Source organism: Mycobacterium colombiense, from assembly GCF_001953985.1.
Taxonomy (GTDB): Bacteria; Actinomycetota; Actinomycetes; order Mycobacteriales; family Mycobacteriaceae; genus Mycobacterium; species Mycobacterium colombiense_B.
Window position 1 is genome coordinate 1 of record NZ_MBEI01000041.1, and the last position, 40376, is coordinate 40376.

Annotated in this window: 28 protein-coding genes; 14 read left to right on the forward strand and 14 right to left on the reverse strand. The window is 66.1% G+C overall.

The features are described 5' to 3' along the window. The 7 genes from A5732_RS08760 to A5732_RS08790 all read left to right on the forward strand — a co-directional run. Positions 1-4179: non-ribosomal peptide synthetase (locus A5732_RS08760; RefSeq protein ID WP_142256578.1), on the forward strand; the 4179-nt coding region annotated here is incomplete at its 5' end. Between the two features lie 25 nt (positions 4180-4204). Beyond that, complete coding sequence (pks2, locus tag A5732_RS08765; protein WP_076101975.1) at positions 4205-10576, forward strand: sulfolipid-1 biosynthesis phthioceranic/hydroxyphthioceranic acid synthase; 6372 nt, start codon at positions 4205-4207, stop codon at positions 10574-10576. Between the two features lie 88 nt (positions 10577-10664). Further along, positions 10665-11948 carry a cytochrome P450 gene (locus A5732_RS08770; RefSeq protein ID WP_171974987.1) on the forward strand — a complete coding sequence of 428 codons (1284 nt, stop codon included), beginning with the start codon at positions 10665-10667 and terminating at the stop codon, positions 11946-11948. Next, the gene (locus tag A5732_RS08775) at positions 11926-12279 is read left to right on the forward strand and encodes a hemophore-related protein (RefSeq protein ID WP_076101977.1); all 354 of its coding nucleotides are present in this window, start codon (positions 11926-11928) and stop codon (positions 12277-12279) included. The genes A5732_RS08770 and A5732_RS08775 overlap by 23 nt, the downstream gene beginning before the upstream one ends. A 48-nt stretch (positions 12280-12327) precedes the next feature. Beyond that, complete coding sequence (locus tag A5732_RS08780) at positions 12328-13095, forward strand: siderophore-interacting protein (protein ID WP_076051359.1); 768 nt, start codon at positions 12328-12330, stop codon at positions 13093-13095. A gap of 2 nt (positions 13096-13097) precedes the next feature. Then, positions 13098-14837, forward strand: a complete 1740-nt coding sequence (locus A5732_RS08785) for an AMP-binding protein (RefSeq protein ID WP_076051377.1) — start codon at positions 13098-13100, stop codon at positions 14835-14837. A gap of 1028 nt (positions 14838-15865) precedes the next feature. After that, positions 15866-16744: an SDR family oxidoreductase gene (locus tag A5732_RS08790; protein WP_076051360.1), complete on the forward strand. Its 879-nt coding sequence runs from the start codon at positions 15866-15868 to the stop codon at positions 16742-16744. Here the strand turns inward: A5732_RS08790 and A5732_RS08795 are convergent. Both A5732_RS08795 and A5732_RS08800 read right to left on the reverse strand, forming a co-directional pair. Next, positions 16741-18195, reverse strand: coding sequence for an amino acid permease (locus tag A5732_RS08795; RefSeq protein ID WP_065055525.1), 1455 nt, complete (start codon positions 18193-18195; stop codon positions 16741-16743). The two genes, A5732_RS08790 and A5732_RS08795, sit on opposite strands and share 4 nt — an antisense overlap. Before the next feature lie 101 nt (positions 18196-18296). Next, complete coding sequence (locus A5732_RS08800) at positions 18297-19187, reverse strand: PAC2 family protein (protein ID WP_170879941.1); 891 nt, start codon at positions 19185-19187, stop codon at positions 18297-18299. Between the two features lie 365 nt (positions 19188-19552). Between A5732_RS08800 and metH the strand changes: the two genes are divergently transcribed. After that, positions 19553-23323, forward strand: a complete 3771-nt coding sequence (gene metH / locus A5732_RS08805) for a methionine synthase (RefSeq protein WP_076101978.1) — start codon at positions 19553-19555, stop codon at positions 23321-23323. Between the two features lie 76 nt (positions 23324-23399). Here metH and A5732_RS08810 read toward each other — a convergent pair whose 3' ends face one another. Genes A5732_RS08810 through A5732_RS08855 form a run of 10 tightly spaced genes read right to left on the reverse strand, consistent with a single transcriptional unit; the run spans position 23400 to position 33879 of the window. Further along, entirely contained in the window at positions 23400-24167 is a 768-nt protein-coding gene (locus tag A5732_RS08810) for a mannan-binding family protein (protein ID WP_076051362.1), read from the reverse strand. 17 nt (positions 24168-24184) lie between these two features. Further along, positions 24185-24874: a tetratricopeptide repeat protein gene (locus A5732_RS08815; RefSeq protein WP_076051363.1), complete on the reverse strand. Its 690-nt coding sequence runs from the start codon at positions 24872-24874 to the stop codon at positions 24185-24187. 26 nt (positions 24875-24900) lie between these two features. Further along, the gene (locus A5732_RS08820; RefSeq protein ID WP_076101979.1) at positions 24901-26160 is read right to left on the reverse strand and encodes an MlaD family protein; all 1260 of its coding nucleotides are present in this window, start codon (positions 26158-26160) and stop codon (positions 24901-24903) included. Further along, entirely contained in the window at positions 26157-27395 is a 1239-nt protein-coding gene (locus A5732_RS08825; protein WP_142256579.1) for an MlaD family protein, read from the reverse strand. The genes A5732_RS08820 and A5732_RS08825 overlap by 4 nt, the downstream gene beginning before the upstream one ends. Next, positions 27392-28513 carry an MCE family protein gene (locus tag A5732_RS08830; RefSeq protein ID WP_436971814.1) on the reverse strand — a complete coding sequence of 374 codons (1122 nt, stop codon included), beginning with the start codon at positions 28511-28513 and terminating at the stop codon, positions 27392-27394. The genes A5732_RS08825 and A5732_RS08830 overlap by 4 nt, the downstream gene beginning before the upstream one ends. After that, on the reverse strand, positions 28504-29559 hold the full coding sequence (locus A5732_RS08835; protein ID WP_076051366.1) for an MCE family protein: 1056 nt from the start codon (positions 29557-29559) through the stop codon (positions 28504-28506). The genes A5732_RS08830 and A5732_RS08835 overlap by 10 nt, the downstream gene beginning before the upstream one ends. Next, positions 29552-30607: an MlaD family protein gene (locus A5732_RS08840; RefSeq protein WP_076051367.1), complete on the reverse strand. Its 1056-nt coding sequence runs from the start codon at positions 30605-30607 to the stop codon at positions 29552-29554. The genes A5732_RS08835 and A5732_RS08840 overlap by 8 nt, the downstream gene beginning before the upstream one ends. Beyond that, positions 30604-32160 (reverse strand): MlaD family protein, encoded by a 1557-nt coding sequence (locus A5732_RS08845; protein WP_076101982.1) that lies wholly within the window; start codon positions 32158-32160, stop codon positions 30604-30606. Before A5732_RS08845 ends, A5732_RS08840 begins: the two co-directional genes overlap by 4 nt. An 11-nt stretch (positions 32161-32171) precedes the next feature. Further along, positions 32172-33035: an ABC transporter permease gene (locus tag A5732_RS08850; protein ID WP_076051369.1), complete on the reverse strand. Its 864-nt coding sequence runs from the start codon at positions 33033-33035 to the stop codon at positions 32172-32174. A gap of 1 nt (position 33036) precedes the next feature. Next, a complete protein-coding gene (locus A5732_RS08855) occupies positions 33037-33879 on the reverse strand; it encodes an MlaE family ABC transporter permease (RefSeq protein WP_076051370.1) in 843 nt (280 codons plus the stop codon). Between the two features lie 304 nt (positions 33880-34183). On the opposite strand from A5732_RS08855, the gene A5732_RS08860 reads away from it, so the two are divergent. The 5 genes from A5732_RS08860 (at position 34184) to A5732_RS08880 (ending at position 37977) form a co-directional block, all read left to right on the forward strand. Then, positions 34184-34813: a TetR family transcriptional regulator gene (locus tag A5732_RS08860; protein ID WP_076051371.1), complete on the forward strand. Its 630-nt coding sequence runs from the start codon at positions 34184-34186 to the stop codon at positions 34811-34813. A gap of 26 nt (positions 34814-34839) precedes the next feature. After that, positions 34840-35121 (forward strand): phosphoribosyl-ATP diphosphatase, encoded by a 282-nt coding sequence (locus tag A5732_RS08865; RefSeq protein ID WP_064885366.1) that lies wholly within the window; start codon positions 34840-34842, stop codon positions 35119-35121. A gap of 2 nt (positions 35122-35123) precedes the next feature. Further along, positions 35124-35978 carry an ATP phosphoribosyltransferase gene (hisG, locus tag A5732_RS08870; RefSeq protein ID WP_076051378.1) on the forward strand — a complete coding sequence of 285 codons (855 nt, stop codon included), beginning with the start codon at positions 35124-35126 and terminating at the stop codon, positions 35976-35978. 119 nt (positions 35979-36097) lie between these two features. Beyond that, positions 36098-36610, forward strand: coding sequence for a DUF4126 domain-containing protein (locus A5732_RS08875; RefSeq protein ID WP_076051372.1), 513 nt, complete (start codon positions 36098-36100; stop codon positions 36608-36610). Next, complete coding sequence (locus A5732_RS08880; RefSeq protein WP_076051373.1) at positions 36607-37977, forward strand: FAD-containing oxidoreductase; 1371 nt, start codon at positions 36607-36609, stop codon at positions 37975-37977. The genes A5732_RS08875 and A5732_RS08880 overlap by 4 nt, the downstream gene beginning before the upstream one ends. Positions 37978-37995: 18 nt before the next feature. On the opposite strand, the gene A5732_RS08885 is transcribed toward A5732_RS08880, so the two are convergent. Beyond that, complete coding sequence (locus A5732_RS08885) at positions 37996-38892, reverse strand: RecB family exonuclease (RefSeq protein ID WP_076101983.1); 897 nt, start codon at positions 38890-38892, stop codon at positions 37996-37998. 74 nt (positions 38893-38966) lie between these two features. Here A5732_RS08885 and trmI point away from each other — a divergent pair, with 74 nt between their 5' ends. Continuing rightward, positions 38967-39812, forward strand: coding sequence for a tRNA (adenine(58)-N(1))-methyltransferase TrmI (gene trmI / locus A5732_RS08890; protein WP_076101984.1), 846 nt, complete (start codon positions 38967-38969; stop codon positions 39810-39812). Between the two features lie 106 nt (positions 39813-39918). On the opposite strand, the gene A5732_RS08895 is transcribed toward trmI, so the two are convergent. Further along, positions 39919-40218 (reverse strand): DUF503 domain-containing protein, encoded by a 300-nt coding sequence (locus A5732_RS08895; protein ID WP_076051376.1) that lies wholly within the window; start codon positions 40216-40218, stop codon positions 39919-39921. Positions 40219-40376 lie beyond the last annotated feature (158 nt).

Sequence of the window (40376 nt, forward strand, 5' to 3'; positions counted from 1 at the left end):
GAAGAGACCCTGGCCGGCATCTACGCCCAAATACTCGGCCTCGAGCGAGTCGGAGTCGACGACTCCTTCTTCGACCTGGGCGGAGACTCACTATCCGCAATGCGGGTGATCGCCGCGATCAACAGCACCCTGAACGCTCACCTTGCGGTGCGCACCTTATTCGATGCGCCCACGGTGGCCAGGCTGGCACCGCGTATCGGAGAAGACGGGGCTGGGCTGGAGCCGTTGGTGGCCGTGGAGCGGCCGGCGGTGGTGCCGTTGTCGTTCGCCCAGCAGCGGTTGTGGTTCCTGGACCAGTTGCAGGGGCCCTCGCCGATCTACAACATCCCGGCGGCGCTGCGGCTGAGCGGGCGCCTCGATGCCGAGGCGTTGGGGGCGGCGCTGGCCGATGTGGTGGCCCGCCAGGAGAGCCTGCGGACCCTGTTCGCGGCGCCTGACGGCATACCCCAGCAGATCGTTATGCCTGTCGAGGGTGTCGAACTCGGTTGGCAGGTTGTGGATGCCACCGGCTGGCCGGAAAGCCGGCTGGCCGAGGCCATCGGTGCGGTGGTGCATCACTCGTTTGATTTGGCGACCGAGATCCCGTTGCGGGCAACACTTTTCCGCGTCGGCGAGGACGAGCATGTGCTGGTGGCCGCCGTGCACCACATCGCCGCCGACGGCTGGTCGATCACCCGCCTGGTGGCTGATCTGGGGGTGGCCTATGCCAGCCGGTGTGCGGGGCAGGCCCCGGGTTGGGCGCCATTGGCGGTGCAGTACGTGGATTACACGCTGTGGCAGCGCGCGCACCTGGGCGATCTGGCCGATGCCGACAGCCGCATCGCCGCGCAGCTCGCCTACTGGGAGCAGGAGCTGGCCGGGCTGCCCGAGCGGCTGGCGCTGCCCACCGACCGGCCGTACCCGCCGGTGGCCGATTACCGCGGCGCCAGTGTGGCCGTGGAGTGGCCGGCCGAGCTGCAGCAGCGGGTCGCGCGGGTGGCTCGCGAGCACAACGCGACCAGCTTCATGGTGATCCAGGCCGCGCTGGCGGTATTGCTGGCCAAGCTCAGCGCCAGCAGCGATGTGGCGGTGGGGTTCCCGATCGCCGGGCGCCGTGACCCCGTGCTGGATGAGGTGGTGGGGGTTTTCATCAACACCCTGGTATTGCGGGTGGAGCTGGCCGACGATCCCACGGTCGCTGAGCTGCTGGCTCAGGTGCGAGCGCGCAGTCTGGCCGCCTTCGAGCACCAGGATGTGCCTTTCGAGGTGCTGGTGGAGCGGCTGAACCCGACCCGATCGTTGGCCCATCACCCGCTGGTACAGGTGTCGGTGGCCTGGCAGAACTTCTTCCGGGCGGAGAACGACGCCGCCGGGTCGGCCTTAGGTGATCTGCAGGTCACGCCGCTGCCGGCGGACACCCACACCGCCCGCATGGACCTGACATTCACCTTGGGCGAACGCTGGAACCAGGGCGGCGAGCCCGCCGGGATCGGCGGGGCCGTGGAGTTTCGCACCGATGTGTTCGACGCGGCCAGCATCGAGGCACTGATCGCGCGGTTGCAGCGGCTGCTGATGGCGGTCACCGCCGATCCCACCCAGCGACTGTCGTCGGTGGATCTGCTGGATGCGGCTGAGCATGCCCGGCTGGATGAGGTCGGCAACCGGGCGGTGTTGGCAGCGCCGGCCAGCGCGCCGGTGTCGATCCCAGCGCTGTTCGCCGAGCAGGTGGCCCGGACACCGGATGCGGTGGCGGTGACCTTCGAAGCCCGCTCGATGACCTACCGCGAGCTCGATGAGGCGTCGAACCGGTTGGGGCATCTGCTGGCCGGCCAGGGAGCCGGCCCGGGACAGTATGTGGCGCTGCTGTTTTCGCGGTCCGCCGAGGCGATCGTGGCGATGTTGGCGGTGCTCAAGACCGGGGCGGCGTATGTGCCGATCGACCCCGCGCTCCCAGCGGCCCGGATCGGGTTCATGGTTGCCGATTCCGCGCCGATCGCCGCGCTCACCACTTCCGCGTTGGCCAGGCGGCTGGACCGGCACGAGGTGCTGGTCATCGACGTCGACGACCCGCGCATCCACACGCATCCGTGCACGGCATTGCCGGCACCGGTGCCGGATCCCGACGATATCGCCTACCTGATCTACACCTCGGGCACCACCGGTGTGCCCAAGGGGGTGGCAGTCGCCCACCGCAACATCAGCCAGCTGGTGGTGACCCTGCACGCAGACCTTCCGCCGGGACCGGGGCAGGTGTGGTCGCAGTGGCACTCCCATAGCTTCGATGTCTCGGTGTGGGAGATCTTCGGCGCGCTGTTGCACGGCGGCCGGCTGGTGGTGGTGCCCGAGTCGGTGGCGCGCTCGCCGGAAGACTTCCACGCTTTGCTGGTTGCCGAAGAAGTCAGTGTGTTGAGTCAGACCCCGTCCGCGGCAGGGATGTTGTCGCCGGAGGGTTTGGAGTCGGTCGCCTTGGTGGTGGCCGGCGAGGCCTGCCCGCCCCAGCTGGTGGATCGCTGGGCGCCGGGCCGAGTGATGCTCAATGCCTACGGCCCGACCGAGGCCACCGTGTATGCGGCGATCAGTGCGCCGCTGGCGGCCGAGCCGGGTGTGGTGCCGATCGGGTCGCCGGTACCGGGAGCGGCGTTGTTTGTGCTGGATAGCTGGTTACGACCAGTGCCCGCCGGTGTGGTCGGTGAGTTGTATGTAGCCGGGGCCGGTGTGGCAGGCGGGTACTGGCGGCGGGCGGGTTTGACCGCGTCGCGGTTTGTGGCCTGCCCGTTCGGGGAGACCGGACAACGCATGTATCGCACGGGGGATCTGGTGTTTTGGGGTGCCGATGGGCAGCTGCGGTATCTCGGGCGCGCCGACGAGCAGGTCAAGGTCCGCGGGTATCGCATCGAACTCGGTGAGATCCGCGCGGCGCTGGCCGCCCTCGACGGGGTGGACCAGGCGGTAGTGATCGCTCGCGAGGACCGCCCCGGCGACAAACGCCTGATCGGCTATGTCACCGGCACCGCCGATCCGGCCGAGGTCCGCTCCGCACTCGCCGACCGGCTACCGGCGTACATGGTGCCGGCGGCAGTCGTGGCGCTAGACACGTTGCCGTTGACCCCCAACGGCAAACTCGATGCCCGCGCCCTGCCGGCACCCGGATACGCCAAGGCCGATGGCTACCGCGCCCCGGCCACCCTCACCGAGGAGATCCTGGCCGGCATCTACGCCCAGGTGCTCGGGCTCGAGCGGGTCGGAGTCGACGACTCCTTCTTCGACTTGGGTGGGGATTCCCTGTTGGCGATGCGCCTGATCGCCGCGATCAACAGCAGCCTCGACACAAACCTTGCGGTGCGCACGTTATTCCAGGCGCCGTCTGTGAGGAGCTTGAGTCAGCAGCTGGGCCAGGACGGCAGCGACGTGGAAGTGGTCCCTGTTGAGTTCCTCAAGCAGGGCACCGGTATTCCGCTGTTCTGCATCCATCCCGCGGGTGGGGTGAGTTGGCCCTATCAGGCTCTGGGTAATTACCTGGACTGCCCGATCATTGGAATTCAACAAACCCCGCAGAATGGCGAGGCCGAACCCCCGTCAATTCGCGATATGGCGAAGAACTATGCCGACAGGATTCAACGGATTTGTCCCACCGGGCCCTATAGCCTTCTCGGTTGGTCGTTCGGAGGTGCCGTGGCCCATGAAATCGCCATCGAGCTTCAGCGACGCGGATACGCAATCGCGCGCCTTGTCCTTCTCGATGCTCAACCCAGTATCGACGGCAGCGGCACGCCGACGAACGTAGGCGAGGAGGACGTGCTAGAAGACGTCTTGCGGTTATGCCGTATCGATGTTCCGGAACAGGATGAGCCGCTTACCTGTCAGCGGGTAGAAGAACTACTCCGCGAACGCGGAATTGCCGAATTCCCCCGGTACAAGCAGCTTCTGGACTTGGGTGTTCAAAACATCAACAGGAACGGAGAGTTGTATCGAGCACACGAACCCGGTGTCTTCGATGGCGATATAGACATATTCAACGCTGTGCGGGATGAGAACAGTTCGCCTCTACTGCAACGTTGGCGACCTTATGTCACTGGCGACATCAACAGCTACCCGATCGACTGTGTGCATGAAGAAATGATGAGCAGCGAATCGCTCAACCTCTATGGCCGACAACTCAAAGCCCTTTTGGAACCTGAATGCGCGCAACGGACACGCTAGTTAGTCGTTGCTCCGAGGAGGCGAAGTGACCACAGACCAGATCGACGACGTCATGCAGCGCCCGCCTTCGACCGATCCTCGGCTCCCGATCGGTACCACACCTGTCACTCCTGTTGCCGTGATCGGGATGGCCTGCCGGCTACCCGGAGGCATCGACTCCCCGGAGCAGTTGTGGGAGGCGTTATTGCGCGGCGACGACCTGGTCACCGAAATTCCGCCCGACCGCTGGGACGCCGACGAATACTACGACCCCGAGCCCGGTGTGCCGGGTCGATCGGTATCCCGATGGGGCGCCTTCATCGACGACGTCGCCGGCTTCGATCCAGAGTTCTTCGGAATCAACGAGCGGGAAGCGACCGCGATGGATCCGCAACACCGGTTGCTTTTGGAGACCTCATGGGAGGCCATGGAACACGCCGGTCTCACGCGGGAACGAATCGCCGACTCGCTGACCGGTGTGTTCATGGGATTGACGCATGGCGACTACCAACTGCTGGCCGCCGATGCGCACTCCGTGGAGGGCGCGTACGGATTTTCCGGCAGCAACTTCAGCCTGGCGTCCGGACGCATCGCCTATGCCCTGGGGATCCACGGTCCCGCATTGACCGTGGACACCGCATGCTCTTCCGGTCTGACCGCGATACACCTGGCCTGCCGCAGCCTGCACGAGGGCGAGAGCGACCTTGCCCTGGCCGGCGGCGTCACGCTGGCGTTGGACCCGCGGAAATTCTCCGCGGGGTCCGCCGAGGGCATGCTGTCGCCGACCGGACGCTGCCACGCCTTCGACGTCGCGGCCGACGGTTTCGTGGGCGGCGAGGGCAGCGTCATGCTGCTACTCAAGCGGCTGTCCGACGCGCTACGAGATGGTGATCGGATTCTGGCTGTGGTGCGCGGGACGGCGGCCAACCAGGACGGCCATACCGTCAACATCGCGACACCGTCGAAGACCGCGCAGACCGCGGTGTATCAGGCGGCGTTGGCCGCCGCACATGTGGACGCCCGCACGGTCGGCATGGTCGAGGCCCACGGGCCCGGCACCCCGGTGGGTGACCCGATCGAATACGCCAGCCTGGCCAACGTCTACGGCATCGACGGCCCGTGCGCGCTGGCATCGGTGAAGACCAACTTCGGCCATGCGCAGGCGGCCTCCGGCGCGCTGGGGATGATGAAGGCGATCCTCGCGCTGCAGCACGGCGTGGTTCCCCGGAATCTGCATTTTACCCGGCTACCCGATGACCTTGCCAAGATCGATACGAAACTCTTTGTGCCGCAAGAGACTACACCGTGGGTCACCAACGGGCACCACCCCCGGCGGGCGGCGGTCTCGTCGTACGGGCTGTCGGGAACCAACGTGCACGCCATCGTGGAACAAGCACCCGAACAAACTTCTGAAACCGTTGTGCCCGAACATATCTCAGCCGAATCGTCGACGACGGCGCCACTGTTGTTCCCGCTGTCGTCCACCTCGGCCGACGAACTGCGCCGCACCGCCGGCCGGCTGGCCGACTGGGTGCGAGCACATGACGATCTGGCGCTGCCTGATCTGGCCTATACCCTGGCGCGGCGGCGCGCGCACCGCCCGGTACGCACCGCCGTCATCGCCGGCGACCGGCCCGAGCTCGCAGAGGCTTTACGCGAGGTTGCCGACGGCGACACCCCGTATCCGGCCGCGGTCGGACAGGACGACCGTGGACCGGTGTGGGTGTTCTCCGGGCAGGGTTCGCAATGGGCTGCGATGGGCGCAGACCTGTTGGCGACCGAACCGGTGTTTGCCGCCACCGTCGCGCAGGCCGAGCCGGTGATCGCCCACGAGTCCGGATTTTCAGTGACCGAGGCGATATCGGCGCCGCGGATCGTGACCGGTCAAGACCGGATCCAGCCGACACTGTTCACCATGCAGGTCGCGCTGGCGGCCACCATGAGATCCCACGGCGTCCGCCCTGGCGCGGTCATCGGGCACTCCCTCGGCGAGGCCGCCGCAGCTGTCGTCGCGGGCGCACTGTCGCTGGAAGACGGGCTGCGTGTTATCTGCCGCCGCTCGCGGCTGATGTTCCGCGTCGCCGGTACCGGTGCCACGGCATCGGTGGAATTGCCTGCGCAGCAAGTGCTTTCGGAGTTGACGGCGCGCGGCATCAACGACGTCGTGGTGGCGGTGGTGGCCTCGCCGCAGTCCACCGTGATTGCCGGCGCCGCGCAAACGGTTCGCGACCTGGTCGCGGCCTGGGAGCAGCGTGATGTGATGGCCCGCGAGGTCCCCACCGATGTCGCCTTCCATTCGCCTCAAGTCGATCCGATCATGGACGAGCTGACCGAGGCACTCGCAGAGATCAGCCCGATGACACCGGAAGTCCCCTTCTACTCGGCGACCCTGTTCGACCCGCGCGAGCAGCCAGTGTGCGACGCCCGCTACTGGGCGAACAACATGCGCCGCATGGTGCGGTTCGCCACGGCCGTGCAGGCCGCCTTGGAGGACGGCTACCGGGTCTTTGCCGAGCTGGCGCCACACCCGCTACTCATCCGCGCTCTCGAGCAGACCGCCCGCAGCCGCGAGATGCCGATGGCCGCGCTGGCCGGTATGCGCCGTGAACAAGCGCTTCCCCACGGGTTGCGTGGGTTTGTGGCGGACCTACACAGTGCGGGCGCCTCGGTCGATTTCTCCATGCTCTACCCGAGTGGACGCCTGGTGGACGCGCCGTTGCCGACCTGGACGCACCGTCGGCTGTGGTTGAGCGGCGACGGTCAGGAATCCCCAACACATGGCGGTTGCACCGTTTCGGTGCATCCGCTGCTGGGCTCGCACGTGCACTTGCAGGAGGAACCCGAGCGCCACTTGTGGCAGGCGGACGTCGGCACCGCCGCCCAGCCCTGGCTCGCCGACCACCAGATCCGCAATGTGGTTGTGCTTCCCGGAGCCGCTTACTGCGAGATGGCGTTAGCAGCCGCGCGTACTGTGCTCGGCGAGACGGCTGAGGTTCGCGACATCCGCTTCGAACAGGCGCTCCTGCTGGATGAGCAGACCACGATCGGCGCCTCGGCGTCGTTGTCATCGCCGGGCGTCGTCGACTTCGCCGTGGAGTCGAATCAGGGCGGCGAACAGACGCGGCATGCTGCCGCGGTCCTGCGTGCCGCAGAGGATGAGCCGCCACCCGCGTACGACGTGTCCGCGCTACTCGCCGCGCATGCGAGTTGCGATGACGGCGACGAGGTGCGCAAGCGCATGGACCAACGTGGCGTTCAGTATGGTCCCGCGTTCGCCGGTCTGGGCGATGTCCACACCGGTGAGGCGACCGGCGCCGTCCTGGCCGAGGTGGCGCTACCGCGCCAAATCCGCTCGCAACAAGCCGCTTACGGTGTGCACCCCGCACTGCTGGACGCCTGCTTCCAGTCCGTTGAAGCTCATCCGGACGTCCAGGCCCTGGGCGAGGGTGCGCTGGGGCTGGTGCTGGGCATCCGCCGACTCCGCTCCTACAGCGCTGCCCGCAACGCCCACTACTGCTACACGCGGGTGATCAAAGCCGACACCTCCGGGGTCGAGGCCGACCTCGACGTGCTCGACGAGCACGGGGCAGTCCTGCTGACCGTGCAGGGGCTGCGAGTCGGCACCAGCGCATCCCAGAGCGGCAATAAAGATCGTGTGATGGCCGAGCGGCTGCTGACGATCGAATGGCGGCAACGAGAATTGCCTGAGCCGGACCACACCGACGCCGGAAGCTGGCTGCTGATCGGCACTACCACGACCGCGGATGTGATGGCCAGCACCTTGGTCGACGCCCTGAAAAACCTTGGGGTGCACTGCACCACGATGTCCTGGCCGCGGCAGGCCGACCACGTCTCCAACGTGGAACAGCTTCGAAATCATTTGCGCGGCGGTGGATTCACCGGGGTGGTGATCCTCACCGGACCGAAAAACGGTGACGCCGACGAGCACTGTGCGCTTCTGGGCCGGGACTATGTGCAACTTCTGGTGCGCATTGCCCGCGAGTTGCCGGACCTTCCCGGCGAATCGCCGCGCTTGTATGTCGTGACCCGCAACGCCCAAAGCGTGGTGTCCAACGACGTGCCCAACCTCGAGCAGGCCGGGCTGCGGGGCCTGGTCCGGGTAATCGGCATGGAACACCCGCATCTGGGCGCCAGCCAGATCGATGTGGACGATTCCATCGACGCCGAACAGCTGGCACACCAACTGCTCGCCGGGTCGGAGGAGGACGAGACCGCCTGGCGAAATGGCGCGTGGTACAACGCGCGGTTATGCCCTGCTCCACTGCTCCCCGAGGAGCGGCAAACGGCAGTCGCCGACCACGAATGCGACGGAATGCGTCTGCAGATCCGTACGCCCGGTGATCTGGAATCCCTCGAACTCGTTGCCTGCGACCGCGTTCCACCGGGTCCGGGAGAGATCGAGGTCGCGGTCAGCGCGTCCAGCATCAACTTCGCGGACGTGCTCGTCGCGTTCGGCCGTTACCCCGCTTTCGAGGGGCGGCTGCCGCAGCTGGGCACCGACTTCGCCGGCGTGGTGACCGCAGTCGGGCCAGACGTGACCGACCACAAGGTGGGTGACCATGTCGGGGGGCTGAGCGCCAACGGTTGTTGGGGTACCTTCCTCACCTGCGACGCGCGCCTGGCTGTCACGCTGCCGGCCGGCCTGGCCGTCGACCAGGCGGCGGCGGTGACGACCGCGCACGCCACCGCCTATTACGGCCTGCATGAGCTGGCCCGCATCGGGGCCGGTGACCGGGTGCTGATCCACTCCGCGACCGGTGGGGTCGGACAGGCGGCAATCGCGATCGCCCGGGCCGCGGGAGCCGAGATCTTCGCCACCGCCGGCAGCGAGCAGCGTCGACAATTGCTGCGCGACATGGGTATCGAGCACGTTTACGACTCGCGAAGCGTGGAGTTCGCCGACCTGATACGCCGGGACACCGACGGCTATGGCGTGGACATCGTGCTCAACTCGGTCATCGGCGCCGCCCAGCGCGCGGGGGTCGAATTGCTGGCGTTCGGTGGACGATTCGTCGAGATCGGCAAACGCGACATCTACGGCGACACCCGATTAGGGCTCTTCCCGTTCCGGCGCAACCTGACGTTCTACGCCCTCGACCTGGCGTTGATGTCATTCAGCCACCCGGACAGGCTGCGAGACGTGCTGAACACGGTCTACCGGCTCACCGCGGACGGCTCGTTGCCGATGCCGGAAAGCACGCACTACCCGCTTGCCGACGCCGCCACCGCGATTCGGGTGATGAGCGGCGCCCAGCACACCGGCAAGCTCGTGCTCGATGTCCCGCACGCGGGCCGCAGTCGCGTGATGGTGCCGCCGGCGCAGGTCGGGGTCTTCCGCGGCGACGGCGCTTACATCATCACCGGCGGGCTGGGAGGCCTGGGGCTGTTCTTGGCCGAGAAGATGGCTTCTCCTGGTTCGGGGGCCGGCTGCGGGCGCATCGTGTTGTCCTCGCGCTCGCAACCAACTCCCCAGGCGCTGGAGATGATCGAGCGCATCCGCGAGATCGGTGCCGACGTCGTGGTGGAGTGCGGCAACATAGCCGAGCCCGGTACGGCTCAGCGGTTGGTGGCCACAGCGACCGCCACCGGGCTTCCGGTGCGCGGTGTGCTGCATCTGGCGGCGGTGATCGAGGATGCCACACTGACCAATATCACCGACGAGCTCATCGAGCATGACTGGGCGCCAAAGGTTTACGGTGCATGGAATCTGCACGAGGCCCTTCAAGAAGCCGCCGCCGAGCAGCCGTTGGACTGGTTCTGCTCGTTCTCCTCGGCCGCCGCGCTGGTGGGGTCGCCCGGGCAGGGTGCCTACGCAGCGGCCAACAGCTGGCTGGACGCCTTCACCCGCTGGCGCCGGGCTCGGGGTCTGTCGGCCACCGCGATCGCATGGGGTGCCTGGGCGCAGATAGGACGCGGCACCGCCCTGGCCGAAGGCGCCGACGTTGCCATAGCTCCCGACGAAGCCGCGTATGCGTTCGAAGAGCTGCTGCGCCACGACCGCGCCTGCACCGGGTATGCGCCAATAACGGGCGCACCGTGGTTGACCGCTTTCGCCCAGCGCAGTCCCTTCGCCGAAGCGTTCCGCTCCAATGGGCAAAGCTCAACGGGCACAAGCAAACTACGTGCCGAGCTCGATGAGATGGCGCTGGAGGAGTGGCCTACCCGGCTGCGGCGCCTGATCTCCGACCAGGTCAGCCTGATCCTGCGTCGCAACATCGATCCCGATCGTCCGCTCTCCGAGTACGGCCTCGACTCGCTGGGTGGCCTCGAACTACTCACTCGCATCCAGACCGAAACGGGCATCCGCGTGACGCCCGCCGACATCGCCACCATTGGCACCATTCGTGGTTTGGCGGAACTGCTGTTCGGAAAGCTGGCTCCCGCCGACGCCGCTTGAGGCTGAAAGGGTTTCAATCATGACATCTGACTACATGACGACGGGAAAGTCCGCTTCCGGACGGAGCAGCGGCGCCGCGCCGGGCGAGGTGAGTGGACCCGAGAACCGCGACTTCTTCACAGAGAAGTCGCTCGTCGATGACCCCTACGACTACTACGACGCGATCCGGCGTTGCCCGGTATGGCGCGAGCCGGCGCACGGCGTGGTGATGGTGTCGGGGTACGACGAGGCCCTCGCGGTACAACGCGACACCGACCAGGCCTTGTCGGTATGCAATATAGTCAGCGGACCATGGTCGGGGATTCCGACCAAAACCGGCAGCGATGACATCTCGGATGTGATTGAGCGGTACCGCAAGAAGGTTACGTTCGGCGACTACTTCATCACGTTCGATCCTCCGATGCACACCGCCCACCGCTCGCTGTTGAGCCGGTTGTTCACGCCGAAGCAGCTCAAGAACAACGAGGACTTCCTGTGGCGCCTTGCCGACGAGCAGATCAACCGCTTCATCGCGAATGGCAAGTGCGAGATCGTCGTCGACTACAATTTCCCGTTCACGCTCGACGCGATCACCGACCTGCTCGACGTACCCGAGGCCGATCGTGAGCGGTTTCGCCGCGCTGCGATAGCTAGCAGGCTCGAAGGCGACCGCAGTGGTTTCGTTGGCGTGAAAGAGGAGTGGTTCGTCGAGTACGTCGAGGAACGGCGGCGCAATCCGCGCGACGACGTCCTCACCGAGCTTGCGCTGGCAAAGTTTCCCGACGGCACGACGCCCGAGGCGATTGACGTTGCCCGCGTTGCCACGTTCATGTTCGCCGCCGGTCACGGCACGACGATCGACCTGCTGAGTCTTTCGATGCTGACGCTGGCGGAGCGACCGGACTTGCAAGAGCAGCTGCGCGAGGACAATTCAAAGATCCCGGCCTTCATCGAGGAGATGCTGCGCATCGAAAGCCCGATCAAGTCGAATTTCCGCATGGCGCGTCGCAACACCAAGATCGGCGACCTCGATGTGCAAGCGGGCACGAGCATACTGGTGATGAACGGTGCGGCAAACCGCGATCCACGACGGTTCGACGAGCCCAACGAATTCCGCCTCGGCCGCCCAAACATATTGCATCACATGGCATTCGGCCGCGGTATTCACACTTGTCCGGGCGCCCCGATCGCACGCGCCGAAGTGCGGGTGAGCTTGGAACGAATCCTCAACCGGATGGCCAACATTCGGCTTTCCGACGCCAAGCACGGCCCGGCGGGCGCTCGTCGGCTCAAATGGGACAGCACCCTGCTGTTCAGGCGCCTCAAGGAATTACACCTCGAGTTCACACCCATCCAGGAGGAATCAAAAAATGACCAAACTATCGCTGACTAAAATTGCTGCCGGGGCCTGCGGCCTGGCTTTGGCTTTGACCGCCGGGTCGTTGACCGCCGGTGCCGGGCTCGCGTCCGCCGATCGGGATCTGAGCCCGTTCGTCAATACAACCTGCAACTTCGACCAGGTGGAATCGGCGCTGAACGCGGCAGATCCCCAAGCCGCCGCAACATTCAACTCTTCGCCTGAGAGCGTGTCCTTCTTGCGTCAGTTCCTCGCGTCGCCGCCCGGACAACGCCAGCGGATGGCCCAGATGTTGGCGAGCCAGCCAGGGAATGAACAGCAGTTCGGACTTGTCTTGCGGGTCTTCAACACCTGCAACAACTACTGAGCAGACCAGCACCCAGCTTCGACCACCGCTAAACCTCCGGAGTTCTTCGTGGCCACACTCACCGGTGCTTTACCGCTCCTCAGCACGCTGCGGGACGCGGTGTTTCTCTCGGCAACTGTCAGCGAGATCGAAAGGCTGACACCAAGAATGCGCCGCATCCGGTTCAGTGGCCCGCGACTGCAGGGGCTGGCCTGGACGCCAGGCCAGCAGGTGCGACTCAAGGTCGAGAGTCTGCGTGAATCCTGGTCGAGGCTGCACTCATACCCCGTGCTGCGGACGTATTCCATCTACGACGCCGATCCCGACCTCGGCACACTCGACATCGTGATGTTCGCCCACGACGGTGACCCGAAGGGCGCGACATCCGCCGGGCGCTGGGTGACGGCCGCCTCCATCGGAGATCACGTCCACATCACCCGGCCACAAGGCAATCTCGTCATCCGTCACGACGCGCCCTACCACGTGTTCGCCGGCGAAGAAACCGCGTCGGTCGCGTTCGCCGCGATGCTTCGATCCGTGCCCTCAACCGCCGAGGTCTACGGAGTGATCGAGGCCGCGACCGACGCCGACCACCTTCGGCTGGCCCGACCCTTGACCCGGGTCGAGCGCGGTGATGCCTCAGCCGCGAACTCTGCCGTCCTCGCCGACGCCCTGCGCGGCCTCCCACTGCCCGACCATCCCGGCATCGCCTACCTCGCCGGCGAGGCCCGCACCATACAAACCTTGCGCAAAATATTGATCACCGAACGTGGCTGGGACCGACGCCAGGTACGCACCAAACCCTTTTGGACCCCCGGCCGAACCGGAATGGAGTGATGATGGTTGAGACGTCCATTTCGGATCTGCTATGTGAACGCGCCAGCTTGCAGCCCAACGACACGGCGTTCACCTTTATTGATTACGAGCAGGATTGGGACGGGGTTGCCGAAAGCTTGACATGGTCGCAGCTGTATCGGCGAACAGTGAACGTCGCACGGGAACTCCAGCATTGCGGGTCCACGGGTGACCGCGCCGTCATAATGGCCCCGCAAGGGCTTGATTACATCGTGGCGTTTCTCGGCGCATTGCAGGCGGGACAGATCGCGGTTCCGCTTTCGGTTCCGCTAGGTGGCGTCAGCGACGAGCGCGTCAGTTCGGTGCTGCGCGACTCGTCGCCGACTGTCGTTCTCACCACGTCCCCCGCCGCGGGAACCGTTGCCGGGTACGTCGAGTCGGAATCTGGCGCACCCGTTGCATCGGTCGTGGAAGTTGACCTGCTGGACCTGGATGCCCGGACAGGATCCGGCGCCGGGAACGAGAATCACCCAGAACTGGCGTATTTGCAGTACACGTCCGGGTCGACCCGCCAGCCGGCCGGGGTCATGATCTCGCACCGAAACCTGCTGACCAATTTCCGGCAGGTCATGTCCGACTTTTGTGTGGAGTACGGAGGCGTCGCTCCACCAGACACAACCCTCGTGTCGTGGCTGCCGTTCTACCACGATATGGGCTTGGTACTGGGAGTGTGCGCACCGATTCTGGCCGGAATCCGCGCCGTGCTGACGAGCCCGGTGTCGTTCCTGCAGCGACCGGCCCGATGGATGCAATTGCTGGCCAAGGAAACTCACCCACTGTCGGCGGCGCCGAACTTCGCCTTCGAATTGGCGGCACGCAAGACATCAGACGAGGACATGGCCGGACTGGATCTGGGGGACGTGCTGGTCATCCTCAGCGGTAGCGAACGGGTGCATCCCGCGACGATGCGGCGCTTCACCGACCGGTTCGCACGCTTCAATTTGCCCGACAACGCGATACGGCCAGGCTATGGCCTCGCAGAGGCAACGGTGTACGCGTTGACCCGCACACCGGCGCAGCCGCCCAAAATCGTCCACTTCGAATCCGAGAAGCTGACCACCGGCACCGCGGAGCAATGCGAAAGCCCAATCGGCACACCGCTGGTCAGCTACGGGGCACCGCGGTCACCGATGATTCGTGTCGTCGACCCCGACACCAGGATCGAGTGCCCGCAGGGAAGCGTCGGTGAGATCTGGGTGCACGGTGACAACGTCGCCATGGGCTACTGGCAAAAGCCCCAAGAGACCGAACGCACGTTCGGCGATCGGCTTGTCGCTCCGTCGGCCGGCACACCCGAAGCGCCGTGGCTGCGAACCGGCGATTCGGGATTCTTCTTCGAAGGCGAGCTGTTCATCATCGGCCGCATCAAGGATCTGTTGATCGTCTACGGGCGTAACCACTCACCCGACGACATCGAAGCGACGGTCCAGGAGATCACTCGGGGTAGGTGCGCAGCGATAGCGGTTCCGCATGGGGGCACCGAAAAGCTTGTCGTGATCGTCGAAGTCAAGAACAAAGGAGCGTCCCACGAAGACGGGGCGGACAAGCTCGCCGTCGTTGAGCGCGAAGTCACCTCGGCTGTCTCCAACTCGCACGGCGTCGGCGTCGCGGATCTGGTTGTGGTGACGCCCGGTTCGATACCGATCACCACAAGTGGCAAGGTTCGGCGGGCTACGTGCGTGGAGCAGTACCGGCAAGGTCAGTTCGCCCGTTTGAACGCTTAGGCGTTGTGATCGTGTCGTCGCCGTCCGCGAGCTCTCGTCGACGAATTCGAGTGCGGCGCACAATAGCCCTGTGCCTCAACGACGTCCGGGTTGATGCCCATCGGTTCTCCAGCTCACCTTATCGAGGCGAGCAGAAGTTCCTACCGTGGTTTATCTGGGCTGCTGAAACGGATCCGATTCCGCTGTGTCATTGATCTTTTGACGGGCGGATTCGATCAGGTCCGTCAATCGGCGTCGTCCTTCTTTTTCGTTGCGCCCCAAGACTTTCCGACTGGACGCCAGCAGAACAGGTTGCTGCCCTGGCGGTGCCAGAGATAGGTGTCAAGATCACCCAAGCTGGCATGCGACACAAACTTCCACATTGGCAAATCTGGTGGATTCGATTTTCGGTGCATTATCCCTCCCTTTTAAAAAGTGCAATTGACTAGACCGAAGCCGGTTGATCCTGGTCGCGCCCCCGTGGCTCGCGACGGCTTCGGTGCACGCAATGACGCGTGTTTTTGTGTCCGGCTCGTAATGGCTGAATTGGCTATCTCGCTGCGCGCCGGTGCGTTAGTCCACATGATCGAATTGGACTTTGTTTTGGTAACTAACGGTCTCGCGTCGCAAACGTCTACCAACGTCGCTGACGGTGGGACCGATCCGCCGACCGCCATCTGGGGTCGCCGCGTGACATGCGCGATTACGTGTCATGTCCGGAGCTTATGATCGCGTTTACTGCTTCCGGGGACGGCGCGAGCAAAATAGAGTAGCCCGAGTGCCAAGTTAGGGTAGTGGTATCGAATAACTTCACTCGGTGCCATTCAAACCGGCACGTCACTCCAACCCGCGAGTCAGACGAGAAACCGCCGACCTACTTGACCACCGCGCGGAATTGAGCGAAGAGCGCGGCGAATGCTGGTGTTTTCGGAACTGTTAATTTCGCGTTACACCGCCGGCGTCCAGGGACAATCCGTCCGCCTGCCGATTCAACCGGCGAAGAGTGGCACGACCCGGCGCTCAGATGCCCGCAAGGTACGTTGGCGATCATGACATCGCTGCAGGACCAAGTCGTTTTCATCACCGGCGGTGCCCGGGGGATCGGGGCCGAGACCGCTCGCCGGCTGAGCACCCGGGGCGCCAAGCTCGTGCTGACCGATCTCAACGAGGCGGACCTCAAGGCGCTCGCCGCCGAGCTCGGCGAGGAAAGGGTGCTGACGGCCGTCGCCGATGTGCGCGACCTGTCGGCGATGGAGGCCGCCGCCGCAAGCGCCGTCGAGCGCTTCGGCGGCATCGACGTGGTGGTGGCCAACGCCGGCATCGCCAGTTACGGCTCGGTGCTGCAAGTGGATCCCGACGCCTTCAAACGGGTGCTCGACATCAACGTGCTCGGCGTCTTCCACACCGTGCGCGCCACGCTGCCCGCGCTGATCGAGCGCCGGGGCTACGCGCTCATCGTCTCGTCGTTGGCCGCCTACACCGCCTGCCCCGGCCTGGCGCCCTACAACGCCTCCAAGGCCGGCGTCGAGCTGCTGGCCAACGCGCTGCGACTAGAGGTGGCCCACCTGGGCGTCACCGTCGGCTCGGCGCACATGTCGTGGATCAACACGGCGCTGGTCCGCGACACGCAGAACGACCTGCCGGCGTTCGACCAGTTGCTGGCCAGCTTCCCGTGGCCGCTGAACAAGACGACCACTGTCGACAAGTGCGCGGCCGCTTTCGTCAAGGGCATCGCGCGCCGGCGCACCCGCGTCTACTGCCCGCGTTGGGTGGCGCTGTTCGGTTGGGTTAAGCCGGTGCTGTCCAGCCCGGTCGGCGAGATGCCGCTGCACAAATCCACGGCCGAGCTGCTGCCCCAGCTGGACGCCCAGGTCGCCGCGCTGGGCCGCTCCACCAGCGCCTACAACCGGGACCTCGGGACGTCCTAGCCGGTCTTGGCCTCGTGCTGCGACGCGACGGCAGCCACCCGATTACGCACCAGGAACCATCCCGCGCTCAGCGCCGGGACGACGAACACCACCGTCGCGATGGTCCAGGTGCCGGTCTCTTTGTCGAACGCCATCATGACCAGGACGCCGGCCAGGAACGCCAGGGTGAGGTACCCCGAATACGGCGCCCACGGCATCCGGAACCGCGGCCGTTCGATCAGCCCGGCCTTGGCCAGCCGGTAGAAGCGCAGCTGGCACAGCACGATGGTCGCCCAGCACGCGATGATGCCCGGCGCAACGATGTTGAGCACGATCTCGAAGGCTTCGCCCGGGTTGACGACATTCAGGGCGATGCCGAGCAGGCAGATGGCGGCCGCCATCGCGATGCCGACGAAGGGCACCCCGTTCTTGGACATCCGGGTCGCGAACCGGGGTCCGCTGCCGCTGGACGCCATCGAGTGCATGATCCGGCCGGTGGAATACAGCCCCGCATTCAGGCTCGACAGTGCTGCGGTGAGCACCACGATGTTCATCAGGTCCCCGGCACCGTGGAAGCCGATCTTGGAAAAGAAAGTGACGAAAGGACTTTCAGTGGCCTTGTAGGACGTGTAGGGCAGCAGCAACGCCAGCAGCGCGACCGACCCGACGTAAAAGATCGCGATGCGCGCGATCACCGAATTGATCGCGCGGGGCATCACCTTCTCCGGCTCGGCGGTCTCGCCGGCGGCAGTGCCCACCAATTCGATTGCGGCATAGGCGAATACCACTCCTGAGGTGGTCAACAGGACCGGCAGAACGCCGGAGGGAAACAGTCCGCCGTGGTCGGTCCACAGACTCAGCCCGGTGCTGTGACCGTCGATGCGATACCGCCCCGCCAGGAAGACGATCCCGGCCACCAGGAATGCGACCAGCGCCAGAACCTTTACCAGCGCCGCCCAGAATTCCAGCTCACCGAACCACTCCACCGAGATCAGGTTCATCGACAGCACGACGATGAGCGCAAGCAATGCCAACACCCACTGGGGAATCGATTCGAAGGCCGTCCACCGTCGCAGGTAGGTGGCGATCGCGGTGGTGTCGACGATGGCCGTCATCGACCAGCCCAGGAAGTACATCCAGCCGATCGCGTAGGCGGCCTTCTCGCCGAAGAACTCCCGCGAGTACGACACGAACGAGCCCGACGACGGGCGATGCAAGACCAACTCGCCCAGCGCTCGCAGAATCAGAAACACGAACACGCCGCACACGGCGTAGACCAGAAACATCCCGGGTCCCGCCTTGGCCAGCCGGCCCCCCGCGCCCAGAAAGAGCCCGGAGCCGATCGCGCCGCCGATGCCGATCATCTGTATCTGCCGGGGCTTGAGCCCCTTGCGATAGCCGGCGTCTTCGCCAGCTAGAGGATCTGAGCCGGCTATGTCAGTTGGGTTGCCATCACCAGGCAACGCGGCCATGAAACGTCCAATCGGTAGGTCGCGAAGCGATGCTTCCGTACTTGGTCGGCCGACGGCAAATTCGTCGACGCCTGTCACCGGCCCGCTTCAGCCGGTAGCGCCTAACGCCCGAAGCCGGGGCGACGGCGGCGCAGATAGCGCTCGAACTCGGCGGCCAGCGCGTCGCCGTCGATCTTGCCCAGGGCGTCGTTCATGTCGACCTCGGCGTCGCCGCGTTGCTCGAGCGACAGCACGTACTCGGCGAGGTCCTCGTCCTCGGCGGTCATCTCGGTGACCGCTTGCTCCCAGTCCTCGGCGTCCGTCGGCAGGTCGGCCAGCGGCACCTCGATGTCGAGGACGTCCTCGACGCGGCGCAGCAGGGCCACCGTCGCCTTCGGGTTCGGCGGCTGCGAGACGTAGTGCGGCACCGCCGCCCAGAACGTCACCGCCGGGATCCCGGCGGCCACGCAGGAGTCCTGAAACACCCCGGCGATGCCGGTCGGGCCCTCGTAGCGGCTTTCCTCGAGACCGAAGCGTTTCGCCGACTCGGGGGAGTAGGCCGCGCCCGACACCGGGACCGGCCGGGTGTGTGGGGTGTCGGCCAGCAGCGCGCCCAGGATCACCACGGTGTCCACGTTGAGCTTGTCGGCGATGGCCACCAGCTCGGCGCAGAAGGTGCGCCAGCGCATGTTGGGTTCCACCCCGTGCATCAGCACGACATCGCGGTCGCTGCCCGGGGGCCGGCAGTGCGAGATTCGCATCGCCGGCCACACCAGTTCCCGCGTCACCCCGTCTACCTGCCGGATTACCGGGCGATTCACCTGGTAGTCGTAGTACGCCTCGTCGTCGATCTCCAAGATCGGGTCGGCTTCCCAGATGGCCTCGAGGTGTTCGAGCGCGTCGCTGGCGGCGTCGCCGGCGTCGTTCCAGCCCTCGAACGCAGCCACGACGACGGTGTGGTGCAGTTCGGGCAATGCGGCTTTGCCAAAGGGGGGGCCGTCGGGCGGGGTCACAGAATTAGCGTACGGCCTCGCGGCCCGATGTTCGGGGCGCAGTGGGCAAGGATTGTCGGCCGATTGACGCTCAACCGGGGGCTTTGCATAGAACGACTATTCTTATGGCGTGACTGTCGCTAACGAACACCGCTGCGACACCGGCATCGACGAAATAGGTTCGGCTGCGATTTCGTTAACCTTGGTAACTATTACGTCGCCGGCAGGCTGCACGAGCTGTCGATAGCGGCGATGAGTTGGGCGTCCAGACGTCGATCGGGTGACGACGTAGACTTTTCTGGTCGAGAGGCGTTGCAACGGATACGGGTCTTTACCGGTATCCGCCACGCTCGGCAGAGTCAAGGACGCCTTCCGCTACGGAAGGGATTCATGTGACCGCCTCTGAGTCGAACTCCTCTGCGCCGAACACCTTCGCGCCGAACATCCGCCCCGACTGCACCGACGAACTGACGGCGGCTCTGCGCCAGCGGATCATGGTGATCGACGGCGCGATGGGCACGGCGATCCAGCGGGACCGGCCGGACGAGGCGGGCTACCGCGGCGACCGATTCACGGAGTGGCCGACCGCTCTGCAGGGCAACAACGACCTGCTCACCCTGACGCAACCGCAGATCATCGAGGGTATCCACCGCGAGTACCTCGAGGCGGGCGCCGACATCGTTGAGACCAACACGTTCAACGCGAACGCGATCTCGCTCTCCGATTACGACATGGCGGACCTGAGCTACGAACTGAACTACGCCGGCGCCGCGTTGGCCCGCAAGGCGGCCGACGAGTTCAGCACCCCGGATAAGCCCCGCTACGTCGCCGGCGCCATCGGGCCGACGACGCGGACCGCGTCGATCTCGCCCGACGTCAACGACCCCGGCGCCCGCAACGTCTCCTACGACCAGCTGGTCGCCGCCTACCTGGAAGCCGCCAACGGCCTGGTCGACGGTGGCGTCGACCTCCTCATCATCGAGACGATCTTCGACTCGCTGAACGCCAAGGCGGCGGTGTTCGCCGTCGAGACGCTATTCGAGGACCGCGGACGCCGCTGGCCGTTGATCATCTCGGGCACCATCACCGATGCCTCCGGACGAACGTTGTCCGGTCAGGTCACTGAGGCGTTCTGGAACGCGATCAGGCACGCGAAGCCGATCGCGGTGGGCCTCAACTGCGCCCTGGGCGCCCCGGAGATGAGGCCCTACATCGCCGAGATGTCGCGGATCGCGGACACCTTCGTGTCTTGCTACCCGAACGCCGGCCTGCCCAACGCCTTTGGCGAGTACGACGAAACCCCGGAGCGTCAGGCCGGCTACATCGCCGACTTCGCCGAGGCCGGCCTGGTCAACCTCGTCGGTGGTTGCTGTGGAACCGCGCCGCCGCACATCGCCGAGATCGCCAAGGTCGTCGACGGCAAGGCGCCGCGCGAGCTGCCGGAGATCGAGGTGGCCACCCGGCTCTCCGGCCTGGAGCCGCTCAACATCAACGACGAGTCCCTGTTCGTGAACATCGGTGAGCGCACCAACATCACCGGCTCCGCCAGGTTCCGCAACCTGATCAAGGCCGAGGACTACGACACCGCGCTGTCGGTCGCCCTGCAGCAGGTCGAGGTCGGTGCGCAGGTCATCGACATCAACATGGACGAAGGCATGATCGACGGCGTCGCCGCGATGGACCGGTTCACCAAGCTCATCGCGGCCGAGCCGGACATCAGCCGCGTCCCGGTGATGATCGACTCCTCCAAGTGGGAGGTCATCGAGGCGGGCCTGAAGAACGTGCAGGGCAAGCCGATCGTCAACTCAATCTCCATGAAGGAGGGCGAGGAGAAGTTCGTCCGCGAGGCTCGGCTGTGCCGCAAGTACGGCGCCGCCGTCGTCGTGATGGCATTCGACGAGCAGGGCCAGGCCGACAACCTGGAGCGCCGCAAACAGATCTGCGGACGCGCCTACCGGATCCTGACCGAAGAGGTCGGCTTCCCGCCCGAAGACATCATCTTCGACCCGAACTGCTTCGCGCTGGCGACCGGCATCGAGGAACACGCGACCTACGGGATCGACTTTATCGAGGCCTGCGCCTGGATCAAGGAAAGCCTTCCGGGAGTGCACATCTCGGGCGGTATCTCCAACGTGTCGTTCTCGTTCCGGGGCAATAACCCCGTCCGCGAGGCGATCCACGCGGTGTTCCTGTACCACGCCATCAAGGCCGGCCTCGACATGGGCATCGTCAACGCCGGTGCGCTGGTGCCCTACGACTCGATCGACCCCGAGTTGCGGGACCGGATCGAGGACGTCGTCCTGAACCGTCGCGAGGATGCGGCCGAACGGCTCCTGGAGATCGCGGAGCGGTTCAACAAGTCGGAGACGACCGACGAGAAAGCGGCGGCCGAGTGGCGCGGGCTCCCGGTCCGCGAGCGGATCACCCATGCTCTGGTGAAGGGCATCGACGCCCACGTCGACGAGGACACCGAGGAACTGCGGGCGGAGATCGACGCCGCGGGTGGACGCCCGATCGAGGTGATCGAGGGTCCGCTGATGGACGGCATGAATGTCGTCGGCGACCTCTTCGGCTCGGGCAAGATGTTCCTGCCGCAGGTCGTGAAGTCGGCCCGGGTGATGAAGAAGGCCGTCGCGTACCTGCTGCCGTTCATCGAGGCGGAGAAGGAACAGTCCGGCGCCGCTGCCGGTAAGGACACCAACGGCACGATCGTGATGGCGACCGTGAAGGGTGACGTCCACGACATCGGCAAGAACATCGTCGGGGTCGTCCTGCAGTGCAACAACTTTGAGGTGATCGACCTCGGCGTGATGGTGCCCGCCCAGAAGATCCTGGACGCGGCGAAGGAGCACGACGCCGACATCATCGGGCTGTCCGGCCTGATCACGCCGTCCCTGGACGAGATGGCCAACTTCGCCGTCGAGATGGAGCGCGAGGGCCTGGAGATCCCGCTGCTGATCGGTGGTGCGACCACCTCGCGCGCCCACACGGCCGTGAAGATATCGCCGCGGCGCAGCGGACCGGTGGTCTGGGTCAAGGACGCCTCCCGCTCGGTGCCGGTCGCCGCCGCACTGCTCGACGACAAGCAGCGGCCGGCGCTGCTGGAGGCCACCGAGAAGGACTACGCATCCCTGCGCGAACGGCACGCCCAGAAGAACGAGCGGCCGACGGTGACGCTGGAGAAGGCCCGCGCCAACCGGACTCCGATCGAGTGGGACGGCTACACGCCGCCGGTGCCCGCTATTGGTGTGGGAGTACGGGATTTTCAGGACTACGACCTCGCCGAGTTGCGCGAGTTCATCGACTGGCAGCCGTTCTTCAACGCCTGGGAGATGAAGGGCCGCTTCCCCGACATCCTCAACAACCCGGCCTCGGGCGAGGCCGCCCGCAAGCTGTACGACGACGCCCAGGAGATGCTCGACACCCTGATCAAGGAGAAGTGGCTGACCGCCAACGGGGTGATCGGATTCTTCCCGGCGAACGCCGTCGGCGACGACATCGAGGTGTACACCGACGACACCCGCAGCGAGGTGCTGACCACGTTGCACAACCTGCGCCAGCAGGGCGAGCACCGGGACGGCATCCCAAACCGGTCGCTGGGCGACTACATCGCACCTAAGGACACCGGTCTGGCCGACTATGTCGGCGCCTTCGCCGTCACCGCGGGGCTCGGCAGCGGTGAGAAGATCGCGGAGTTCAAGGCGGCCCTCGACGACTACAGCGCAATCCTGCTGGAGTCGATCGCCGACCGCCTGGCCGAGGCTTTCGCCGAACGGATGCACCAACGGGTCCGCAAGGAGTTCTGGGGATTCCAGCCGGACGAGCAGCTCGACAACGAGGCGCTCATCGATGAGAAGTACCAGGGGATCCGCCCTGCCCCCGGCTACCCGGCCTGCCCGGAGCACACCGAAAAGGCGACGCTCTGGAAGCTGATGGACGTCCAGAAGCGGACCGGCATCGAGTTGACCGAGTCGATGGCGATGTGGCCCGGTGCCGCCGTCAGCGGCTGGTATTTCTCCCACCCGCAGTCGCAGTACTTCGTGGTCGGCCGGATGGCTCAGGACCAGGTCGCCGACTACGCGAAGCGCAAGGGCTGGACGCTGCAGGAAGCGGAGCGCTGGCTCGCCCCCAACCTCGGCTACAACCCGGAGGACTGAGCCTGGGGGGTCTGAGCCCGGTGTCTGAGTCCCAGCCGGACCGGGACTGCTGTGACTCGTGTGAGCCGGGCACCTCTTAAACGCGCAGCACCGAACCCAGCGCCGACAGCGGGATGTGCGCCTGCACGGTGCCGCCGTCCATGAACCACTGCGGCAGGCCCGTGGAGAAGTTGATCGGCTCGTCGTGGCCCACCGGATAGTCGGGCATGTAGATGATCAACTCGTCGGGCGTCAGCGCCCAGGCCTTGTATGCGCCCGAGTAGACCTTGTCCGGAGTCCACCGGTCGACGATGAACGGATAGGTTCCCGGGTCGTGCGGTGGCGGCGCCTGGTTGAGCGCGGTTTCGATAAACGGTTGGGCCAGTGGGGGGATGGCGGTCAGCGGATTCGACGTCGTCAGGTCCGCAAGCTGCACCCGCCTGCCGGCCGCCATGTCGAAGGTGAACGTCCGGTAGGCGTTGTTGGGTTTGGGCCCGTCGGCGTGATAGTCCTCGTGGAACACCGCGCTGAGGAGATTGCCGTGCCGGAATACCTCGAAGTTCTCCTCGCCATAGCTGTCGGCGGCCATGCTGCCGTTGGCGTTTCGCCAATTGTTGACCAGCGTGTGCAGATAGTCCCGGATCACCGGGCCGGTGGTCGGATTGTCGACGAGATCGTCGGGCACGGCGACCTTGATGTCGCGAACGGCGTTGCGTTCCGACGTCACCGAGGTGTGGCAGTACTGGCCGTCCCAGTCGCCGCCGAGCTCGCCGCAGAATGACGGCGCCGACGCGTGCGTGGTGGCGGTGCCGGGAATCGTTGCGGCCGCGGCCAATACGAGCGCCGCCGACAGTCTCTTGAGCATGAAGGGCTCCGCTCGGCTCAGAGGAGTTGGACTTTGCTCGCCCGCCAGTGACCGTCGACCTTCTCCATGGTCATCTTGATCCTGCTGCGGTCGACGCGCGGGTCGGGTGCGGCCGTATTGGTGACGGTCTGGTCGATGAAGAGCAGCACGACGACCCTGTCGGTGGATTCGGACTGAATGGCCGAGTCGACCACCACGCCGTGCGCGGTCGCCTTGTTGTCGATCAGCAGCTGCCGGAGCTTGACGCTGGACTGGGTGTACATGTCCTTGAATTCGCCGGTCGCGCCGTCGAGCACCTGCTTGAAGTTCTCGTCGACCTTGTTCGAGTCAATGCTCGTGAGCACCTGCGCGTAGGCGATGGCCGCCTGTTGGGCCTGTTCACCCGCCACCTTCAACTGATGGTCCTGCCACTGTCGCCACCCGAGGAACCCTGAAACGGCAAGTGCCGCAACGAGTAACGCCGGCAGGACGCTGCGGCGCAGATACCGGCGCCAGGGCCGCTTGGCGTGCGCGGTCTCCGGGCGCTTGCGTTTGAGCAGCTCTCCGCCGTCCTCGTCTCCGTCGTCGCCCAGCTCGTCACCCTCGCCGGCGCGCTCCTCCTCAGCGTCTTCGGCTGCGACGTCCGGTGTTTCGGCACCCGGTTCGGTGTCGGCGTCGGTCTCCGCGACGGCTTTCGGGTTCTTCTTGGTAGTCACGACCACGATCATCTCCTAAAGGTCGATGGTTTCAACGCTCAGTGCGGCGGTTCGATCGGCAGCTGCGGACCGCCGTACGGGGTGGGAATGGTGTAGCGGCCCCGTGGGGTCGGATCGGTTCGCTGGCCCAGGTTCGCGCCCGGCGGCGGGCCGGCGGTGTCGTCGCCGCCCGGCCGTGGCGCGTTCTTGGCACCGCGGATCGAGACCGCCGGGTCGTCGTCGCGACAGTAGGTGTACATGAACGGCTCGTAGTAGTCGGCGGCGGACGGCGCGTGCGACGGTGTCCCGTAGTCGCACACGTAGCGAGGGTAGAGATCGGCCGTCGCCCAGACTCCGCCGTCGTGGAATGCGCTCGTCACCGCGTCCAGCACCGACCCCCGGTAGTCGGGGAACAGCGCGTTCAGCGCCGGGACGCGCAGATAGAACAGCTGCGACATGGTGGCCATGCTGCCCAGCAACTGCACCATGGTGTCGGTGTTGTCCGCGAACAGATTGTCGACGGCCGAAAGGGTGCGCGGCGTCTGCTGAGTCAACCGGCGGTAGCCGGCCTGCATTCGGGCGACGCCGGTCAGCGTCTGGTTGAGTTCGGTTGCGGTGGCGCCTAATCCGGTGTTCTTGTCGCTGGCCAGGGTCAGCACGACGCGGCTGGTCTTGATGATGCTGGTGGTCTGGGGCAGCACCGAGTCGAGCGTCGAAAGCAGGAAGGTGCCGCCGTCGACGATGGCGGTCAGCTTCGCCGGCCCCTCCTTGCTCAGGCTCAATTCCTTCTTGATCAACTCGATCTTGTGCGGGTCCACCTGGGCCAGCAGCCCGTCGGCGTCGCCGAGCAACTGCGCCAAGCTGACCGGCACGGTGGTGTGGTCGAGGGCGATCAGGCTGCCGTCATGCAGATACGGTCCTGCGTCGGACGCGGCTTCGAAGTTGATGTACTGCTCACCGGCCGGCGAGAGCGCCGACACATGCACGACGCTATTCGCCGGGATCCGCACCTTCGATGTGATGCTGGCGACGGCGTTCACCCCATTGTCGGTGATCTGCAGTGACTCGACCCGGCCGATGCGCACTCCGCGCAGCGCGACGTCCTGATTGGGCAGCAGGCCACCGGATTCTGTCAACTGCACGGTGACCCGGTAGGACGAGGCGAAGGGCTTCACCCGCAACGCGCCGATGAGCAGGTAGGCGGTCGCCACCACCAGGATGAGCACCAGACCGGCCACCGACAGCCAGACCTGTTGCCGGTGGCCCGTGCGCACCGCGCGGACAACGACATTGGCCGAGTTGGCGAGGGCGCGCATCATGGTTGCGATCCCGGCGGTGGTGGCGCCCCGGGTGCCGGCGGGGCCGGTCCCGGCGGGGGCGCGGGGGCGACGTCGATCTGGCCCGGGATATTCGGGTCCGGGATGACCGGAACCTGTGGCGAGTTCGGCCCCCGGCCGACGATGCGTTCCTGCAGCCGCCACAGCGTGTACTTCAGGGTGCCGACGAGTAGGTTCACGTTGTAGTGGTGCGGTCCGTGCAGGCCGATGTCACCGGGGAACCCGATGTCGGGGAGCGAGCCCAGCATGATTTTGTCCACGCCCACGTTCACCGAAATCGAGTTCCCAGCAGTCGATTTGACCAGCGCGGGGATCAGCCGGTTGATGGACTGCCAGCTGGTATCGGGGCTCATGGCAACGTCGTTGGCGGCGCCGGCGATGGTGTTCAGGTCGCGGACCATGCTGCGGCCGCTGCTGTCGGTTCCGCCGATCGACGGGAACCTGGCGAGCAACCGGGAGGTTTCACCCACCTGCACGGCCAGGTTGGACAGCTGACTGGTGTTGTCGGCCAGGGCCGAAGTGGCGGGGCTGGCGGCCGTCATCAGGTCGCCGATGGTTTGGTTCTTGGCGTCGAGTTGGTCGGCCAGGCGCGACAATTGGGTCAACGCGCGCGAGATCTGATCGGAGCGGGCATCGAGCGTCCCGAGTAGCTCGTTGGACTTGCGGATCATGTCTCCGAACGCCTGGCCCTGGTCGCCGGTCGCCTTACCGAAACCGTTGATGATGTTGGTGAAATTGCGAACCGCCCCACCGTTCACCAGAATCGCCGCCGAGCTCAGCACCGACTCGACGGTCGCGGCGGCCGCGGTCGAATCCAGGCCGATGGTATCGCCGTTGCGAAGCAGCGGCGTGTCCGCGGGATCGTCAGCCGGTGGCTTCAGCGCGACGAACACGTCGCCCAACGGTGTCGCGGTACGCAATTCGGCGGTGCTGCCCCGCGGCAGTTGCACGCCGTCCTGGATGCGCAGCCGGGTGACCGCGGTGTAATTGCGCGCGACCATCGATTCGAGCTGGCCGACGTCGGCCCCGGCGAGCTTGACCTTGGCGTTCATCGGCAGGTTGAGCGCGTTCGAGAACACCGCGTTGAGCGAATACCCGCCCGAGCCCAGCCCCGGAGCCGGAAGGGGCAGGCTGGCAAGGCCGTTCGTGGCGCATCCCGCGGTGACCATCGCCGCGGCCACCGCCGTCAGCATGCCCCGCGCGCCCTTGGTCATTATTTCTGCCCCATGGCGGCCATGCCGTCGAGCACATACGTCAAACCGAAGTCGGGACCGAAGTCCTGGATGGTCCCAGTGCTGCAGCCCAATTGCCGAAGGCCCATCAGGTTGCAGATCTCTTTGGTGTACTGGCTGTCGAAGAGCAGCCGATCCGTGAGGAAGCGGGCCCGCACGCTGCCGTTCGCCCGGTCGATCATGTTGTAGGCGTTGTCGGCGACCAGGGGAGCCAGGTCCAGCAGCTCGGCCAGGTCGCGCCGCTGGTCGGTCACCGTCTTCAGCGTGTCATTGCCGTGCAGGACGGCCTGTTTGACGTTGTCCCGATTCTCGTCGAGCAGGTCGCCGGCCCGCTGGATCAGCTGGTCGAGTTTGTGTCCGGTACTGCCGCTGCCGAGGTCCTCGTCGGCCATGATCTGGCTGACTTGGTGGATGGTCGAGGCGAATTCACGCAGCTTCGTGTCATTGGCGGCCACCGCGTCGAACAGCGTGCTGATGTTTTTGACGATCGTGGTGATCTGTTCGCGGGTGGCCGCGCCGCCGTCGCTGGACAGCCGCAGCGCCTTGGACAGCTCGCCGAGGGCCACCTTGATCTTTTCGCCGTTCCCCTTGACCACCTCGGTGCCGCCGTTGAGCACGTCGGCGATCGGTCCGCCGCCGTGGCTGTCACCCTCCAGCGACTTGGTCACCTTATCCAAAACGTTGAGGACGCTGCTGAATTCGACGGGCGTCTTGGTCCGGGGCAAGCCGATGGTGTCGTGGTTCTCCAGGGTCGGTCCGCCGTGATACGGCGGCGTGAGCTCGATCTGCCGGTCGGTGAGGATAGAGGTCGACACCGTGACGGCCTGCGCGGTCGCGGGCACTTTGACGTGACGGTCGATGGTGAACTCGACCTCGACGTAGCCGCCCTTGGCGCTGATCTTGGTGATCTTGCCCACCGGCATGCCCAGCACCGCCACCTCGTTGCCCTCGTAGAGGCCCGAGGCGCTGTCGAATTGGGCGGTGACCGTGATCGTGTCCTCGTCGGAACTCAGGGACCACCAACCGATTCCGATCGCCGCGGCGATGACTGCGACCGCGGCGACGATGGCCAGCGTCCTGGCGCCGAGCCCCCTCACTTGCAGTCCTTGAAGTACTGGATCATGCCGAACTGCTTGGCGCGGCCGCTGATTGCACACATCCACGAGTCGATCAGCGGGACATTGGGGGCGTTGAAGTTGATCGCGTTGCCGTCACCGGTGAGGTTGGCGGCCTCGCGGAAGAAGATCGGGCTGGTCTGCAACATGCTGTGCAGCAGGTCGTCGTGTTGGGACATCAGGCTGGTGAAGTCGCGCATGTCTTTGATCAGCGCGTCCAGACCCGAGCGGTCGGTGACCACCACCTGACTCATGGTGTCGACGAGGCTGGACAGGGACTGCATCATCGCGTGGAAAACGGCGCGCCGCGCGACGAATTGGCCCAGCAGGTCTTGCCCCTGGTCGACCAGGGCGCCGATGCCGGCCTGCTGGCGCCGCAGCGTGTTTGTCACCTGCTCGGTGCTGCGCAGCAGCTGCCCCAGCTGGTCGCGCCGTACCGCGATGATCGACGACAGCGTGTTGATGTTCGTGATCGCCTGCGGCACAACGGCGGGCAGGCCCTCGAGCTGCTTGCCCAGCACCGCCAGCGACTGCGCGAACCTGTCGGAGTCGACCTGCTCGAAGGTGGTGGTGGCATCCTGCAGCGCGGCCTGCAGGTCGTAGGGCACCTCGGTGTGCGCCAGGTCAAAGGTGTTGTTGGGCAGACGAGCCGGCCCGTTGGGTTCCAGCGCGAGGTAGCGCGAACCCAGGATGGTGGTGACCCTGATCTGCGCCCGGGAGTCCTTGCCCAGTTTGATGTCGTCGCGGACCTTCAGGCCCGCCTCGACATGGTCGCCGACGAGTTTCATGCTGGTCACGTTGCCCACCGGGATGCCCGCGACCACGATCGGGTTGCCGGCCCGCAGCGAGGCCGCCTGCAAAAACTCCGCGGTGTAGTGCCGATAGCCGGCGCCGATCGCGTGCACCAGCAGCATGACGCCGATCACCACCGCCACCACCGCGACCGCGATGAAGCCGAGCCAGGTCTTGTTGTAGCTTTCCAGCGGACGCTTCGTCATTCGCGAAAGCCGCTGCCGTAGCGACGCGTCACCCATCGACAGTGCTCCTGCAGCGCGGGGTGTGCCACGCCCGGTTGCCCGGCGTGGCGGCGTTGATGATGATCGGCACCACATCGTTGAGCCCGGGGAAGAACCCCATGAAGTTCACGTCGCACACGTAGGCGTTGCCGTAGGCACCCTGATTGCCCACCCGGGTAAGGCCTTTCAGCAGCAGCGGGATGTTGTCGCCGAAGAATGCCACCTGCGGCTCGACGTCCATGATGTGCTTGGTGACGCCGGGCTGACGATCGATGAATTCGCGCAAGGCCGGGTACACGTCGGTCGCCGAGGCCGACAGCCGGTTGGTCACCCGGGCCAGCGAACCGACCGAGGCGACCAGGTCCGGGCGGCGCCGGTCGAGCTCACCGACGACGCTGCGGGCCTGCGTGATGACCCCGTCGAGATTGTCGTTCTGCTGGGCGAGGTTGCCGACCACCTTGTTGAGATTGGTGATCACGCTGCCCAGGGCCTGATCGCGGCCGGCGAATGTCTGTGTGAGCGTGGAGGTTTGGCCGACGAGCGTGGTGAGCGACGACGTGTCGCCCTGCAGCGACTGGATGATGCCCTTGGTGAGGTTGTCGGCGTCATGCGGGTTCAGCAGGCTGAACAGCGGTTCGTAGCCGTTGAGCAGCGTGGTCACGTCGAACGAGGGCTCGGTGCGTTCCAGCGGGATGGTGCTGCCCGGGGGGAGTAGCTGCGGACTGCCTTCCTTGCCGAGGGACAGCCCGAGGTAACGCTGCCCGACGATGTTCTGGTAGGTCACCGACGCGAGGGTGTTTCCGAACAGCCGCTGTTCGGATTGCACCACGAACGAGACCTTCGCCAGTTTCCCGTCGAGTTCCACCTTTTCGACCCGGCCCACCCGCACCCCGGCCATGCGGACGTCGTCGCCCTCGCGAAGCCCGTACACATCGGTGAACACCGCCGAATACCTGGCGGTGTCACCGGCCACGTCCCGCCGCAGACTCACATACACCAGCCAGGTCAGCGTCAACGAGACGATCATGAACAGGGTCAGCGCGATGAGCGGGCCGCGAAATTTCATTTGGCCTCCCCGGGTGGATGAGCCAGTGACACCGTGGTGCCGCGGGCCACCGGCCCCAGCAGCAGATCGGTGGCGTCGGTGGCGGGCGCGCCGGTGATCACGCCCAGCATGTTTCGTTCATACTGGCTCCCAACGGGTCCCACGCTGCCCCCGAATGCGGCCTGCGGAATCCACGGCGCCTTGGGTGCCACCGGCGCAACCCACGGTTCGTGCTCTTGCGGCGTCGCAGGCGCCCCGGGCGCGGGGTTGTCGGGATTCGCGCTGCCGGGCACCGGCGGCGACGGCGTAATTCCCGGGGCCAGCGGGGGATTGGGATCGGTCAGGTTGGGAGCGGGGTTGATCAGCGGCGGGCCCACCGCGACGAGGTTTCCGTCCGGGCCGATCACCGTGCCGGGCGGCGGCGCCAGATCCTTGGGCGGGTGATAGTTCTGCGGCAGCAGCACCTCGGGTAGATCGGGGCGCACCGGAATCAGCGGCGCGGTAAAGCAACTGGGCCCTTTGAGCTCGCCGTAATGCGGACAGTCGGCGCGTGTGTAGGTGGAACTGGGCGTAAAGGTGAGCATCGCGCGCATGTTGCCCAGGTTGGTCCGGGGGTTCCACACCTGCTCCATGAACTGGTTGGCCAGGTTGTCCAGCTTGGCGACCGCGGGCACGAAGTTGTTCGACTTCTGCGCCAGGACGCCGAGCACCGGCGTGAAATCGGTGGTGATCCTGATCAGTTGGTCGATGTGGTTGTCGAAGGATTGGCGCGTCGTGCCGACGGTGTAGTCGGCGCCCGAGAGCAGCGAGGCCAACTGCCCGCGGGTCTCGGCGAAGGTCCGCATCGGCTCCACGGCCTGATGCAAGGCATCGAGAAGGTCGGGCGCCGTCTCGGCGAGCCCCGTCGTCGCGTCCAGCAGTGCCGACACCGTCGAGGGGCCGGCATCGGTGCCGACGATCGAATTGAGTTGATCGAGAAGTCGATTCAGCTGGGCACCGGCGTTCAACAGGCTGACGCGGCGGTGGTCGGTGGCCGCACCCAGCGCGGCCAGGATCCCCACCGACCTGTCGTCGCGGCCACGCCCTGCCGCGGCGAGCAGGTCACGCAGCTTGCTGACGGTCGTCTGGAACAGGACGGTCGGCAGTCGCTTGTCCTCCAGGATGTGGGCACCGTTGCGGATCTTCACACCGGGGCCGTTGCCCACCAGTTGGACCGACGAGACGGCGAAGACGTTACTGGGCACCACGCGTGCGGTGACATTGGCCGGAATCGACTTGGCGTAGTCCTCTTTGAGGTCGATGTGGACATAGTTGGGATTACCGTGGGCCGCGGGCACGACGCCGTTGACCATGCCGACGAGCACACCGTGATATTTGACGTCGGACTTCTGCGGAAGGCCATCGCCCACGTTGACCAGGTCGGCCACCACCCGTACGTAATCGTTCAGTCTCCCAGTGGATTTGACCAGCATCGCGGTGGTGACCAGAGCGCTGACCACGACGACCGCAATGCCGATGCCGAACAGCTGCCGGTCCGACGGGCCGCGGCCGTCCAGCTCAAAGGAATTGGGCATGTGCTACCGACCTACCCGCCGAACCTTGCGCCGGAGTCGACGCCCCAGAGCGCCATGGTGAGCAGCATGTTCACGATGATCACGACGGTGATGCTCGCCCGCATGCCGTGCCCCGCGGCGACGCCGACGCCCTCGGGACCGCCGCTGGCGTAATACCCGTAGTAGCACTGGATCGTGGACGCGATCCACACGAAGATGACGGCCTTGATCAACGAATAGACGATGTCCTGGCCGGCCAGCATCAGCGTGAAGTAGTGCAGATAGGAACCGGTCGAGCCGCCGCTGCCGACGCCGACCACGACCTGCGTGCTCAGGTATCCGATCGCCAGGCACGCGGCATACAGCGGGACGATCGCCACCACCGACGCGATCAACCGGGTGGTCACCAGGTACGGGATCGGGCGGATGGCAATCGATTCCATGGCGTCGATCTCCTCGGCGATGCGCATGGATCCCAGCTGGGCGGTGAAGCGACAGCCGCCCTGCATGGCGAACGCAAGCGACGCCATCAGGGGAGCCAACTCGCGGGTATTGACCAACGACGACACGAACCCGGTGGCCGGCCCCAAGCCGAGCAGGTCCAGGAAGTTGTAGCCCTCGATGCCCACGAGGGCGCCGACGGTCATGCCGAGCACGACGGCCACACCGGCGGTGCCCCCACCCACCACGATCGAGCCGTTGCCCCAGGTGATGTTCGACAGCAGCCGCAGGAACTCGGCGCTGTACTGGCGCAAGGCGAGTGGCACCGCGACCAGCGCCCGGACGAAGAAGACGAGCAGGTGGCCGAGCCGGACGATCGGCGCTCTGCCCCGGCGGTAGAGCCGGACGAGCGGTACCGAAATCGGTGCGAAAGGCTGATAAGCCGAGGCGGTCACGTCAGAGCCCCGTCCTGGGCGACAACATGATGTAGAGCTGGCTGATGGCGACGTTGACGATCATCAACAGCAGGATCGCTTCCACCACAGCGGCATTCACCGAGTTCGCGACGCCGGTCGGTCCGCCCTTGGTGGACAAGCCTTTCTGGCTCGACACAATGGCCACGATGGCGCCGAACACGATCGCCTTGATCAGCGCCAAGATCATGTCGCCGGTGGTGGCGAACGACGCGAACGTCGACACGAAGCTGCCCGGCGCCCCGTTCTGGAAGTACACGTTGAACATGTAGCTCGCGAAGAATCCGGCGAAGCACACGACGCCGGTGAGGGCCACGCCGATCATCACCGCGGCGGCGAAGCGGGGGACGACCAGGCGCCGGATCACCGAGACGCCCATCACCTCCATCGCGTCGGTCTCTTCGCGCATCGTCCGCGAACCCAGGTCGGCGGTGATGGCCGATCCGACCGCCGATGCCATCAGCACCGCGGCCACCAGCGACGCCCCCTGGCGGATGACCGCGAGCCCGCTGGCCGCCCCGGCCAGCGACGTGGCGCCGACCTGGCCGGCCAGCAACGCGAACTGGATGGACAGGGTGACGCTGATCGGCAGCGACACCAGGATCGTCGGCAGCACGGCGGTGCCGGCCATGAACGCGCCCTGCCGGACGAACTCCTGCCACTGGAATCGGCCCGTCATCAGGTCGTAGAAGAAATATTGAGCGGTTCGCACCCCCAGCACGAACTGCTCACCTACCGTCGTCAGCGAGGCGACCGGGTGACGTTTGACGTATCCCACGGACCAGTTTCGGATGGCGGTGATGCCGTCAAGCTCTGTCGTCGTCATAGCGGCGTGACCTGCGGTCCGTCTGGCAAACCCATGGCACAGGTCATCGCGTACCAGCTACCGCTTTCATCGGCCCTCTTCCCACCCCTGAATCCTGAGTGCCGAGCGGAGGACATGGGCGGCAGCGTGACGCTATTCTTATTAAAATAGTGTCAACAAGCACCAGAACTCCGCAGCTCATCGGTGTGTGCGGCATCACACTAGCCTAATTGATAGCGACTTTCAATAGTGTAGAGTCACTCATCTCAGTTCGTCGCTGCGCGGCACCGTGGGGTTTCAATGTCGGATTGACGAAGGTGATGGCATGCCCTCAGCAAACATATCGTTGCGGGACCGACGCCGTGCCGAGCTGCTTTCCCAGATCCAGCGGACCGCACACCGGCTGTTCGCCGAACGCGGCTTCGAGGCGGTGACCACCGAGGACATCGCCGCGGCCGCCGGCGTCTCCATCAGCACCTATTTCCGGTACGCACCCACCAAGGAGGGGTTACTGGTCGATCCCGTCCGGGAGGCGGCCACCGAGATCGTCGCTGCCTACAGCGCCAGGCCGTCACACGAGTCGCCGGTCGAGGCGCTGATTCAGCTCTTTGTCACGCACGCGACGGATGTCAGCGCGATCGACAACCTCGATATGTGGCGTGATGCCGTAGCGACCGCGCCCCAGTTATTGACCAAATCCATGCTGGTCAGCGAAACCGACCACGGCAGGCTGATCGATCAGGTCGCCCATCGGATGAATGTCGATGCGGCGGTTGACATTCGGCCCGCCTTATTGGTCCACACGAGTTTCGCCACGGTGCAATTCGTCCTCGATGGATGGCTGACCTCGGACATCGCCGACGGCCCGCCTTTTCACGTGCTGTTGGAAGAAGCGCTGCGCATCACACTCGCCGGATTCGAGGGACGAAGCGGCGCACGACCCGGCCGGGGGTAAACCGCCGTGACTTTGCTCGCCGGCGCGTGAAACAATCGCTGGCCGTGAAGACCTTCGAGGATCTGTTCGCCGAACTGGGCGAGCGTGCCCGTACCCGGCCCGCCGGCAGCGCGACGGTCGCCGCGCTGGACGGCGGCGTCCACGGGCTGGGCAAGAAGATCCTCGAGGAAGCCGGCGAAGTGTGGCTGGCCGCCGAACACGAATCCGACGACGCGCTGGCCGGGGAGATCAGCCAGTTGCTCTACTGGACGCAGGTGTTGATGGTGGCGCGCGGGCTGACCCTCGACGACGTGTATCGGAAGCTATGACCATGCTGCGGGTTGCGGTTCCCAACAAGGGCACGCTGAGCGAGCCGGCCAGCGAGATCCTCGCCGAGGCGGGCTACCGGCGCCGCACCGATTCCAAAGACCTGACCGTCATCGACCCCGTCAACCAGGTCGAGTTCTTCTTCTTGCGGCCCAAAGACATTGCCATCTATGTGGGTTCGGGAGAACTGGACTTCGGCATCACCGGCCGGGATCTGGTGGGCGATTCCGACGCACCGGTGCGCGAACGGCTGGCGCTGGGATTCGGCTCGTCGAGCTTTCGCTACGCCGGACCGGCCGGGCGCGACTGGAAGATCGCCGACCTGGCCGGCAAACGGATCGCCACCGCCTACCCCAATCTGGTCCGAAAAGACTTGTCGGGGCGCGGTATTGAGGCCACGGTCATCAGGCTCGACGGTGCGGTGGAGATCTCGATCCAGCTCGGCGTCGCCGACGCCATCGCCGACGTGGTGGGCTCCGGGCGCACCCTGAGCCTGCACAACCTGGTGGCCTTCGGTGAACCGCTATGCGATTCGGAAGCGGTGCTGATCGAGAGCGACCACAGCAGCAAGTCCGGGACGCAGGCGGCGCGCGATCAACTGGTGGCGCGGATCCAGGGCGTGGTGTTCGGTCAGCAATATCTGATGCTCGACTACGACTGCCCCCGCTCGGTGCAGGACAAGGCCACGGCGATCACGCCGGGTCTGGAGTCGCCCACCATCGCGCCCCTGGCCGACCCGGAGTGGGTGGCCATCCGCGCGCTGGTGCCGCGTCGTGGCGTCAACGAGATCATGGACGAGTTGGCCACGATCGGTGCCAAGGCGATCCTGGCGTCCGACATCAGGTTTTGCCGGTTCTGATTGCGCACGCGGTGCAAAACCCGCGGCTGTGTTAGCGTCCGCCTCGGGGGACAGCCCGGGTTGGCGTGTGGGCCGTCCTCGCATCGACCGCCGGCGTTCGTCTCCCAGGAGGGTCTTTCGTGACACACGCACTTCTTGTCTTGCTGGCTTTACTGATTGGTGTCGTGGCCGGGCTGCGCTCGCTGACCGCGCCCGCCGTCGTCGCCTGGGCCGCCTTCATCGGCTGGGTCGATCTGCACGGCACGTGGGCGGGCTGGATGGCCAGCATCATCACGGTGATCATCTTCACCGTTCTCGCCGTGGGCGAACTGATCAACGACAAGCTGCCCAAGACGCCGGCCCGCACCGCGCCGCCGATCTTCGCGGCCCGGATCGTCACGGGCGGGCTCGCGGGCGCGGCCCTTGGCGCGTGGCCGCACTGGACGTTCACCGCGCTGGGCGCCGGTGTCATCGGTGCGGTGCTGGGCACCCTCGGCGGCTACCACGCGCGCAGACGGCTGGTCGCCGCGACGGGCGGCAAGGACCTGCCGATCGCCTTGCTCGAGGACGCCGTCGCGATCGTGGGCGGGTTCGCCATCCTTGCGGCCACGGGTCACGTGCTGACCGAGTACCTGCTGACGGCGGTTAAGTGACAGAGCATTTCGATGCGATCATCGTCGGGGCCGGGCAGGCCGGCCCGCCGCTGGCAGGCCGGCTGACCGCAGCCGGGCAGCGCGTTGCGGTGGTGGAACGCAAGCTGATCGGCGGCACCTGCGTCAACAACGGATGCATCCCGACCAAGACGTTGGTCGCCTCCGCGCACGCCGCGCATCTGGCGCGCCGCGGCGCGGACTTCGGCGTCGGGACCGGACCGGTCACCGTCGACATGGCGAAGGTCAAGGCCCGCAAGGACGAGATCATGCTGGGCGACCGTAAGGGCGTCGAGGATTGGCTCGAGGGCATGGACGGTTGCACCGTGTTTCGCGGTCACGCGGTCTTTCAGGATTCGCACACGCTGCGCGTCGGCGACGATGTGCTGCACGCCGACCGTATTTTCCTCAACGTCGGTGGGCGTGCGGTGGTGCCCGACATCCCGGGCCTGTCCGACGTCGACTTCCTCACCAACGTGTCGATTCTTGAACTCGACACGGTGCCAACGCATCTCGTCATCGTCGGGGGCGGCTACATCGCGCTGGAGTTCGCGCAGATGTACCGGCGGTTCGGGTCCCGGGTGACCGTCGTCGAACGGGGACCGCGGCTGGCGTCGCGCGAAGACGAGGACGTCTCGGCCACCATCGAAGAAATCCTGCGAGCCGAAGACATCGACGTCATCGTCGGTGCCGACGATGTGCGAATAGCCAAGACCGGCAAGGGGTTCGAGCTGACCCCTCATGCGGGCGCCGGCCCCATCGACGGGAGTCACCTGCTGCTGGCGGTGGGGCGACGACCCAACACCGACGACCTCGGCCTGGAAGCGGCCGGGGTGCAGACCGACGCACGCGGCTACATCGTGGTCGACGACCAGCTCAAGACGAGCGTCGATCACATCTGGGCGATGGGTGACTGCAACGGCAAGGGCGCGTTCACCCACACCTCCTACAACGACTTCGAGATCGTCGCCGCCAATCTGCTGGACGACGACCCGCGCCGGGTGAGCGACCGGATCACCACCTACGCGCTCTACATCGATCCGCCGCTCGGGCGTGCCGGCATGACTGTCGATCAGGTCCGCGCGTCGGGCCGCAAGGCGCTGGTTGGCAAGCGGCCCATGACCAGAGTCGGCCGGGCGGTGGAAAAGGCTGAGACGCAAGGCTTCATGAAGGTCGTGGTGGATGCCGAAACCCAGGAGATCCTGGGGGCCGCCGTCTTCGGGGTCGGCGGCGACGAGGCCATCCACGGCATTCTGGACGTCATGTCGGCCAAGGCGCCCTACACCACGCTGTCGCGGACCATGCACATCCATCCCACGGTCAGCGAGCTGATTCCCACCGTGCTGCAGGAACTCTCGCCGCTCGCCTAGTGCGCCGTCGATCGGCGCCTAGGCCGCCGGTTCGGTTGGATGCGAATCAGCCTGCGCACCAAGGGATTCCGGCCAACCTGGATAGGGTGGCGGGGTTCCCCCGAACAGCGGGCAGTGCTGCTGGTGGGGGCACCAATCGCACAGCCGAGACTGGGTCGGACGGAAATCGCCCGTCTGCCCGGCGGATTGAATGGCCCGCCAGATCGCCATCAGCGTCTTCTCGAACCGCAGCAGCTCGTCGCGATCGGGCGTGTAGTCCAGCAGCTGCCCATCGGCAAGATAGATGAGCCGCAGGCGGGTGGGCTGCACACCGCGCGAGCGCAACAGTGCCACCGCGTAGAACTTCATCTGGAACATGGCCTTGAACTCGGCCAGGGCCCGCGCGGCCGGCGGGGCCTTGCCGGTCTTGTAGTCGACCACCCGAAGCTCGCCGGTGGCCGCGACGTCGATGCGGTCGATGAAGCCACGTAGCAGGGTGCCGTCGGCGAGCTCGACCTCCACCCGCTGCTCGCAACATTCCGGGTTGAACCGAGTGGGGTCCTCGAGCCGGTAATACCCGGCGAGCAACGCCTTCGCCTCGGCCAGCAGCTGCATGCGCTGCGCCGGATCCATGTCGGCGGTGATCTCGGGCGTCGCGGAGATGATCTGGTCCCACGCGGGCTCCACCAGCGACATGGCGGTGTCGGGGCCGCGCCGGTCGGCGGGCAGGCCGTAAAGCTGTTGCAGGGCGGCATGGACCAGCGATCCGCGCATCTGCGCCGGCGACGGCGCCTCGGGCAACCGGTCGATGGCGCGGAACCTGTACAGCAGCGGGCATTGCTTGAAGTCGGCGGCACGCGACGGCGACAGGGCCGGGCGGTACACCTGCTCCGCCGGGCGTTGCGCCGCCTGGGGCGCCTCCGGCTGGACGGTCATGTCGGCAGCCTAGGACTGGGCGCCGACAACCCCCAAACACCTGCGGCGGCGAGTCGGCTGGCACGCTAGACCGCGTGTCCGTATCCGGCCCGTTCACCGAGGGCGAGCGCGTCCAGCTCACCGATGCCAAGGGTCGGCATTACACGGTCGTGCTCACCGCGGGCGCCGAGTTTCACACGCATCGCGGAGCGATTCCACACGACGCGCTGATCGGGCTCGAGCAGGGCAGCGTGATCAAGTCCAGCAACAACGCCGTGTATCTGGTGATGCGACCCCTGCTGATCGACTACGTCATGTCGATGCCGCGCGGGCCCCAGGTGATCTACCCGAAGGACGCCGCCCAGATCGTGCACGAGGGCGACATGTTCCCGGGCGCGCGAGTGCTGGAGGCCGGCGCGGGCTCCGGCGCGCTGACCTGTTCGCTGCTGCGCGCGGTCGGGCCCGGAGGCCGGGTGACCTCCTATGAACTGCGCGCCGACCACGCCGAGCACGCCGAACGCAACGTGTCGGTGTTTCACGGCGGCCAGGCACCCGACAACTGGCAACTGATCATCGGCGACGTCGCCGACTCGGAGTTGCCCGACGGATCCTTCGACCGCGCGGTGCTCGACATGCTCGCGCCGTGGGAGGTGTTGGAGTCCGTCGCGCGACTGCTGATCCCCGGCGGCGTGCTGATCATCTACGTGGCCACCGTCACCCAGCTGTCGCGCGCGGTCGAGGCCCTACGGGCGCAGCAGTGCTGGACCGCGCCGCGGTCCTGGGAGACATTGCAGCGCGGCTGGAACGTCGTCGGTCTCGCGGTCCGGCCCCAGCATTCGATGCGCGGGCACACCGCCTTCCTGATCTTCACGCGACGGCTCGCGCCCGGCGTCGTCGCGCCCGTGCCGTTGGGCCGCAAGCGGGAAGGCCGCGACGGCTAGCGGCGATCGCAAGCGCGGCGTAGCCGGGCGCAGCGGGTCGTCGCCATCGGGGCTAGCGGCGATCGCGAGCGCGGCGTAGCCGGGCGCAGCGGGTCGTCGCCATCGGCTACGCGAGGTCCTCGCTGCGCACCAGGGAGCGCCGCACCGACAGCAGCTCGAACTCGGGATGCGCGGCCACCAGCCGCTCGGCCGCGTCCAGGATGTCGACGGCGTGACCGCGGTCGCCGGACACCGTGGCGACGCCGATGCCGGCCCGCCGATACAGCTCATGCGAACCCGTCTCGGCCGCCGACACGCTGAACTTGCGCTGCAACTCGGCGACGACGGGACGAATGACCGACCGCTTCTGTTTGAGTGACCGGACGTCGCCGAGCAACACGTCGAACTCGAGCCAGCCGATCCACATGCCGCGGGTCAACCCGGCGGGTTTTGCTGCTCGGGGGCGGGCTCCGGAGCGGGGGCAGGAGCAGGTTCCGGGGCCGGCGCGGGTGCGGGCGGCGGAGCCGCGGGTGGCGGTGGCTGTCACGGTGGCGCCGGGGGCGGCGCTGGTGCCGGGCTGGGTTC

Coding starts and splice junctions, on each gene's coding strand:
- A5732_RS08810 (WP_076051362.1), bottom strand. CDS start 24,167: ATGCTCAAGAGACTGTCGGCGGCGCTCGTATTGGCCGCGGCCGCAACG.
- A5732_RS08790 (WP_076051360.1), top strand. CDS start 15,866: ATGACATCGCTGCAGGACCAAGTCGTTTTCATCACCGGCGGTGCCCGG.
- A5732_RS08785 (WP_076051377.1), top strand. CDS start 13,098: ATGGTTGAGACGTCCATTTCGGATCTGCTATGTGAACGCGCCAGCTTG.
- A5732_RS08860 (WP_076051371.1), top strand. CDS start 34,184: ATGCCCTCAGCAAACATATCGTTGCGGGACCGACGCCGTGCCGAGCTG.
- A5732_RS08820 (WP_076101979.1), bottom strand. CDS start 26,160: ATGATGCGCGCCCTCGCCAACTCGGCCAATGTCGTTGTCCGCGCGGTG.
- A5732_RS08795 (WP_065055525.1), bottom strand. CDS start 18,195: ATGGCCGCGTTGCCTGGTGATGGCAACCCAACTGACATAGCCGGCTCA.
- hisG (WP_076051378.1), top strand. CDS start 35,124: ATGCTGCGGGTTGCGGTTCCCAACAAGGGCACGCTGAGCGAGCCGGCC.
- A5732_RS08835 (WP_076051366.1), bottom strand. CDS start 29,559: ATGGGTGACGCGTCGCTACGGCAGCGGCTTTCGCGAATGACGAAGCGT.
- A5732_RS08855 (WP_076051370.1), bottom strand. CDS start 33,879: ATGACGACGACAGAGCTTGACGGCATCACCGCCATCCGAAACTGGTCC.
- A5732_RS08815 (WP_076051363.1), bottom strand. CDS start 24,874: ATGATCGTGGTCGTGACTACCAAGAAGAACCCGAAAGCCGTCGCGGAG.
- A5732_RS08885 (WP_076101983.1), bottom strand. CDS start 38,892: ATGACCGTCCAGCCGGAGGCGCCCCAGGCGGCGCAACGCCCGGCGGAG.
- A5732_RS08840 (WP_076051367.1), bottom strand. CDS start 30,607: ATGAAATTTCGCGGCCCGCTCATCGCGCTGACCCTGTTCATGATCGTC.
- A5732_RS08845 (WP_076101982.1), bottom strand. CDS start 32,160: ATGCCCAATTCCTTTGAGCTGGACGGCCGCGGCCCGTCGGACCGGCAG.
- A5732_RS08895 (WP_076051376.1), bottom strand. CDS start 40,218: ATGTGGATCGGCTGGCTCGAGTTCGACGTGTTGCTCGGCGACGTCCGG.
- A5732_RS08775 (WP_076101977.1), top strand. CDS start 11,926: ATGACCAAACTATCGCTGACTAAAATTGCTGCCGGGGCCTGCGGCCTG.